The organism is Pseudoalteromonas luteoviolacea, assembly GCF_001696455.1.
GTDB lineage: Bacteria > Pseudomonadota > Gammaproteobacteria > Enterobacterales > Alteromonadaceae > Pseudoalteromonas > Pseudoalteromonas luteoviolacea_C.
In genome coordinates, this window is the sequence record NZ_MAUJ01000001.1 from 1 (window position 1) to 57,671 (window position 57,671).

Consider the following 57,671-nt stretch of genomic DNA (forward strand, 5'->3'; position numbering starts at 1 on the left):
CCTTGCGCAAAGCAAACGTATTCGCTGCGCTCATTATCGTTAATCCTTTGCACTACATTGCGCAAAGGAAACGCGCTCACTGCGTTCGCTGTCGCTAACCCTTTGCACTTAATTCATCCCTGAAGCTGGGTCCCATTGCGCATCCATGCGCTCACTTCCTCATGCTGCGAAACTTCGTTTCGGTCATTCGTCACCCTTGCGAAAAAAGAAGCGTGCTCACTGCGTTTGTGGTGCTAAATCGTGCTTTAGTGCGACTTTAGCGCAAGGTGAAGCAAGTAACTTTCACTGGCATTGATATGGACTCTAAGTATCATTTAAAGTCGTTCATAATTGGAACTTGTTGGGTCATGACTCCCTCACCGCTTGTTAAAATGTCTTATTTCACCTTGCGCAAAGCAAACGTATTCGCTGCGCTCATTATCGTTAATCCTTTACACTACACTTGCGCAAAGGAAACGCACTCACTGCGTTCGCTGTCGCTAACCTTTTACACCATACTTGCGAAACTTTGTTTCGGTCATTCTTCACCCTTGGCTGCATTAATTCAGGTTTATGATTCACGATCATGAAATAAAGTCACGATTTCATATATTGAAAAAATTAAATTTTCAGCTTACTTATGCCTATTTGCACTATTGCTGAATTTTTCAAAGTAGTAAATTCAATCGGGCTTACTTTTTGAATAAAAATAAATATCTGAAAAATATACTTAAAGTTTCAAATATTACGGATTAGAAAAAATCTATCTCAAAATAATGACTCAACTTGAATTATGTTTGTTTAAGGATTGAAATTAATGAATAAAACTTTCTATTGTAAATTTTTGCTTACAAAATAACGTGAATTAGGTTAAATATAAGTTAAATTTGTTGTGTATTAATCCTACAATTGCGCTACATTTTGATTGGAAATTAACCAAATGACATAATAAAGGAACAAGTATGCGTAAATTAAACACACTCGCTTTTGCGGTATTGGCAGGCATGTCAGGTAGCTGTTTAGCTCAAGCTCAAATGATGTCGGTTGACCAAAGTAAAGCGATTGAAGATCAATACATCGTAGTATTCAAAACACCTGCAGTAATAAATGCGGCAAGTAGTGCAGCGATATCTAGTTATGCGACTAGTCAAGCACAAGCACTTACGACGCAGCACAATGTGCAAGTTACTAAAAGCTTCAACGGTGTTTTAAATGGTGTAGTAGTAAATGCTTCTAAACAAAAAGTACAAGAATTGCTTAGCAATCCTAGCATCGACTACATTGAGCAAGACCAGATCGTCACCATTACGCCTATGGTAGATGCAAGTGCAGACCAAGGAAATGCAATTTGGGGCTTGGATAGGGTAGATCAAAGAGACTTACCTTTAAATAGCAACTATCACTATGATTATGACGGCTCAGGCGTAACTGCATACGTTATCGATACAGGCGTACGTATCTCGCACGCTGAGTTTGGTGGTCGTGCAAGCCACGGTTATGACTTTGTTGACAACGATGCAGATTCAAGTGACTGTAACGGTCATGGTACTCACGTAGCGGGTACTATCGGTGGCGGTGCATATGGTGTTGCTAAGAATGTAAACGTAGTTGGTGTTCGCGTGCTGGGCTGTACAGGTTCTGGTTCATATTCTGGTGTTATCTCAGGGATTAACTGGGTTAAAGATAATGCGTCAGGCCCATCTGTTGCAAATATGAGTTTAGGTGGTGGTGTTTCTCAGGCAGTGGATGATGCGGTAAACACAGCTGTTGCATCGGGTGTTACCTTCGTTGTCGCTGCGGGTAACGACAACAGTAACGCGTGTAACTATTCACCAGCAAGAGCAGCGGATGCAGTAACCGTGGGCTCAACGACCAGCTCAGATGCGCGTTCAAGTTTCTCAAACTACGGTAACTGTCTTGATATTTATGCGCCAGGCTCAAGCATTAAGTCAGCTTGGTACAACTCAGACTCTGCAACCAATACCATTAGTGGTACTTCAATGGCTGCACCTCATGTTGCCGGGGTTGTTGCATTGTATCTAGACGAAAACCCAAGTTTGACACCGAGTCAAATTGACGCGCTATTGAGCTCACGTAGTTCGAAAGATAAAGTAAGCGACGCTAAATCAGGCTCTCCTAACGAGTTAGTATTCTCATTAGCGGATAGCACGCCTCCTCCTCCACCACCAACAGTGCCTGAATTAGATGACGGTGTTGCAGTGGGTGCAAGTGGTGCGTCTGGCAGCGAAACACACTACCTATTTAAAGTACCGGCTGGTAAAGACACACTCACTGTTACTTTGTCGGGTGGTACGGGTGACGCTGATCTATACGTACAGCTAGGTCAGAAGGCAACTCAAAGCAGCTATACTTGTCGCCCATATAAAAATGGTAACGATGAAGTATGTACTATCAACAACCCTGCAGCGGGTGATTGGTACATTATGCTACATGGCTACTCTGCATACTCTGGCGCTAGCTTAGTGGCAGCAACGTCAACTGGTAATGGTGGCTGTGGAGCGAATTGCCTTGAAAATGGTGTACCTGTAACTGGTTTATCTGGCGCATCAGGCAGTGAAGTCGCATACACAATTGATGTACCAGCAAACTCAACGCTCAGTGTTGAGATCTCAGGTGGTACAGGTGATGCAGACTTATATGTAAGAAAAGGCCAAGCACCAACAACTTCTACATATGATTGTAGACCATACCGCAACGGTAACAGTGAAACTTGCTCGCTCACTAATAACGGTGGTGCAGCGACTTACCACATCATGTTACGTGGTTACAATAATTACTCTGGCGTAACGCTAAAAGGTAGCTACTAAGAGATAGCTAAAAGGGAGCTTAGGCTCCCTTTTTGTGTTAGTAGACTTTACAAATTAACCCTTTGAGGTAAAACCCTTCCGGATAAAAGCCTGCAATAGGATGATCTGGAGCTTGGTTTAACCGCTCCATAATGACCAAGTCACGTTTCGCATCCAGTGCGGCATCCGCGACGACTTTTTGAAACAAATTTTGGTCCATCAACCCAGAGCATGAGAAGGTCAATAGCGTCCCTCCTGACTTGAGCAGCTGCATCGCCAGCATGTTTATATCTTTATAGCCTCGACATGCACCAGTTAATTGCGCTTTGCTCTCTGCAAACTTAGGGGGATCCATGACTATGGTGTCAAATTGCTTGCCTTGCTCTCTATATTCTCTAAGTAGTTTAAAAACATCTTTTTTTACAAAGTCTACTTTACTCAAATCAAGGTTGTTGTGTTCAACATTTCTTTTTGCAGTATCTAAGGCAGGTTGAGATACATCTACATTTGTTACCTCTTCACAGCCACCTCTTAGGGCATACAGGCTGAATGTACCTGTGTAGCAAAAGCAGTTTAAAACACTTTTTCCTTTAGAAAAGCGCTCCAGAGCCGCTCTACTATCACGCTGATCGAGATAAAACCCAGTTTTGTGGCCGTTGATGATATCGACCTCTAATTTCAAGCCATTTTCTTCAATTAAAACAGCTTCTTTTGGTGCGTCGCCATGTAGCGGGCCTGTTATTTTTTCCAGTCCCTCTTTTTTTCGTACATCAACGTCTGAGCGTTCGTATACAGCACAATCTGGAAATAGTTCTCTTAAAGCGGCAACTATTTCGCCTTTATGCCTTTCTGCTCCGGCACTTAAAAGTTGACACACAAGATAATCGTCAAACTTATCAATTGTGATGCCTGGTAAGCCATCTGACTCCGCTGCACTTAATCTGAAGCCAGTTAGGCCACCTTCCTCGATCACGTATTCTCTGACCTGTAATGCACGGCTGAGTCTGCGTTTAAAGAAACTCTGATCTATTTGCTCTGATTCATCAAATGTCCAAATTCTGGCTCTAATTTGAGAACTTGGGCTATATGCTGCGGTAGCTAAATATTGCCCATCATGACTGTAGACTTTTACAATATCTCCAAGTCCTGGTTTACCTTTGATCTTTTTTATTGCTTTGGAGAATATCCAAGGGTGTTTTCTTTTAAGAGATTTTTCTCGGCCGGGTTGTAAATACAGCGCGCAAGACATATAAATTCCTTACTAAGTAGAATCCTGTCATTTTAGTGAAGGGGGTTCCAACATACAATGTGAAGGATAAGGTTTAATTAAAAATGATTGTAAATATGAATGACTTTGAGCAAGTATTTAAGGAATTTATGCTTGGAACTCCTTTTGCTGATACGGCACATGACCTTTCTCACGTACAAAGAGTTGTCAAGACAGCTAAACAATTGGCTGTTGAAGAAGGTGCAGATTTAGATATTGTAGTACCAGCTGCGTGGCTCCATGATTGTGTGGCGGTTGCGAAAAACCACCCAGACAGAGCAAAGGCTTCAAAGCTTGCCGCCGATAAAGCTGAACGTTTCTTGATTGAAATAGGGTATCCACAGGAAAAGCTGGAGGGAATACATCATGCAATTGTTGCCCACAGCTTTAGTGCAAATGTGCCACCGACAACGTTAGAGGCCCAAATAGTACAAGATGCAGACAGAATGGATGCATTGGGAGCAATCGGCGTAAGTCGTTGTATGAAAGTTGGCGGCGCAATTGCTAGGCATCTATACCACACAGGAGATCCGTTTTGTGCCGATAGAGAGCCGGATGATAAAAATTATACGCTTGATCACTTCTTCATTAAGCTGATGCATATCGAATCTCAAATGCATACAAAAGCCGCCAAAAAAGAAGCACAACGCCGCACGGCGTTTATGCAGCAATTCCTTGATGAATTAGCGCGTGAAATTGAAGAGTAAAGGGCGGCACGTTTTTTAGCGTGTCATTCGCTTTACAAACACAACGACGAACAGTGCCAAGGAAAAGCTGCCAATAAAGGCTTCTATCGTGGCTATGAGGCGAGTTATCCCCACAGGGGTTATATCGCCATAACCCAACGTTGTAAATGTTACAACGCTGAAGTAGAAACAATTGAACATAGCATGAAGGTTATCTTCAAATGTGGCAGATGTGTCGATACGAATAGTTTCATCATTGTAATTGATGCCAAGGACAAAGTAGCAAAGTGCACACAGTAAAATCATTCCTAAACTAAATCGAATGACATTTTCTGGTTTTTCACCATAACCACACAGCATATCGATAAAGCTTGATACCATGCGTTTTTTAGAATATTTGGGGTACTGCGCATGGCGCATGCGTAATTCACTGTATGTGTATTTACCGGCCATTTCAAACAGACCTTGCTGTTCGGCGCCTTTTCTCAGCAATCTATATATTTCTTCGCTTTGTAAATATAAATCTTGCGCTTCTTCGTAATTTTTTTGTTTTGTTGCTTCAATGGCTTGGTTTTCTTGCAGGAGTTTGTCGCCTAACACTAAGTTGTCAATTCTTGTGGCATTCAGTTTGACACCTAAAATGTTTGTGTTTTCAAGTTTACAGCAGTGCAAGTTTGCATCACGTAAATCAGCTTTCATTAAAGACGCATTTTTTATTGTACTGTTGAATAGGTGTGCGCCATGCAGATTTGCGCGATAGAAGTTACTATAAGATAAGTCATAACCATTGTGATCATTAAATTTAACCAGATTTAGACCTTCCAAGTTCGCTCTTTTTAATTCTAACCCTTGTAACAAGCCTCCTTTTTTAGCATATCGCTCGAGTTTTTGTGATAATTCCAAACCACTTTTATCAAACTTTGCATCATGCCAAAAACAATACCCAGAACCCATATCGATTTCTTGGCAACTGTGACCATCAGGTGAGATATACTGGCACTTTGGTTTGTTGTTCATGGCAACTTATTTTTTCTCATGGTAATTATAAAGGTAGCAGCAAATCTCAGATTTAAACGAAAAAAACAGCAAATTTTCTATGGAATTCAATTATCAACTTAAACTAAGTAAACGCAGAAAGACTGTGGCTATCAAAGTGCGATCATCAGGAGTAAGTGTCTATGCGCCGCATAATATTTGTAAATCTTGGTTGTCTGGTTGGGTTAGTTCAAAGCAAGAATGGGTTTTAGAGAAGCAAAAGTCATTAAATGAGCAGCAACCCGACACTTTGTGGTCTGTGAACAAAATACTGGTGTTTGGACATGAGTATGGTTTGGTCAATGGTGCTTCTAAAAGTGAAATCGATCATGATAGCCGAAAGGTGTATTTGGTCTCTGATTGGCAAGAAGATAAACAAGCCGCCATTTTTGAAGTAAAACAATTATTCAAAAAGGGACTAAGTGAGTACTTACAATCTGCATTACCACAATACAAGGATTTAATGAAATCTGAATACAAGTCACTAAAAATTAGATTTTATAAAAGAAGGTGGGGGAGTTTGTCGTCCGCTGGTGTTATTGCTTTTAATTGCGCGCTATTGGGAGCTCCTAAATGGGTTATCAACTATGTAATTGTACATGAACTTGCACATTATCATGTGATGGCACACAACACTGCATTTTGGACTATTGTTTCGCGATTTGATCAAAACCACGTAGAAGCCAAGAAATATCTAAAAGAATATGGAAGAACAATCACCGATTGGTAATTAAAGTTGAAATAATTTCGAAGTAAGATAAGAAAGAGTGGTGGAGGGAGCTGGATTCGAACCAGCGAAGGCTGAGCCGTCAGATTTACAGTCTGATCCCTTTGGCCGCTCGGGAACCCCTCCTCAACAACGGCGCTGATAATATCAAAGTTTTTGTCGATGTAAAGAAATGTCCTAAAGTTTTTTTAAAAAATGCCGATAAATTTTCAGACTTTGAATTTTTTGGCGAAAATCCATGCAGATAGAACAATTGTTACTCAAGGAGGCACAGTTAGGCATTGCCCTAAATTTAAGTGTGCACGAATCGCGACGAGGAGACTTCGCGTTGCTACTGAGTGCGTTGTCTCAAGATGCGTTAGATTTTAGTCAATTTGACTTTCCTCGCTCCGCAGTTGACGAGCAAGATAAGTCAGAAGACGCGCTAAAAAAGGAGTTGCAAATTGGGCCTAAGAAGCCACTTGCACCTGCAGAATATGACTTTCTAATTGGTCAATACAATCGTTATTTCGTAAAAGATGGTGGTTTAGAAGACATTAAGTTGAATGAATGTTTAGATCCTGAACCGCTTCATATCCGAGATAACAAATTGCATGTACCGCTTTCAGTGGTTGAAAACTTAGAGCCAGCTGTTAGGGCTAAGCTAATTAAACAGCAAAACCCAGAAATAAAACTCCAAGAGCGGGGAATGGACGCCGCAGGATTTTATGATCAGTTGGCTAGCGGCGAAATGCAATCTCAATTACGAGTAGCGGTATAGCAAGGTAATTCTACTTGAAACACAAAGGGTGTGCCTGTGCTTCAGTATAATAATAAACATCAATGACTGAAGGGTATCTTCATAAATAGCAGATATTAGCCATGGCACTTTTTAAACTTTTTCCCACTTAAGCACGGACAAGGATCGTTTCGGCTTACTTTTTTCCCTTCACAAGGAAATAAGTTACCGTCGAGATAAACCCATTTCCCATCCTCTTTAATAAATCGAGAACGTTCGTGAAGTACTTCTAGTTGTTGGCCATCTAGATAAGAGGCTTTAAATTCAACGTACTGGAAGTTTTGGTCTTGACCTGTGTTGATGACGTCTAAATGAACAAACTCGACTTGATTAGCAAATAGGAGTATATCTTCAACGGTATGTTCAAGGCGTTTTTCCGCAGCATAGGTGTTGACTATATACTCGCCATTTTTCGCACAATATGCGCTATACCTCGAGCGCATCAACTGCTCGGCATTTTCTGGCTTGCTCTTTCCAGTAATAATAAGATTACAGCATTGTTCGAAAGGCAGAGCTTGACCACAAAAACACATATAAAACCTAATAATTAATGTGCGACCTCTGACATTGGTAGTTTACAAACTTCTTTAAAACAAAACAGGGTTGTTTCCGAGTTGTTTAGACTTCGCTGTTGCATTTGTCGGGTTGACAATATCCCCGGCCATGTTATTACAGCTGCAAAGTTACCATTATGCAGGGCGCAATCTAAAGTATGCTCTAAGTTTATCAGATCTTTGAGCTTTAAAACCAGCAGCTTGTTTATGTCAATGTCACAGTCATCTAGCATAGACTTACTGATAGTGTGGTTGGGTGCTATCAATAATGTCCAACCAGCTTTAGAATTGCAAAAACCCAATATTTTCATAAGTTCTAAGCTGGTGGTAGCTTCATCATATGTATTTACAATATTAAAGTTAGCCTGAGTTGGTAGGCTTGATGCACGTGCTTTTAATATGGTCGAAGTATGTAACATAATTTTAATACTGATTGTTTATACAGTATATATACAGTATTTCATACAGCGCTTTTGATCAAGGTTACATGTGATGTTTTTTTAATCTTTTTTTTGATGCTTATTCCTAATTTAGGTTAACCTTATGTTTTAAAATGATTTAGCTGATGGATTTGCTCATATAATGTTGCCGCATAGCACTGCGCATCTAAATAGCGCTTTGTAGTTAAATGAGGTCTAACTTCTTTTAAAGTACTTTCTGCTGCCATATTCCCTTGGCTTTGAGCGAGACTAAGCCAAGCGACACCATGAAATACACTTTTAGGTACGCCTTGCCCTTTTATGAAAAGAAGTCCTAGATAGAATTGCGCTTTATTATCCCCAGACATAGCTGCTAGTCTCATCCATTTAGCAGCCAAAGGATATTGTTTTTCCTTTATGTAGTAGAGGCCCTTTTTATATGCTTGTTCGGGTTCTTGCCCCTTTGGCCATTGGTGCTTTGGATCTGGCTCTTGAGTTACAAATTCGAGCACATTTAACAGCTGTTGCTCTAAGTCACCACTGTAAGCCTTTGTAGATTGACTGTTTTTCATACTCACTTCACTTATTACAACCTAGCCTACAGTGTAGCTGATTTTTGCTTTATTTGTCCGATAAAGAGAACGATTTATGGTAAAATTGCGGCCCCGTTTCTATTTAAAATACAAAGACATGCTAGAAAGACTTTTTTCGCTCAAGGCACTTCAAACCGATGCAAAGACTGAGGTAGTGGCCGGCCTGACTACGTTTATTACGATGGTTTACATTGTGTTTGTTAACCCAGCAATGCTTGCTCAAGCAGGCATTGACCATGGTGCAGCTTTTGTCGCTACTTGTTTAGCGGCCGCGATAGGGTGCTTCATTATGGGCTTCTGGGCCAACTATCCACTGGCGCTGGCACCCGGTATGGGTCTCAATGCATTTTTTACTTACGGTGTTGTGCTTGGAATGGGGCACAGTTGGCAGACTGCATTAGGGGCTGTATTTTTATCCGGTTGCTTATTTTTACTATTAAGTATTTTTAAAATAAGAGAATGGGTTATTCAAGCAATCCCTGTGGTATTGAAGCGAGCAATCGCGACTGGCATAGGTGCTTTTTTAGCTTTAATTGCTCTGAAGAACTCTGAAATTATCGTTTCTAGCCCGGCTACCTTCGTTCAACTGGGTGACATCACAAGTCCAGGCCCTTTGCTCGCTATTTTTAGTTTATTTGTTATTACAGCACTGATGTATAGAGAGTTTAAAAGCGGCGTACTTATTAGTATTTTGCTCGTTACTCTAATTGCTTGGGGTGCAGGTCTTGTTGAGTATTCTGGTATTGTTTCCGTACCACCTAGTATTGCACCCACATTTGGACAGTTAGACATAGCTGGCGCGCTGGAAGTAACTATGCTCAGCGTTGTGTTCGCATTTTTATTTGTAGATCTATTTGATACAAGTGGCACTCTGGTAGCGGTGACTCAAAAAGCAGGAATTGCAGATGAAAAAGGGAATATGCCCCGCTTAGGACGAGCGCTATCAGCGGACAGCACGGCTACAGTAGCAGGTTCGTTTTTAGGCACATCCACAACGACTTCTTACATCGAATCTGTATCAGGCGTTTCCGTTGGCGGTAGGACGGGTCTCACAGCTGTGGTTGTGGGTGTTTGCTTTCTTCTAATGATGTTTTTTGCCCCACTGGCGCAAATGGTACCAGCTTACGCTACAGCCGGTGCGATTCTTTACGTTGCGGTTTTGATGCTACAAAACTTAAAATTAGTTAACTGGGATGATATGACCGATGCAATTCCTGTAAGCGTGGTGCTGTTAATGACGCCCCTTACCTTTTCGATTGCACACGGTATTGCTCTTGGGTTTATCGCATACACAGCGGTCAAGTTAGCTTGTAATAGGAAAGTTGAAATTTCTATCAGTGTTTGGGTATTAACTATTTTGTTTACGCTAAAGTTTGCTTTTAGCTGATCACCACTTCTTTTTTGGTGCGAAAAGGACGTCTAGGTCGTCCTTTTCTTTTTCTGCTTTTTTCTTAACCGCAGATGCGTTAGATGCTTTTAACTCTACGCTAATTTCGTTCAAATACCCTTCAAGTTGATTTTTCTTTTCAGTGACGTATTCATCACTGTAGGTTACAGCCATGATTGTGGCGTATGCCTTTTCAAAGTATTGGCGTGCAGATCCAACCATATTGGCTGTCTTAGCAGAAAGGCCCCGTTTAATTTGGCTTTCAACGTTGATTCTTAACTGAATCTTTTCAAGACGTCGGTCTTCTTTTACGAAAACTTGAGTATCGACTTTACCCTTGCTGTGCTCTGAACGCAGTAAGTGTCTTACCTTTTTAATGCCTTGGACTAGGGCGATTAACTGTTTGTCGTTGTCAGGAAGAGATACATTGTCGCTGTCATTCAGTTTACCTGGATCTGAATTCATACGCTCTTGAGATTCGTGTAAGCGGTTTTTTAGCTCTCTTGATGTTGGTGAGAGCTCTACCATTGTCGCAAGGGCGTCGTGAATACGCTTTTGGATGATTCGAAGCATATCCCCAGACATAGGAATGTTTGAGCTGTTAAGCAACACATCCTCAGACTCTTCGATGATCCGTTTTTGCTTTGACAGCTCTTTGCGTCTCTCTGCTTCTTGTTTCTCTTTATGTTGTTGAATAGCACTAACCCACACTGCAATTACAACTAAAGCAACAATCAATAATATTATTATGGAAACAAACATACCCGAATCTCTACGTAAACTACCCAAGGCGATATTTTTTATCTTACATCAAATAATTGTATATTGGATAGTTTTAATAACAAGGTGTATGTAAATGATTTTGAATACACCATTTTTCAGTATAGACGTATCTAATACAGATTTCTTATATGATTGCGCAAATGTTACAATTACTATCAGCTACTCGATAAATATGCTAGCCTAGGAATGGATCCGACTCGGCGCTCTGCGTTAACCCGTAAACCAAGTCGCTTATTAGATAACAACTAAAAAAATAAACAATGTTATGAAATTACAACAGTTGAAATACATCGTTGAAGTACTGAATCATAATTTGAATGTGTCTGCTACCGCTGAGAGTCTTTATACATCTCAACCAGGCATTTCAAAGCAAGTGCGTATGCTAGAAGACGAATTGGGTGTGCAAATTTTTGGTCGAAGTGGTAAACACTTAACGCACGTTACCAGTGCGGGCAACGAGATCATCAACATCGCGCGTGAAATATTGTCAAAAGTTGAAGGCATTAAAGCGGTTGCCAATGAGCATACACTGCCAGATCAAGGCAAACTCAATATAGCAACGACTCATACTCAAGCTCGATACGCGCTACCGCCTGTCATACAGGGGTTTATGCAGAAATACCCCGCTGTCTCTTTGCATATGCATCAAGGTACACCTCAGCAAATTTCTGACGCAGCCGCACGCGGTGATGCTGATTTTGCGATTGCGACTGAGGCACTTCACTTGTACGGTGATTTGATTATGTTGCCTTGTTACCACTGGAATCGCAGTATTGTGGTGACCAAAGATCACCCGCTTGCCCAATTGGGTAAAAATATCACGGTTCAAGATGTCGCTAAGTACTCTTTGATTACGTATGTATTTGGTTTTACTGGCAGATCAGAGTTGGATAAAGCATTTAACGCACATGGCTTGGAACCGCATATTGTGTTTACCGCGACAGATGCTGACGTGATTAAAACGTATGTGCGTCTTGGCTTAGGAGTCGGTGTTTTAGCTACAATGGCCGTAGATGAAGTTGCGGATAAAGACTTAGTCTGTATCGATGCAAGCCATTTGTTTGAAGCGAGTACAACCAAGATTGGATTCAGAAAGGGCAGTTTCTTAAGAGGCTATATGTATGATTTCATAGAGCGCTTTGCACCACATTTGACTAAAGATGTGGTAGAAAAAGCCAGCTTGATGCGAAACCAAGACGATGTCGATGCATTATTCTCTAATGTAACATTGCCAATAAAATAAAGCCGCAAAGTGCGGCTTTATTTTTCTCAATGCAGATGCAAAGATCTAACACTCGATAATGTTTACCGCGAGGCCGCCACGAGCGGTTTCTTTGTATTTGGTCTTCATGTCATTACCGGTATCAAGCATCGTCTTGATAACTTTATCTAGAGATACTTTTTGATCCCCCGTTCCACGAAGCGCCAATCGAGAGGCGTTAATTGCTTTTACAGCACCCATTGCGTTTCTTTCAATACAAGGCACTTGTACTAATCCGCCAACAGGGTCGCATGTTAGGCCTAGATTATGCTCCATGCCAATTTCAGCAGCATTTTCTACATGCACAACATTTCCGCCCATGATTTCTGTCAGTGCGCCTGCCGCCATCGAACACGCGACACCTACTTCACCTTGGCAGCCTACTTCCGCACCAGAAATAGACGCGTTCTTCTTGTAAAGAATGCCAATTGCAGCAGCTGTCAATAGGTATCGGGTAGCAATTTCGATGTCTACTTCTTTGATAAACGTATGATAATACATCAAAACTGAAGGAAGGATCCCTGCCGCACCATTCGTGGGTGCTGTGACTACACGGCCGCCAGCGGCATTTTCTTCGTTGACTGCAAGTGCAAATAAATCGACCCAATCCATAGCACGTAAGGGATCATTACTATTTTCAACATTAAGCTTCAAATAAAGGCTTGGTGCACGTCTTTTTACTTTTAACCCACCTGGTAAAATACCTTCAGTGCGCATACCGCGTTCAATACATGCTTTCATCACCTCCCAAATTTTGAAAAGCTCTTGCTTAATATCACTTTCGGAGCGAAGGGTTTTTTCATTGGCCATCATCAATGCAGAGACACTCAAGCCAGTCTCTTTACAAATAGACAATAGCTCTTCTGCTGTATCAAACAAATATGGTGCAGGGTTTTGCTCACGTACATCCAAAGCGGCTTGTTTTTCAGCTTCAAAATCTTCATCTGTGACAATAAAACCACCGCCAATAGAATAGTAAATTTGGCTATGTAGCAGCTCATCACCTTTATAGGCTTGTATTTCCATCGCGTTAGAGTGTTTAGGTAGTGTCTTACGGCGGTGAAATACAACAGCACCCTGTTTAGGGAAATCTGCTTTATGCTGTTGATCAAGATAAATAACTTGCTCTTGTTCAATTTTTTCTAGAATTTGTGGAACAAGATCAGCATCAATTGTTTCTGGGTCGTAACCTGCTAGTCCCAGAATAACCGCTTTTCCTGAGCCATGACCTATACCAGTTTGACCCAGTGAACCAAAAAGCTCTACTTTAACCGCAGTAACGTCGTCAATTAATTTACTTTCTTGTAGATCTTTGACGAACAGACGCGAAGCGCGCATCGGTCCGACGGTATGGGACGATGAAGGTCCAATACCGATACTGAACATATCAAATGCACTAATCATAAATTTTACTCATCATTGCCTCTGAACGGGCGCACATAATAACGTTAATTATTGCAGAAGTAACCCGTTATCGGATGGAAAATATCGTTTTGCGAGAGGATTAAATTAGAGAGTTGGTAAATTTCGTTATAATGCTGGCGGTTGCGCCCCATAAAAGTCCATGAGGTGTCATGAAACCTTTGATGCTTATGACTTTCCCACGAAAGTGAGTAGTGTAACTTTGCCAGTGTTCAGGGATCATTAAATCGCGTATTGGGAGTGTAAAAACATGGTCTACTTCACTGCTTGTACGTGCCCATGTTGCACTGTTTTCAATTTTTGCAAGAATCGGGGTAATATGAAATCCGCTCAAGGAGCTATGCGTTGCAAGCTGTCCCAGCGGTGTGACAAATTCTCTCGCTAAGCTGATTTCTTCAAAGGTTTCTCGTAGAGCAGCATCTTGCACAGAGGAATCATGTGCTTCGATTTTGCCACCAGGAAAGCAAATTTGACTCGGATGTGCTCTGAGATTGGCGTTGCGCTTACACAACAGCATGTGAGTTTGACCATCAAACTCTATTAGCGGCACAAGCACAGCACTTTTCACCCCCGTCAATTGAGAAGGTGGGTGTGCGCTTTTAGAAAGCGTATATTTGCTGATTATGTGCTCGAGTTTCATTTCAGTACAGGTAGTATCTTATTTACCTTATGATAAGTTTCTTGATACTCGGCGTCTACCTGAGAATCGGCAACAATGCCTCCTCCGGCCCAGCAGTAAATTGTTTTTTCAGCACAGACTAGGGTGCGGATAGTGATTGAGGTATCCATATCACCACATGCACTTAGGTAGCCCATAGAGCCGCAATAAGCACTGCGTCGGTGAGGCTCAAGTTCTTCTATTATTTCCATTGCCCTAATTTTGGGGGCACCCGTAATAGAGCCACCAGGAAAGGCGGCCTCTAGCTGGTCGACGGCATTTTTACCATCAGCCAGTTCACTGGTCACCGTGCTTACAAGATGATGAACTGCTGGGAAGCTTTCTATCTCAAATAGCTTTGGCACGTTAACAGTACCAGCCTTGGCAACTTTACCAAGATCATTTCTCAAAAGGTCAACAATCATGACATTTTCAGCTCTGTCTTTACTTGAGTTTTGCAAAGTTTTAGCTTGTGCCAAATCTGCTATGGGGTCTGAAAGTCGAGGTAAGGTGCCTTTGATTGGTTTCGTTTCCACATGGCTTGCTTTGACAGAGATGAACCGCTCTGGAGAAACAGAAACAATCGCGGTGTCTTCGCCAAGATTATAAAATGCGGCGAATGGGGATTTATTGTGTGCCCTTAACTTTTTGTAGGCTTGCCAAGGGGAGCCATCAAAGCGAGCACTAAAACGCTGGGCTAAGTTTATTTGGTAACAGTCGCCACTCAAAAGGTACTGGTGAATTTTATCAAACTTTGTTTGATATTGCTGCATAGTCATGTTTGACTGCCAGTCATCCAACAGCTTAAAAGGCTTGGGGTTAGAGGGGGCGCACTGAAGGGTCGCCAAATACTCATCTAGTCTATTAATGCCCGACTGAGATACGTAATACCATTTTTCCTTTTTATTATCGAAGATAAGGGCATCTAAATACAGGCCAACAGTCATATCTGGCAGTGAGATATCCCTTGTCGCTGATTCAGGCAACTTTTCAATGTATCGTCCTAAATCGTATCCGAAGTAACCTAACCAACCACCAACAAATGGCAAGTCTGCGACACGCTCTGGGCAGAGCTCTGACAGCTTTTGTTTGAGGATTGCGAAGACACTATGTTCCTGCCTCAAGCCATCAAGGTAGGCTTGTCCTGATTTTGCCTCAAGAATATGAGCTGGCTTAAAGCTAATTATGTCGTAATGACTATTTTCGTGTATTGCATCACTAGAATCTAACAATATTGCGTATTTGTGTAGCGCAAATTGTTCGAAAACTTCCACTGTAGAGAGAGAAATGTCAACCGCAATGCATTTATTCTGTGCATTTATCATTTACTTGCCCCTGAAAACTAGCCCGAAACGGGCGAGGAGGTTATCATAATTAGATATGAATCTATAGAGTAGAGAAGTGATAACTAATAACCACAATCTGAGCAAGGTTGTTGATAGCAAACGTGGGGCATGTAGTCGGTTTGATGATCAACATTAATTTCTCTGTGGCTAGTACGCTTTTCTACTTACCAAGTACAGGCCATTTAGTAACCCTAAATGGCAAATAAAGGAACCGTCATGAGCATTATCCGTCAGCAAGATTTTATTGATAGCATTGAAGATGCACTGCAATACATTTCTTTTTATCACCCGCTAGATTTTGTACAAGCTTTAGAAAAAGCGTATAACAATGAACAGAGCAAAGCTGCAAAAGACGCAATAGCGCAGATTTTGATTAACTCACGCATGTCAGCTGAAGGCAAGCGTCCACTGTGTCAAGATACGGGTATCGTTACATGCTTCGTAAAAGTTGGTATGGATGTTAAGTGGGACAAAACAGACTTAACCGTCCAGCAAATGGTGGATGAAGGTACACGTCGCGCTTACACTAACCCTGATAATCCATTACGCGCTTCAATAGTCGCTGACCCAGCTGGCAGCCGTAAAAATACTAAAGACAACACGCCGTCTGTTGTACACGTGGACTTAGTACCAGGTGCAGAAGTTGAAGTTATGATCGCAGCTAAGGGTGGTGGCTCAGAAAACAAAACTAAAATGGCGATGCTGAACCCGTCTGATGACGTTGCGGCATGGGTTGAAAAAACGCTACCAACTATGGGGGCAGGTTGGTGTCCGCCGGGTATGATTGGTATCGGTATTGGTGGCACAGCAGAGAAAGCTGCAGTATTGGCAAAAGAATCACTGATGGACCCTGTGGATATTCATGATCTACAAGAGCGTGGTGCTGAGACGGCTGAAGAAAAGCTACGTTTAGACATTTTCGAAAGGGCGAACAAACTGGGTATTGGTGCGCAGGGCCTTGGCGGGCTTACAACTGTTGTTGACGTTAAAATTAAAACCGCACCTACGCACGCAGCTTCAAAACCAGTCGTTATGATCCCTAACTGTGCGGCAACGCGTCATGTTCACTTCACGTTAGATGGTTCAGGCCCAGCAGACCTCAAAGCGCCAAAGCTTGAAGATTGGCCTGAAGTAACTTGGGAAGTTGGTGAAGATACACGCCGTGTTAACCTTGATAGATTGACCAAAGAAGATATCCAAGATTGGAAGATGGGCGAAACAGTGTTGCTGTCTGGTAAGATATTAACTGGCCGTGACGCTGCACATAAACGTCTTCAAGAAATGATCAATTCTGGTCAAGGGTTACCCGAGGGCGTTGATTTTACGAATAAGTTTATATACTACGTTGGACCAGTTGACGCTGTTGGGGACGAAGTTGTAGGCCCAGCTGGACCGACGACATCGACTCGCATGGATAAATTTACTGATCTGATGTTAGAAAAGACGGGCTTAGTTGGCATGATCGGAAAGGCTGAGCGTGGTCCTGCAACCGTTGAATCAATCAAACAGAACAAAGCAGTCTACCTAATGGCTGTCGGTGGGGCTGCCTACTTAGTTGCAAAGGCGATTAAGAAATCTCGTGTTGTCGCATTTGAAGACTTGGGGATGGAAGCAATCTACGAGTTTGAAGTAGAGGATATGCCAGTAACTGTTGCGGTAGACAGTGAAGGTGCCAATGCACATACTCAAGGTCCTGCAATCTGGAAAGCAAAAATTGAAGAACTTGATAGTAAGTTAAAATAAACTTGCTACGCAAAGAAGGTGGTCTTTACCACCTTCTTAAATAAAGCGATGTTCTTCGACTGCTCCCCGACCTCTCAATTGCCATTTTACCATCGCAGAGTGCTCACTCTCAGCAAGCCAAAAATTACCGAATACCGTAACTTGTCACCTTTCCACTGTTTACTATTTAATACACGAACGGGGAATTCGCGTAAAAGTTGTTAACAGTTTAATTTGAATCTAATACGTGTAAATTTATACTTACAGGGAGCTATTGCTTTACGTTTACGTAAACAGAAGCTTTAAATTTTAAGGGTAATTCTAATTAAATATGTTTTTTTAATGGGGTTTTGTGGATACCTTATCTTTATATTTAATTTATTTTGGATTGTATATGCGTGTTGGTGATGCAATGAGCTTAGATCATCTCATTTGCTGGATTGACTAAGGGGTTAATGATAGAGTCAGGCCAATTTCAGCGCTATCTGACACGTTCAGACAATAATCGGAGAATAATCAAAGTGGCTGTATTTAACCAAGTTGAATTTGATAACCATGAACAAGTTGTATTTTGCTCAGATGAAAAGTCGGGCTTAAAGGCTATTATTGCTGTTCACAGTACTAAGCTGGGCCCAGCAGTAGGTGGGTGTCGTTTATGGGATTATGCAGAAGATCAAGACGCGGTATATGATGTGTTACGTCTTTCTAAAGGCATGACTTACAAAAATGCAGTAGCACGTTTACCATTTGGTGGCGGTAAATCAGTGATCATTGGTGATGCGAAAAGCATTAAATCTGAAGAGCTTTTTAGAGCGTTTGGTCGACATCTTGAGCGATTAGGCGGTAGCTACTATTCAGCAGAAGACGTGAATATCACAACAGGTGATGTCATGATGATGCACAAAGAGACAGACTATGTTTTAGGTCTTGAGGGCAAAAGCGGTAACCCATCTCCATTTACGGCACTAGGGACATTCCTTGGTATTAAAGCTGCTTACCAGCACAAGTTTGGACATCAAGATTTGGCCGGTGTAAAAGTAGCAGTGCAAGGTCTTGGTGCTGTGGCGTATGGCCTTTGTAAATATTTACATGAAGCTGGTGCGAAGTTATTTGTTACTGATATTAACCAAGCATCGATTGATAGAGTGGTTACCGACTTTGGTGCCGTTGCGGTTGATATTGATGAAATCTATGACCTTGATGTAGATGTGTATGCACCGTGTGCGCTTGGTGCGACTGTTAATGATGAAACGATTCCACGCATCAAGGCGACTATCATTGCTGGTTGTGCAAATAACCAACTTGCAGAACCTCGCCATGGCGATGTATTGCGCGAAAAAGGTGTACTTTACGCACCTGATTATGTGATCAATGCTGGTGGTATCATTAATGTTTATTATGAGACTAAACCTGAAGGTTATAACGAAGCGCAGGCAACAAAGCATGTTGAAGGTATTTTTGACACGCTGGCAGAGATTTTCAAGCGTTCTGATGAAGAGAAGAAATCAACGCATATTATTGCAGATGAATTAGCGCAAGAAATCATTGAGAACGGATTATAATCCTTCCTTGAAAAAGCTATACTGAAGGGCGAGTTCGCCCTTTTTTTATAGTTGTTAAAATGAAAAAAATCGTTTTAAGTTCTTGGGCTCGTAAAGAGCACTTTGAGTTTTATCAAGACTTTGCAGATCCAAACTTCAATATCACTACCAATCTCAATACTGATTCTCTATATATTAAAGCTTCACAAGCTGATCTGTCCTTCACTTACTGCTATCTTTATTGTTTATCTAGGGCGATCCAGCAATGTGAGTTTATGCGTTACCGTATCGTAGATAATGGCCCTGTAGAAGCTGAGAAGGTGACGATTAGTAGTACTTTTCTGAGAGAAGATAAAACTTTTAGATTTATCACGCTAAGCGAAAGCAATAACGTGCATGAATTCATTCGACAATCAGAAAAAAATAAAGAAGTAGGACTATCTCAGCCTTTATTAGGTGAAATGTTTTTGTCGAATTGCGACTCGGTTGAGCAAGTGTATGTATCAATTTTACCTTGGTTTCAATTTAGTAGTTTTAAACATGCAAGGCATAGTGAAGACAATTTAGGGATACCAAAAATAATTTTTGGTAAATTAAATGAAGATAAAAATAGTTTGCCTGTATCGATAGAGGTACATCATGGTTTGGTTGATGGCTACCATTTATCGCTGTTTTTGGATGAATTTCAGCGTCAAATCATTGCGTTATGTGATTATTTAGAACGGGAAAAAAACTTTTAGGGACAATAATATTGTGTTATATGCAATTTTTTTCAATAGAATTTTGGCTCTAACAGTTTGAAAATTATAGCCTAATTAAAGAATTTAAGACTCGGTTAACTTAATCTTTGGCTATTTTTTAACTGTAATAAATTGTTAATTAAGTTGCTTTGTGTATGAAAAGTAAGTGATTTAAGTTTTTTTAGGTTGTTTTGTTGTTAATGTGATGTTTTATTTCATTTTATTCTAAAAGCGATTACAAAATTAGTTTTAAACATGAAGTTGACATGGGCAGATGCATTTAGCATTATTGCACGGTTGATACTTCTAAAAAGGTATCCGGGGTACTCTTCTCAAGTAGAGTGCAAAAATTATAAAAGTAACATTACTTAATTGGTTGGGAACTATGTCTGTTAAAATCAGAAAGAGTCTTGTAGCTTCAGCGTTATTTGGCGCAGCGGCATTTGCAAGCAGCAATGTGATGGCAGATCCTTTGAATGACATACAAAAAGTAGGTCAGCAAACTCAAAAGGCTGCTCAAAAGTCTCAAGAAAAAGTTGATAATATTTACGGTCAGTCAATCGAAATGATTGCAGAATACCGCACTACTGTCGATGAAACAGAACTTTTAAAAGTTTACAACGACCACGTTGCACGTTTGGTAGCGGACCAAAATGCAAACATTGAGTCTCTAGAGCGTCAAATCGCGACAGTTGATAAAACTAAGCAAGACGTTGTGCCTTTGATGTATCGCATGATTGATACACTCGAGCAATTCATCAAAGCGGACGTCCCGTTCGATACTGACAAGCGTTTAGAGCGCGTAGAAAGACTACGTGAAACTCTTTCAAACGCAAAAGTAACTACTTCAGAGAAGTACCGCCAGGTACTAGAAGCTTACACTGTTGAAACTGCATACGGTACAGCAATGACAGCTTCTCAAGGTTCTCTTGAAATTAACGGTAAAAACATCAACGTTGACTTCGCTCGTCTAGGTCGTATCGCATATGTTGCTCAATCATTCGATCAAAAGAATGCATGGGTTTGGGACAACAATGCTAAGCAGTGGCAATCTCTAGGTGAAGAATACCTTAAGCCTATCAAAGACATGATCCGTATTGCACGTGGTCAGGCTGCCCCAGAACTAGTTAAACTTCCTATTTTCGGCGCGGAGTAATAAAACATGAAGAAACTATTTAAAGGTTTTGCAGTTGCTGCAGCATTAACAGTTTCTGCTGGTGCCGCGTTGAATGCACATGCAAACACGGAAGCACTAGACAAGATCCTTGAGCAAGTTAAACAGAATCGTATTTCTGAAGGTAAAATTAACAAAGCTCGTGAGCAAGAGTTCTTGTCTGAGCGTGCTGACAAGCAAGCACTACTAAACAAAGCAAAGCGTGACCTAGCTGCTGAAAAAGCACGTGGTGAGCGTCTTAACAAAGAATTCAAGCAAAACGAAATCACACTTGCTGATAAAGAGACTGAGCTAGTAAATGCACAGGGTACTCTTGGTGAGATGTTTGGTGTTGTACGTCGTTCATCAGCTGATGCAATCGGTTCAATCGAAGCGTCAATCGTAAGTGCTGAAAAGCCAGGACGTGCTGAAGTTCTTCGTTCACTAGCAGCAGCTAAAGAGCTACCAACTACTCGTGAACTTGAAGAGCTTTGGATTGCATTCCAAACTGAAATGACTGAATCAGCTAAGACTTCTACTTTCGAAGCTGAAGTAGCTGAGCTAAGCGGTGACATCAATGTTAAGCAAGTTACTCGTATTGGTAACTTCAACCTTGTAACTAAAGACGGTTACGTTGTATACGATGCAGAGAACAAATCAATTGTTCCGCTAGGTAAGCAACCTGCTTCAAACGTTGTTGCAACAGTTTCTGACCTGCTTAACACGTCTGCAAGCAGCTACGTTCCTTTCGTAGTAGATCCAACTCGTGGCGCTATCCTTCGTCTAAACACGCAAAAAGCAAGTGTTGAAGAGCGTTGGCACCAAGGTGACACGGTTGGTTACATCATCACTGCATTGTTAGCGCTAGGTGCACTAATCGCATTAGTACGTTTCCTAGATCTAATGGTAGTTGGTGCTAAGATCAAGTCACAAATCAAGAACGCTAATAACCCAAGTGATAACAACCCACTTGGCCGTATCTTGAAAGTGTACCACGATAACAAGAACCAAGACGTTGAGAACCTTGAGCTTAAACTTGACGAAGCAATTCTACGTGAAACGCCTCGCATTGAAGCAGGTATCAACATCATCAAGATCCTTGCAGCTATCGCTCCGTTACTAGGTCTACTAGGTACGGTTGTAGGTATGATCTTGACGTTCGAATCAATCACTCTATTCGGTACTGGTGATCCGAAGATCATGGCAGGTAACATCTCTCTAGCACTTGTTACAACAGCTCTTGGTCTAATTGCTGCGCTACCACTAATCCTACTTCACGCTATTGTTGCTGGTCGTAGTAAATCAATCCTACATATTCTTGACGAGCAAAGCGCGGGTATCGTTGCTGCGCACGCGGAGAAGGAGAAAGCATAATGCTAGTCCTGGTGGAGACGTGGGAATCTATCAGGGATTTTGTTGCTACAGGCGGCGACGTACTATTCGTTGTCGCAATGGCACTCTTTCTTATGTGGGTATTAATGATTGAGCGCTATTGGTTCCTATTAGTTGAATTCCCTAGAATGCATAAGGGGATTGTAGCTAAATGGGATGCCCGCCAAGATACTACATCTTGGTACGCACACAGAATCCGTGAAGCATGGGTTTCTGAAGCGTCTGAAAAATTAGATGAGCGTATGTTGATTATCAAAACATTGGTTGCAATGTGTCCATTAATCGGTCTACTAGGTACAGTGACAGGTATGATTTCAGTATTCGAAACCATGGCTACTCAAGGTACTGGTAACCCGCGTTTGATGGCATCAGGCATTTCAATGGCGACGATACCAACAATGGCTGGAATGGTTGCGGCACTATCTGGTGTATTCTTTAGCACTCGCCTTGAAGCGAGAGCAAAAATGGCTAAAGAAAAACTAATCGATAGCTTGCCACATCACTAGAGAGAGATATAAATATGGCACGTAAACAGCGTTTTCGTGAAGAAGAAGAAGCAGCAGTAGATATGACACCGATGCTTGACATCGTATTCATCATGTTGATCTTCTTCATCGTAACTACCTCTTTTGTTAAAGAGGCAGGCATTGAAGTTAAAAAGCCAAAAGCTGCACAGGCTCAAACTAAGAAAAATGCGAACATCTTTATCGCTATCCGTGAAAACGGTGAGATTTGGATGGATAAGCGTCAAGTAGATGTTGAGCGTGTAAGCGCGAACCTTGAAAACCTATTGGCTGAACAACAAACTGAGACAGTAATTATCCAAGCGGATAAAGGTGCTAAGCACGGTGTTGTTGTGAAGGTAATGGACCAAATCAAGGCAACTGATGACGGTCTGAAGATTTCAATAGCTGGAGCTAAGTAATGATTCGTTTTCTGTTTTCACTTCTTGCAGGTGGGGCAGTAACTTTCGGCTTGTTCTTCTTTATGTCTTACCTAATCTCCGGTGGAGCTGATAGGGCAGACGACCAAAAGGAAGAGATCATAGTCGAGATTATGTCGAATCCACCTGAATCAGACGTGCAGGAGAGGAAGCGTGTACCGCCTCCACCTCCTCCACCGCCAAAGCAGCCGCCTAAGCCGCAGCCGCCACAGCCAGAGACATCAAATCCTGCTGCAGGGGCGATTGGCTTCAATATGCCTAGCATCAATATTGGTGGTACGGCAGGTGGCCTAAGTGGCCCGGGTGATTTCGGTCGTGATGGTGAAGCAACACCGATCGTTCGTATTGAACCTAAATACCCACCGCAAGCAGCGCGTGATGGTAAAGAAGGCTGGGTACAGCTTGAATTTACAATCAATGAGCTAGGTGGTGTAGAAGATATTAAAGTAATCGCAGCTGAACCGAAGCGTATTTTCAACCGTGAAGCGCAAAGAGCACTTCGTAAGTGGAAATACAGACCAAAAATTGTTGACGGCAAGCCTGAAAAACAATTTGGTATTCAAGTTCAACTTGATTTCAAACTTAACCAAGACTAAGGAGTAAGATATGAAGCAAATGTCAAAAGCAACAGCTCTTGCTCTGATGATGTCCTTAGCTGGCGGTGCACTAAGCACCGCTGCAGTTGCGGCTCCAGATCCTGCAAAGATTGAAGAGCGTAAAAAAGCTAAGACTAAAGTCATGGGTGAGCGCGTTGGTAAAAAGGTTATCAAAGCATTTGACCTTTACAACGAAGATAAAGTAGACGAAGCAATTGCTATACTACTTGAAATCGACGCTTCAGATGAGTTTGATAAAGCAACGGTTAATCGCTACTTAGGTAACCTGTATGCTCAAAAAGAAGAGTATAAAACGGCTATCAAGTACATTCGTCAAGCGATTGCACCTGATGTACTAAACTTCAAAGATCAAGCCGATCTAATGAAGTTGCTAGGTGACCTATTAGTAGGTACTGAGCAGTACGAAGGCGCAAAGAAGGCTTATTACGACTGGATGGACTTTACGGGTGAAGAAGACTCAAAAGTTTACGGTCGAATCGCACAAGCTAACTACGAACTTAAGAAGTTTGCTGATGTGATTAAGCCAGCTGACCAAGCTATTGCTTTAAATAAAGAAGAGCCTAACAAGTCATTCTACATGCTTAAAATTGGTTCATACTTTGAACTTAAGCAATTCAAGAATGCAGTTAGTGTTGCTGAGGAACTTGTGAAGATCTTCCCTGAAGACAAGCAAGTTTGGACTCAACTTGGTTCTTTCTACATGCAAACAGAGCAGTACCGTAAAGGTCAAACTGTGATGGAGATTGCATATAAGAAAGGCTACTTTGAGAAAGAGAACCACTACAAGATTCTTGGTAGTTACTACTCTTTGAATGAAATTCCTTACAAAGCGGCTGTGACGTTTGAAAAGGCAATCAAAGATAAAAACATTGAGCGCAATAAGCAAAATGTGACTGCGACGGCAAGTTACTTCCACCAAGCGAAGAACATTGACAAAGCAGCTCAGTACTACGAAGAAGCAGCTAAATTTGATGATGACGCAGAACTATATAGAAAGTCTGGTAGCTTGTTGCTACAAGACCTACAATATGCGGCTGCAGTTGTTCGTTTAAATAAAGCGCTTGAGCTTGGTTCTAAGAAAAAGGGTACAATCTACTCTGACTTGGCAGAAGCTTATCTTTATCAAGAAAAGTACAAGCAGGCATACCGTGCGATTATTAAGGCTCAAGAAGATCCTAAAACACGCAAATTTGCTCGCAGCTGGGCTTCTTTCATCAAAGAGAAAGCACAGCGTAAAGGCATCAGCCTTTAATTGAAAAAGCCCCATCAGGGGCTTTTTTATTTCCATTGACCCGCCCTAGACAAAATAGGCTACCACGTTCATTAACGCGTTTTAATTCACCGAATCAAATATTGATTTAAAACACGACTTCTTATTTTAGATTGCGTAAACTGTTTAATTCCATTGAACTGCCAATCTATTGCGTTCATTTCACACGGCTACCATATGTCAACAGTTGCCGATATACACTGTAACCCATTGGGAATTTTATGCTTAAGATAAGTACGCTGCTCTTTACTTTTTCTGGCTTTCTCCTAATAAGTGCTTGCTCAGAGCCCCATCAATCGCTCACTTATGAAGAGTTTTTTAAATCTTCCAAAGCATTAAATTGGTTTGCTATTTCTGGTAATACACATGCTGATGATGGGGGTGTTGCAAAATTTAAAGCGATGCCATTTGATGAGGGCTATTTAAAATCTCGTCATAGGCTGCTTCACTCCGTAGATATGGCTGTCCTTTCTGAAGAACATAGAAACTCAATTAACTATCTGAAAATTCAGGAGCGATATCCAGAGCGATTTTTTGCATGGTCACCTCATTTAGACGTACTTGCACGTGCAGACCGAGTTGTTTCCCAAGACAGTTTAAACAGCTGGTTAATGCTGGTCTTAGCGCGTTTGAGAGAAGGCTATGAAAGTAAGGTTATCTTGTCCCGGCTTGAGCGTGCGCAACTATTAAAGTACTTAACGCAATCAGATTATGACAGTAAGGAGAAACAAGCTCTTGTACAGTATTTGTCAGAGTATAAGGTTCGTTCGGGGATTGGCCTGTATCAGTTGCCAAACGGCAAAGAGTGGTACCAAAGTAAGCTTAATTTTTATTCCGGTCAGACGCATGATCCACATGAGCTCGCAGCGTTTTTAAGCGCCAAAACAGACGCTGTAGATGAACCTGTTGAGAGCAATATAAATAATATTGGGCTGCGCTTACCCGCTATATTGCAGATAACGTCCAGCTACTGTGAAGCCAAATCTGGTTTAAACTGGCGAGATAGCTACGTGGATGTGGAGCACACTCTGGCCAATTGTTATCAATATATTCCTTTGTCAGATTTAAAGGTGTTGACGGTTTTAGCTGAAGTGGATTTAGGTATTCATTTGTATGCGTGGTCTCAAAGACAAGCAATGCACAGACTTCAATCCCGGTTAGCCCTGAATGACGCTCTAGCCCATGCATTGTTAAATAATATCGCTTTTCATCCAGCTACTAATATGGCGATACTGCCATATATTAAAGCCTCATCTAAGCTTTAGATTGGCAGCTCTTACACCTCTGTGTCGTGGGGTCTTGGTTTAGCAGCTCCACTTCTATTTCTTTTTCGCAATCACAGCAAAACCCAAATTGCCCTATATCAATTTGGCACATTGCTGCTTCAATTTGAATGAGTCTCATATAATTGGGGAATTGATTTGGGCAAATTTTTTCATCAATACTATCAATCCAATCCGCGGGTGATATCTGTTGGAGCATTTCCGCGAGCTCAGATGTAATTGGGTTACTGGTTGTTTTTAACTCTTCAATGAAGCTTGCTCGTGTTAGAGCAAGTTCATTTGCGAGTTTTACTTGGCATTGGCTTAGTAGATTATCATTCATGGGCAGGTTCTCCTCTGAATGACCATTATCTATTGCGGCGAGTTAGATGTTATGATTTGAATCAAGTGACGGGGACTTTGCGTATTTCTCTAAGACATCCACGACATCAGACTTTGCTTTTAAACGTTTTATTTCATCGAATAAACCATGCGCCTCCGGGTATTGAAGTTTTAAATATCCGAGCCACTGCTTTGTACGAGATGAAAAATACTTTTCGCTGACATTCTCGTCTTGGTGCATGGATGAATGCACAATATGATAGACCACTTCTTGCCATGTTAATGCGGTATAATTTGTGCCTTGCATATGTGCTTTTATTTTTGCTGCAAGGTCAGGCGTCGCCAAAGCTCCTCTGCCTAGCATCAAGTCTTGGCATTGACTTTGTTGCTGGCAACGAACCGCATCTTCGACCTGCCAAATTTCGCCATTAGCAACAACTGGGATGGATAACCGTGAAAGTAGCGGCGGGATTTTTTCCCAGTAGGCTGGGGGCTTGTAACCGTCGCGCTTGGTTCTGGCGTGAATAGCCAAACTGGAAGCCCCGGCACTTTGCACTGCGTCAACAATTTCAGTGCTATTTGCATCGTCGTCAAAACCGAGCCTAATTTTTGCACTCACCACGTGCTCTTCGGGAACTGCGTCTCGTACAGATTTGATGATTTGATAGATTTGCTCTGGCTCTTTAAGTAAAACCGCGCCACCTTTGCTCTTATTGACCGTTTTTGCCGGGCAGCCGAAATTAAGGTCGACCCCATGTGAACCTAGTTTAACAGCCTTTCTCGCATTGGCAGCAAGTACATGAGGGACTTGACCGAGTAGTTGGATACGAACAGGGGTACCTGAACGTGTATAACCACCATTTAATAGTTCTGGACAATAACGCATGAACACTCGTCTAGGTAGCGTTAAATCAACGACTCGTATGAATTCTGTAACGCAGAGGTCGAACCCGCCCAGATCAGATAGCAATTCTCGCATTTTAAAATCGACTACGCCCTCCATCGGGGCCAATATAAGTTTCATGAGCACTGCACCAATTGAAAATTCGCGCTATTCTATATGAGAAGGAGACAATTATTAATATAAATCTTGCCTGTACTTCTAAAGAAATAGCCGATATTGAAACACTCGATACTCAAAAATTAAAAAACTTTGAAATTAGTTTTAAGGAAATAGGGTCTATTAAACGAACCCGAATTAAAGATTGAGAGATAACACTATGAACACAGTAAAGAAAAACTCATTAGCTTTGACATTAAGCGCTGCGGTAGCGAGCACAGCGGCACTGGCGTCTGCAGAAGCCTCTGCTAACCCATTCTCTTATGAAGTGATGACTGCCGGATATCAACTTGATGCCAGCGAAGGTAAGTGTGGTGAAGGTAAATGTGGCGGCGCAAAGAGCAAAGAAGGTAAATGCGGCGAAGGCAAATGTGGTGGTGCAAAAAGCAAGTCTGAAGGTAAATGCGGCGAAGGTAAATGTGGCGGCGCGAAGAGCAAAGAAGGCAAATGCGGCGAAGGTAAATGTGGTGGCGCAAAAAGCAAGTCTGAAGGTAAGTGCGGCGAAGGCAAATGTGGTGGCGCAAAAAGCAAGTCTGAAGGCAAATGCGGCGAAGGCAAGTGTGGCGGTAGCCACTAATTAGCCACCGGTTGAGTTTTACCATAATTAGTTAGGTGTTTTGGCTGTGGGAGTGTTGATGAACAAAGCGATGGGTAACGTTGGTTTAGGTTTACGAAGAGAAATGCTAGGTGAGGTTCTTTCTTCACCATCTAGCCAAGTTGACTTTTATGAAGTAGCGCCAGAAAACTGGATGAATTTGGGTGGCAAGTTTGGTAATCAGTTTTCTCGGCTAACAGAGCAACATAACTTTGTATGTCATGGCTTATCACTATCGCTTGGTGCGACAACACCTCTAGATGCTGAATTTCTCAAGGCGCTTAAACAATTTTTTGAGCGCCATCAAATTCAGTGTTACAGCGAGCACCTGAGCTATTGTTCGGGCGACGGTCATATGTATGACCTGATGCCAATTCCTTTCACAGAGGAGGCTGTAAAACACACCGCGAGTCGAATTCGTGAGGTACAAGCACACTTGGAAAGAAAAATTGCCGTTGAAAATGTGTCTTATTATGCGGCGCCGGGTCAGGAAATGTCTGAATTGGAATTTACATTAGCAGTTATACAGGAAGCTGATTGTGATTTGCTGCTGGATGTAAATAATATCTATGTAAATTCAATTAACCATGGTTACGACGCAGAAGCCTTTTTGGCTGCGATGCCTACTGAGCGCATAGCTTATGGCCATATTGCGGGTCACTATGAGGAAGACAAGGATTTGCTTATAGACACTCATGGCGCGGACGTATGTGATCCTGTGTGGAAATTACTCACAAAAGCCTATGAGTATCACGGTATCTTTCCAACTTTGTTAGAGCGAGACTTTAATATTCCCCCAATGGAAATTTTACTCGACGAAGTTGGCCAAATTCATTCAGCACAAAGCGCATATCGTCAGCAGCAAAGGGGGATTGCCTAATGTCTTTTGCACAAGTGCAAGCTAACTTTGTTGCACATATCAAAGATCCTGACAATGTACCTAGCCCAACAGGTATTGAAGACAGGAGAATGAAAATTTATCGGGAATTGTTTTTTAATAATATTGAGAACTTTGTCGCATCTGCATTTCCCGTGCTTAAAAGTTTATATTTACCAGAAGATTGGCAGAAACTGGTTCGCCAGTTTTTTATCGAGCATGATTGTAAGAGCCCATACTTTCTTGAGATAAGCCAAGAATTTCTTAGTTACCTTGAGCTAAGCTATACAAAAAAAACGCATGATCCAAGCTTCATGTATGAGCTTGCACATTATGAATGGGTTGAATTGGATGTTTCTATTTGTGAACGCAGTGAAAGTGAAAGCACGAGACAGTCTCCATTAGCGCTCGATACAGCGTTGTTTTTGTCGTCGACTGCCAGATGTGTTCACTATGACTATCCAGTTCATCAGATAAAGCCTGATTTCCAGCCTACCAACCCCGATGGCGGGCCTTATTGTTTCATTGTGTATCGAGACTTTGATGAAGAAACACAGTTTATCTCGGTAAATCCATTGACGACAATGCTACTTGACGCGATTACGCAAACGCCTGGTATTTGCATCACTGAGTTAAGCCATAGTATCTCAGAACAAATTCCACAGTTTACCGCTGAGCAGTTAGCAATAGGCGCACAACAAACACTTCAGCAATTTGTTGAACTTGGCATAATTGTAGAGAAAACCCCCAACAGCACTTTATCTACAATTTAACTTCCACTAAAATTGACCGCACATGTCGTGCTATAGCCTTCTATTCTTTTAACGGGTACAAGGTTCAATTTCAGGGGACTACTATGTCAGATAGTGATTACAAAGATCCATTTAATGCAAAGTACTTTTTTGCATTTTTAGCTTGTTTTGTCGTGATTGGTTGCTTAAATGCTATTTTAGGATGGCTTACTTTAGGTGCGTAATACACGCTTATTGGCTTTTCAATATGGACTTCCAGTGTAGATGGGTCACAAACTAAACAAGCTTGGCCCATTAATTGATTTAAGTTTGGTTTTTTCCTCGAAAATCACTCAATCTCGTTTCAACTCGATCCATTCTTGTTATAATCATCTTCTTTCGACTTAAAATCTAATAACGAACCATTATGACACAAGAAAATACTTCTTTGATCAAAGAGAGCATTGCAACAGTCCCTAATTACCCTAAAGAAGGGATCATGTTTAGAGACGTTACGACGTTGCTTGCCAACCCTGCCGCTTTTAAAGCAACACTAAAAGCATTTATCGATGCGTATAAAGATCAAGGCTTCGATAAAATTATCGGTACGGAATCTCGAGGTTTTATTTTCGGTGCCCCGTTAGCGTTAGAACTTGGCATTCCATTTATCCCTGTTCGTAAACCAGGCAAGTTACCACGTGAAGTTGTCAGCCAGTCTTATCAACTTGAATACGGCGAAGATACGCTTGAGCTTCATAAAGATGCAATAGAACAAGGCGACAAAGTTTTATTAGTGGATGATTTACTCGCAACTGGCGGAACGATTGAAGCGACAGCGAAGCTAGTTGAACGCTTGGGCGGTAAAGCTACGGATGCTGCTTTTGTTATTTCATTGCCAGAGCTAGGTGGTGAACAAAGAGTTGCAGCGCTTGGCTTGAATATCCTTAAATTAGTAGAGTTTGACGGCGAGTAGTACCAATGAGCTATCAGGTCTTAGCAAGAAAGTGGCGACCGCAATCATTTCACGAGATGATGGGTCAAGAGCATGTAAAGCAAGCTTTAATCAATGCGCTTAATGAACAGCGTTTACACCATGCATATTTGTTTACTGGTACTCGCGGCGTCGGCAAGACCACTATTGCTAGGATCTTTGCAAAAAGTTTAAACTGTGAGCAAGGTATATCTTCCACGCCCTGTGGTCAATGTGGTACATGTGAAGAGATAGAGTCAGGCAAGTTCATTGACTTAATCGAAATAGATGCTGCATCACGAACCAAAGTGGAAGACACTCGAGAGATACTGGACAATGTGCAATATGCGCCAACCCGAGGTAGATATAAGGTATACCTAATCGATGAGGTGCACATGCTCTCTAAACACAGTTTCAATGCCTTGCTCAAAACGCTCGAAGAACCGCCTGAACATGTTAAATTTCTGCTGGCAACGACGGATCCTCAAAAATTACCAATCACAATTCTATCGCGTTGCTTACAGTTTAATTTAAATGCCATGGCAAAAGGTCAAATCGTTGAGCAGCTTGCCAAAATCTTACCCAGCGAAAACTTTCAGTTCGAGCAAGAGGCATTAGAGATTATTGCTAAGGCAGCAGATGGCAGTATGCGGGATGCACTGAGCTTAACTGACCAAGCTATCGCGCAGACCAACGGACAATTGAATGTTACTGCTGTGCAGCAGATGCTGGGATTAATGGACAGTGCGCATGCGATGTTGTTAATGAGTGCAATTCTTTGCCAGGACGGCTCTGCACTGATGTCAGAAATCGATAATATAGCGCTTAAAAATGGTAACTTTACCAGTGTTATTGATGATTTAATCTCGTTGATGCACATTATCCAGCTTACTCAATTAGTGCCGCAAGCAGCACATATGGGACAATTTGATAAGCAGCAAATAAAAATGCTCGCAGAGCAAGTTTCTCCGCAAACCGCGCAGTTTTACTATCAACTACTACTGACAGGTAAGAAGGATTTGAGTTGGGCACCAGATGCTAGACTTGGCTTTGAAATGGTTATGTTGCGCTTGCTCGCATTTGAAGGGACTGATTTGGTGCAACTCGCAACGACTGCGGTGAGTTCAAAAAGTGCACAAAATGCTAATCAATCTCGAGCGGGTGCATTACGAGATATATTAAATAGTAACCAAAATAAGGCGCAGGTTCAGACACATTCATCTCAGCAGCAGACGCCTTCAACTACGCCTATTGAGCAGCAAACCTCAAGCGAGCAACCACAATTAAGAACGGCTCAACATCACCAACTGCCAAATAGTGGCGACGTCTTATCGGATCGTCCCTCTATTGCCCCTCATTCTGAGCCGCCGCAGGTGACGCAACCACAACCACAGTCGCAACCAAATCTGCCACCACCAACGTCTGTGATTGACTCTCAAGACCAATTTCCTCCTATGGAGCAGCAGTTCAACGATGTAATGGCTCAAGCTACTGCACAAGGTTTTGATGAGCAAAATCAGTATCTACAAAACGATACTGCACCAGTTAATCAAGATATGGCAACTGAGCAACCTGTACAACAACCGTCGAATACGAAGCGGGATGCCCAAACGTTATATTCACAAAAACAAGGCGAGGCACAATCTGCAATTGCTAAAATATTACAGAATAGGCAGATTTCGGGTGCTGGAAAGCTTTTAGGGGGCAACGAAACGCCAAAAAAGCCTGAACAGGGGAGTGTGATACAACCAGCAAGTAAAGTTGCACAATCAAATGCGCTGCCCACCTCAAGCTCAGCCTCACAGCCAGTAGGGAGTTTTACTGAGACAAGTTCTAAACAGGTCAATGACCTTGGGTCCAATACAAACAGTGATTTAGAGTCGCGTCAGCCAATTCATAGACCTAAGCCCAAAAAGCCAGAGATCTCCGAGCGCTTTAAAAAGGATGAGAGCAAGCTTGCCCCAGAGCTGATTGAGCAGCTTACGCCTCAACAATCTCAATCTGATGAAGATGAACATAAAATTGAGATCCCAATTCCGGAGAACTTTGTAAGCCCGATAAGTGATATCAAATTTGCGCATCAAAAAGATGATTGGGCAAAACTGATTGAGGCGATGGAATTAAGTGGACGTGTCAGGCAGTTTGCATTACATGCAATGTACCAAAAGCAAGCTAGTACTTGCATATTGTCAACTGAATTAAGTCAACAACACCTTGATTCTCCTATGCTCAGAGAAAAGCTACAGGAATCTTTTTCCAAGGTGCTAAATGAGCCTATTGAATTGCAGTTAGAATTTATAGAACAAGTGAATTCTACTCCATTTTTAATTCAACAGGACATTGACCAACAACGTTATTTAGAGGCAGTAGACGCTGTTAATGCAGACCCTGTTATCCAAACGATGGTGGCAGAATTTGACGCGACGGTAAACGAAAAATCGGTAAAGGCATTGTAATTGGTTACAATAGCCCTTATCTTTTAGCCAATTAAATTATTGAAGTAAGAGAGCACACTATGTTTAAAGGTGGAATGGGCAATATCATGAAACAAGCTCAGCAAATGCAAGAGCGCATGGAAAAAGCCCAAGAAGAGATTAAAAGCCTAGAAGTTACAGGCGAAGCAGGTGCTGGCTTGGTTAAAGTCACAATGCTAGGCAGTCATAATGTTCGTCGTGTAGAAATTGATGAAAGTCTAATGGAAGACGATAAAGATATGATTGAAGACTTGCTTGCGGCAGCTGTCAATGACGCTGTACGTCGCGTAGGTGAAGAAACTCAAAAGCGTATGTCGGAAGTAACCGGCGGTATGCAAATGCCTCCAGGTTTTAAAATGCCGTTCTAGGACGAGCACAGTAAAAAGCCCGCTAATAGTAGCGGGCTTTTTCGTTTCTAATATCGAAGAATCATAGTTTTACATGAAAACGAATACCATTGTAACAAGTAACTTTCGACTTATTTTATATGCTGCGGCGGTCATGGTTTTGATGGTGCTACTGGACTTGGTTGGCGTACCAGTGAAGTCCTTTGGCATAATTCCACACAGCGAAATGCATCTAATTGGTATTTTAACCTCCCCATTTATACATAGTGGGTGGTCGCATTTGAGTGGAAACTTGATGGGTTTAGCAATTAGCGGCTATCTCATGAGCAAGCAGGCAGGCTTTAAAAGAGTGACACTGGGTATTACTTTAACTACAGGTCTTTGTGTATGGTTATTTGCAGGGAGCGGAAATCATATTGGCGCGTCTGGCGTGATCATGGGTTTCTACGGCTATTTGATCGGTGTCGCCTTGTTTAAGCGTAATCTAATTGGGATTGTCACCTTAGCCGTACTTGTTGTCTTAACTTATTACGCGAATATTAGCTTTTTTGCGACACTTTTAGACTTTTCTGAGCAAACAAGTAGTTCAGGGCATCTATTTGGTTTTGGCAGTGGATTAGGTTTATCTTATGTATTAAGGCATAAAAACTAGTTGCATAGATTGGAAAGGGTTGCAAGCTAGAACAAAATTGAGCCAATTGGACTTTGTGGTGACTTGATTTCTTTCAATCAAAGTTTTAATCACTTATTATCGCTTTTTAGCACGTTATTTATTTGGTGCGAAAGTACCAACGTTGAGGGTATATGCAGTTATCACCTAAATTAGCCGCTTTAGTTGAAGCACTAAGATGTTTACCAGGTATTGGTCCTAAGTCAGCTCAGCGTATTGCTTTTCACTTACTTGAGCGAGACCGAGATGGCGGGGCACAGCTGGGCAATTGTTTAACAGAAGCAATGAATAGCATAGGCCACTGTGAATCTTGTCGAACATTTTCAGAAACACCTATTTGTGATATTTGTACCAGTGTGAAACGCCAAGATACGGGCTTGCTGTGTATTGTAGAGTCCCCTACAGACGTTCTTGCGATAGAACAAACAGGACAATACAACGGACTGTATTTTGTCTTAATGGGTCATTTATCTCCACTAGATGGGATTGGACCACAAGAGATCGGTCTCGATATATTGCATTCCAAATTACAAAAAGGGGGCATTAAGGAAGTTATTCTTGCGACGAATCCCACTGTTGAAGGTGAAGCAACGGCGCACTATATTGCTGAGCTTTGCAATAACCTTGATGTTAGCGCATCCAGAATAGCCCACGGTATGCCAGTGGGTGGAGAATTAGACTTGGTAGATGGCATGACACTAATGCATGCATTTTCTGGCAGAAAAACGCTCTAAATTGATTATTGAATTAATTCTTTTTGTTCAAGAGTTTACCAAAAACACCTGAATAGGGCTTGTACTCTGTATTGTTTACAAAATGTAAAATTAGAGGTTGCAATTCTAGTTAGGGGAACATATTATTTTACTGCCGGAATATTTACTGATGATTACTTTTTAAACTCAGTAAGATGGTGGGTTTGTTGTGAGTGTTTTGGGCTCAAGTTTAGACTGTTTGCCGTTTTCGGTAAATTAACAATTACTTGTAATATATACGTTACTAGATACAAACAAGGTATATTCTGTGACAATGCTTATCGCTGCTATATTACTTTATATTTTGGCTATTACTATTTGCCTAACGGTGATAGTAAAGGGCCATAGCTTAAATAATATAGAAAAAAAGTTAAAAAAACTAATTGCAAAGGACTCTGCGGATAGCGAAGACGCGATCAGCCAAAAAGATTACTATCAGGCGTATGAAATAGTAGATGATTTAGGAGCTGTGCTGGAATGCAATAATGACATGGTTAAGTACGATGGTGTCAAAAGTGTATTTCGACGCGTTGAAAAGTTTAGAAACCAAAAGCAGCCTGTTGCAGAATGTGACGAGGGTGAGCTTGAAGTTGACTCAAATATCAGCAAAAAAAGAAACGGATTGTGGGTCGTAAAATAATTTTGATGACTTAACTACCCACGCCCTGAGTCGATTGAAACGTAAACATTTTGTACGATATTTAATAAAAAGCTTTAAGGGTTAAGCAACTTAAAACCGAAGGATAGTAGCCAACAAATGTCAAAATCATAACGATAGATGGTTTGGGCTGTGTGTTTGGTGGGAAGCAATAGAGAGCTCAGCTAGTATGTTCCGCAATAGCTTATAACACCTAAAAGATTGATTAGTAACACACATATATGAATGAATTTATAGACTTAATCGGCTGGGTGCTTCGTGTACTCATGTTCCTTGTTGTCGTATATCTACTTTACTACTTTAAGCAGTACCGCTTCAGCTTATTATTTGGACGCTCTGGTAGTCTTAAAACTAGGGCTGACCATGAACTACACTCTTGTTTTCTAGCAGCACTTGTTACACTTGTTTTTTACGTGCTTTTTCAGCAATTGTTAGATTATATCGTAACCTTACCGATAGAAGAGGTCGCGCTCAGGCAGATTTATTACTTTATTTCAGCTTGTACTTCCGCTTCCATCATTATCACGCTTACTCTGTTACATGCTGTGAGAGGATGTACATTTGCTCCTGTTGCACGGTTTTGCTGCTATTTTCAGCTACTTGCGATGATATTAAAGACTGTTCAATTAATAGTGCATGGCTATATGGGTGTTGTTGCATTTAACCCGATTTTTTCTATATTGATCCTTACAATCACGATTGTGCAATTCATCTTGGTAGCAAAGTATCCATTTAAGATATTTATGACCAATAAGTTTGCTAGGGAAAGCTGACATGCCATTATTAATCGTCCTGTTACTAATTTATTGCTTGGTAATTTGTTTTATTTTGGCTGTTGTAATAAATGGCCATGAATTAACCCGCTTTGAAAAGAAGGTACGCGCTTTCCTTGTCGCAACTAAAGAGGAAACAGAGGTGCCAGATGAGCTTTATAATAAAGCCTATGAGATAGTCATGGACTTGGGCGAAGCGTTAGAAAGTGAAAACGATCTAGCCAAACATGATGGTGTACAAATGGCGTTTAAGCGTGTAGAAGATTTCAGGGATGACTCCAAAGAGTTTAACTATCAGACTCACGAGCAGACAGAGGCAAAATCCAGTCTCAAGGTTGTTAAATAAACTCTACGTATTCTTTCTCCCAAGCAACATACTTTATATTTAGAGAAATCTATAGAGAGAACCTACCTTCATATTACACCTTTTATTTTGGAAATCCTTTATCGAACAGATGTCTAGTGCATATCTTATGGCAGTGGATGATAGGGTTTTTTAACTTGATGCAAAGAGTAAGAGATATGTAATTAAAGCGCATCTTTGCAGTGATGTTGAACTCAAGAGGTTCAGCAACCAGAATAATGAGCACTTAGCTGTTTCCAGTAAAACGGACGAAGGGGCGTTCATGATAGCTAAGCAGACTTCGTTACTCATGGGTAACCTGCTTTTGCTTCAAGTACTTGGCTCGGTAGTTATGCGAGTATCAAAATATGATTAATTTTAACAAGTTAAGACTGATACAACTGTTTGATGCTTAGCCAACTTTTTTAGTCGAATTGAGTGCGCGTTTATTTAAAAATGGTTGTAAGTCTCTTAGTAAGATTTTCCCACAGTTGTCAAAGTTCACTTCTTTACCTGCTTTAAACCATCCTAGGTGGCATATGAAGAGCAAACTTTCTTTTGCAGCCTTAAGAAACTGAGATTCAAAGTCTTTATCATACGATTGGGTTACTTTATTCGATTGAGTAGACTGGGAAGAAGTGGTCGCATTGGGGCTTTCTTGACCTGTAATCAACCAGCATGCATGTTTCTCTGTTAATGGGTGTGAAAAAAACTTTTCAATTACTGATAGAGTAGGCTCCCTCTCCCCCTTTTCATACTTGCGATATGAAGCTGTAGGTATATCTAATAATTCAGAAAAACTAATTTGTGACTCTTCCAAGGAAACCCTTAGTTGTTTCAATCTTGTTGCAAAAGTTGTTGACATATAACCCAATCCGATCAATTATTTACTCAGTTGACCCAGATAGACTACATTAAATGAATTCAGTTGTCTAATTGGGTCGGGGTTAATGTAATCATTTTTTCTGACTTTTTGCTGGGTTAACTAACACTGTTAGTGAATATAAATGGCTTAATGTTAGTAAATGCTGAAAATAGATATGGATATGTTATGAGTGTGATCTCTAGAAATGAACGTTCGCGTAAGGCGCAAACACAAGATGCTAAACGTTATATTCAAATGACTATACGTAGATTGCGTCAGGATATGAACTTAACGCAAGCCCAATTAGGTAAAAGCCTGGTTACACCAGTAGACCAAGCCACTATTTCAAATTGGGAATCTGGAAAAACGGAATTGTCAGCATCGCAGCTATTAGACGTAATGATGTTATTTGGAAAGCCTAATTTCCTGATGCTTTTGGAGCAAAGTGATGCTTCAGGCATGGCCTTCGTAGAGCGAAAATCAGCATAGTAACCCTGACTCTACTAGGCTTTGAATGTACTGCACTAAACTCGGTTTAAGTGCAGTACAGAGTGTAATGCACCATTAATCACCATTTCTTTTCTTCGTTTATATCTGCACTTTGCAAAAAAATTTATCTTGCCTCTTGAAAAACCTTTTCACATCACAATATACCTAACCATAACGTTACGAACAGATTAACAGTACAGTAATTACAGTACTTAATTGATTAGGGTATATCGAATGTCTGATATTAAAAATAAAGAAAATCACCAGTTTGGCACAGATGTAGGTAAACTTCTTAACCTCATGATCCACTCTTTGTACTCAAACAAGGAGATTTTCTTACGCGAACTTGTCTCAAATGCTTCAGATGCAGCAGATAAATTGCGCTATTTAGCTTTACAAAATGGTGACTTATACGAAGGCGATGCAGATTTGAAAGTGCGTGTAAGCGCTGATAAGGATGCTAAAACCGTCACTATTTCTGATAATGGTATCGGTATGTCTCGTGAAGAAGTAATTAATTCACTGGGTACTATTGCGAAGTCAGGCACAGCTGAGTTTTTCCAAAACCTGACTGGCGACCAAGCTAAAGATTCACAGTTAATCGGCCAATTTGGTGTTGGTTTTTACTCTGCATTTATCGTTGCTGATGAAGTGACAGTACGCACACGCAAGGCTGGAGAATCAGTGGCTGTAGAGTGGCAATCAAAAGGAGAGGGTGAGTACTCTCTGGCTGATGTTGAAAAAGCTGAACGAGGAACGGAGATCATCCTTCATTTACGAGAAGACGAAAGTGAGTTTCTCGACGAATTCCGTTTACGCTCAATTATCACAAAATACTCAGACCATATCTCTATCCCAGTGGAAATGTTTAAAGCACCAGTTCCTGAATCTGAAGGTCCAGATGGAGAGAAAATTGAAGCGCAGCCAGGCGAGTGGGAAGCGATTAACCGTGCTACGGCACTGTGGACTCGCGACAAGTCAGAAATTTCAGATGATGAATATAAAGAGTTTTATAAGCATGTAGGACACGATTGGGAAGAGCCTTTGACATGGGGCCACAATAAAGTTGAAGGTAAGACTGAGTATACAAGCTTGCTTTATATTCCTAAAAAAGCACCTTTTGACTTGTGGAATCGTGACCGCCAAACAGGCTTGAAACTGTATGTTCAACGCGTTTTCATTATGGATGACGCAGAGCAGTTCATGCCAAGCTATTTACGATTTGTGAAAGGTTTACTGGACTCAAATGACCTACCGTTGAATGTGTCTCGTGAAATCCTTCAAGACAATAAAATAACGCAAGCTATCCGCAAAGGGTGTACATCTCGCGTATTAAAAATGCTTGATCGCATGGGCAAGAACAAACCAGAAGAATATCAAACATTCTGGAATGAGTTTGGCCAAGTAATCAAAGAAGGCCCAGCTGAAGACGCTGCAAACAAAGAAGCTGTTGCTAAATTATTGCGATTCAGTTCAACAAACACGGATGAGAGTGCACAAAACGTGTCATTAGAGCAGTATGTTGAGCGTATGCAAGAAGGTCAGGAAAAGATTTACTATGTGGTTGCTGATAGCTTTGAAACAGCGAAGAGTTCACCGCACTTAGAAATTTTCCGTAAGAAAGGCATCGAAGTTTTACTTATGTCAGACCGTGTTGATGAATGGATGATGGGCCACCTAACTGAATTTGATGGCAAACAGTTCCAGTCTGTAACGCGTGGTGATCTAGATTTAGGTGACTTAGAAGACGAAGAGTCTAAAAAGGCACAAGAAGAGAGCGAAAAAGACGTAGCAGGCCTTGTGGAGCGTATTTCAGCGTCACTAGGCGAGAAAGTTAAAGAAGTACGCTTTACTCACCGTCTAACAGACTCTCCAGCTTGTGTGGTTGTTGATGACCACGATATGAGTTCGCAAATGCAAAAGTTAATGGAGTCAATCGGACAGTCAGCGCCTGAAAGTAAGCCAATTTTTGAGTTAAACCCTGAGCACCAATTGGTGAAACACCTAAATGATGAGCAGGATGAGGATAAGTTTGCACAGTGGTCAGAAGTGCTGCTTGATCAAGCGTTGCTAGCAGAGCGAGGCAGCTTAAAAGATCCTGTTGGCTTTGTTACGCGTTTGAACAAGCTAATGCTTGATTTAAGCAAATAATATTTTTATTAGTTAAAAAAGCCAGCAATAGCTGGCTTTTTTGCTTTATAGCGCTTTGAGTGATGCTATTGCAGCTGCATAGTCAGGTTCTGTTGCCAAATTATCGACCAGTTGCTTGTATTGAACCTTATGAGACTTATCTAGGACAAATACAGCGCGGCTAAGTAATCCCATGTCTTTTATAAGTAAACCATATTGTTCACCAAAGTTTCGCCACACAGAATCGGAGAGTGTCTGGACTTTATCAACCCCTTCTTGCTTACAGAATCGTTTTTGAGCAAAAGGTAAATCAGTGCTAATTGTCAGCATGACAACTTCAGGGTATTCGCTTGCGACTTTTTCATTGAAGTACTTGGTCTGCAAACTACATATGCCTGTATCTAAACTTGGCACAACACTGATTAAAACAGCTTTGCCATCAAAATCTGACAATGAAACGGGAGTAAAATCTGCATTGACAACTTTAAAGTTGGGGGCCTGATCTCCTATCTTAATACCGCTTCCCAATAAGGTTACCGGCTTCCCACCAGCCTTCACTTTGCCTTGATCTAACTGGTTTTCAGACAACTCTGCACTGGCAGAAAAACAGCTTGTGGCTAATAACACTGTCGCCAAAAAAGAGACTCTACGCATAACGTATTCCTTTTTAAATTTTTCGCAATTCTCGACAGTGTATTATACTGATTTTATATAACCAAGCTTCGGCAGTAATTTGGATTGTAAATTGTTCATGCATTGATTAACATATTTATTCTCAACGCTGCTGTGTAATAACTATAATTAGAATTCTTGGGTAAAAAACAACCCAATTAATAGAGAGCTTTTATGTCGACACCCATCCTAATTTGCGATGATTCTAAACTTGCACGTAGGCAATTAGCCCGCTCTTTGCCTGACGACTGGGATATAAAAGTTGAGTTTGCAGAGCACGGATTGGATTGTATAGAAAAAATCAAAGAAATTTCTCCAGAAATTCTATTTCTAGACCTCAACATGCCACACATGGACGGATATGAAGTACTGCAGGCTATCCAAGAGCAAGGTTTAAATGTATTAACCGTGGTTGTGTCTGGAGATATTCAGCCCAACGCCCACCAAAGAGTGATGGAACTCGGCGCGATAGACTTTATTCGCAAGCCGTGTGATGCTCAAAAGCTTGAAGAGATTATCACTCATCACGGAATTAAAGATAAAGCCATTCGCGCTAATTTAGTTCATAAGCTCGGAGAGCAATTGGAACCTGAGATTCGAGATATTTATCAGGAAATTGCCAATGTTGCTATGGGGCAAGCTGGTGATTTATTGGCTAGATTATTGAATGTATTCGTCGAACTACCCATACCTAATGTCAATGTACTAGAGGTGAATGAGTTGCATATGGCATTGCAAGCAATCGATGCAAATGCCACAACCTCCGGGGTCTGTCAGGGGTTTATTGGCGGAGGGGTGTCTGGAGAGGCACTACTACTGCTAAATGATTCAAGCTTTAAAGAAATAGCCTCTCTGATGAAATACCAAGGAGAGCTCAATCAGAAGGTAGAGCTAGAGCTATTAATGGATGTCAGTAATATCTTAATTGGCGCTATTTTAACAGGATTGTCGCGACAATTAGACATGCCTTTCAGTCAGGGACACCCGGTAGTACTGGGTCAGCACTGTGAAGTTTCCGAGCTGGTAAAAGCTAACAAATCTAGGTGGCAAAGAACACTAGCGATTGAAATAAGCTATGGAATAGAACACCATAATATTAACTGCGACTTGATGCTGTTGTTTACAGAGGACTCTTTGAAAACGCTGAAATATAAAGTTGCTTACCTATTAGACGACTAGAATTATGCCTGCTTCTGATTTTGATATGAATGAAATCCATTGGCTAATGGATATGTTTAACACGGTAGATGTTGGACTGGTTGTACTAGACAGAGATTATCGTGTATGCATATGGAATGGCTTTATGGAAAACCACTCTGGTTTGCTACCCAGTGCGGTGAAGGACAAAGACGTATTCGACCTGTTTCCAAGTATTGATGAATCTTGGTTCAGAGGCAAAGCAGAGCCAGTATTCGTGCTGAAAAATCGCTCATTTACCATCTGGGAGCAACAGCCGTATATTTTTCGCTTCAAGAATTATCGCCCCATTACGGGGAAAGCTGAATACATGTACCAGAATGCGACATTTATTCCCCTTACTACGGTAACTGGTGAGGTTGGACATATTTGCGTCATTCTCTATGATGTGACTGACGAGGCAATGAATAAACTCGAGCTTGAAAAAGCCAACAAGACACTCGAAGAAATGAGTCGCACAGATGCGCTCACTAAGCTATCAAATCGGGGTTATTGGGAAGAATCTCTTAGGCATGAGTTTAAACGGCTGAAAAGAAACCACGGCTGTAGCAGTTTATTGATGTTCGACATCGACTTTTTTAAACGGATAAATGATGAGTATGGACATAGCGGGGGTGACGAAGCTATCAGACATATCTCGGATTTATTAAAAAAGACGCTGCGAGAAACGGATATTGCTGGCAGGTATGGCGGTGAAGAGTTTGCAGTCACTTTGGTGGATACTGATGCTGAAGGGGCCATGATTTTTGCTGAAAGGCTGCGCAGCATGATAGAGAATTCAGTTATCTATTATGATAAAAAAGAAATTAAACTAACCGTGAGTCTCGGTATAGCGAGTTATGACGAAGCATTCAGTAAGCACGAGCAGTGGATTGAAGCCACAGACGCCGCACTGTATCACTCTAAAGAAAATGGAAGAAATAAAGTCACCGTTTATGAGCCTTCAATGTCTCAATAATTAAAATATGAGGCTTCTCTGCTGGGAGCACGTAGATAGTTTTGATAAAAACTTTGTTAGTCGCTCATATGTAAAAGCTTGAAAGACATTGTTTCAAGCTTTTACATCATAATTATTCTGACTCTTTTGACTCTAATGGGCATTGCCCAAGCACTGTGACGGTGCCATCATGCTCTAGCTGCTCTAGTCTTACCTCGAAGCCCCAAAGGCGATACAGGTGCTTTAAAACTTCAATCTTAGAATCAGCTAAAGGAATTTTATCTTGAGGGACATACCTTAATGTAAGTGAACGGTCACCTCTAACATCCACATTGTACACCTGAATGTTTGGCTCATTGTTACTTAAATTATAATGAGCTGAAAGGCTACTTCTAACTTTCAAGTAACCAGTTTCATCATGAATTGCGCTTACTTCCAAATGCGGGGATGACTCTTTATCAAGAATCGTGAAGAGCTTGAAGTCGCGAATTATTTTGGGCGATAAAAACTGACTGACGAAACTCTCGTCTTTAAAGTTTTCCATCGCAAAATGCAAAGTATCCAGCCAGTTTTTTCCTGCAAATTCAGGAAACCAGTATCTATCTTCTTCAGTTGGGTTTTCGCAAATACGGCGAATATCTACCATCATGTTAAACCCTAGCGCGTAGGGGTTGATACCAGAATAAAACTTACTATTATAGGGTGGTTGGTAAACCACATTGGTATGGCTTTGCAAAAACTCTAGCATAAACGCATCACTGAGTTTCCCTTCATCATACAAATGATTGAGTATCGTATAATGCCAAAATGTTGCCCACCCTTCATTCATGACCTGGGTTTGTCTTTGAGGATAAAAATACTGAGATATTTTGCGTACGATACGTATAATTTCTCGTTGCCAAGACTCGAGTAGTGGTGCATTCTTTTCAATAAAGTAGAGAATGTTCTCTTGAGGCTCAGAAGGAAACTTTGGTAAATTTTCAGTATCTTCTTGCTTATTTGTGGGAATCGTCTTCCAAAGTTCATTAACTTGAGATTGCAGGTAATCTTCTCTTTCTTTCTGCCTTTTTTGCTCTTCAAATAAAGAGATTTGTTGTGGTCGTTTGTATCTATCCACACCATAGTTCATCAGTGCATGGCATGAGTCTAATAAGTTTTCAACTTCTTCAATTCCGTACTTTTCTTCACATTGCGCTACGTAATTCTTGGCGAAGACAAGGTAATCAATAATCGAAGAGGCATCTGTCCAGGTTTTAAATAGGTAATTACCCTTGAAAAAAGAGTTGTGTCCATAGCAGGCATGCGCCATGACCAATGCTTGCATCGGCAGGGTATTCTCTTCCATCAAATACGCTATGCAAGGGTCGGAGTTAATTACAATCTCATAAGCTAACCCCATCTGACCACGCTTGTAGTTTTGCTCAGTTTGAATGAATTTTTTGCCGTATGACCAGTGTGCATAGCCAATAGGCATGCCCACACTAGAATACGCGTCCATCATTTGTTCTGCAGTGATCACTTCTATCTGATTTGGGTAAGTATCCAGCCGATAGTGCTCTGCAACCCGAGCAATCTCGGCTTGGTATATTTCAAGTCGTTCGAACGTCCAATCAGGACCGTCATTTAAAGGGTTATAGGTCATTTGCGCTTCCCCTCTGATTATGCTGCACCTTGTTGTTTTTGGCGGTTTTTCTTGAACAGCTCTCGGAAGATAGGGTAGATATCTTCAACGGAACGAATGTGCTGCATAGCAAAATTGTTGTAGGCCGCAGATAGGCCTTGGTACTCACGCCACAAACTTTGATGTGCCCGTGTAGTTATTTCTATATATGCATAATACCTAACCATTTTAAGTAGCTTGTTAGCTAAAATATCCGTGCAATGCGGAGAGTCATCAGCCCAGTTATCACCATCTGATGCCTGAGCAGCATATATATTCCAGTCACCTTGAGAGTATCTCTCAGCTACTATCTCGTCCATTAATTTTAAGGCGCTTGATACAATCGTTCCGCCAGTTTCTTGAGAATAGAAGAACTCTTGTTCATCAACTTCTTTAGCTTGAGTGTGATGGCGTATATACACCACTTCTATGTCTTTATACGTTCTCGTCAAAAACTGATATAGCAATATATAAAAACGTTTTGCCATATCTTTGGTAGCTTGGTCCATCGAGCCAGAAACATCCATCAAACAAAACATAACTGCCTTGCTAGTAGGGTGGGGCCTTTTTTCGTAATTTCTAAATCTCAAATCATAATTATCAATAAAAGGCACCGCAGCAATGCGTTTTCTAAGAGCTTCTATCTCGTCTTCGAGCTGCTGTATTTTTTGCTGCGGAGGTACAGGCTCTGCCAGCAATTCCTCTAGCTCTAATTCTAATTCTTTTAATCGCGCTCGTTTACCTGCCGTCATTGCAATTCTGCGCGCAATAGACCCTTTTAGAGAGCGGACGATATCTAAATTGCTCGGCATCCCGTCGTTACAAAAACCAGCCCGATGCGTCTTCATTTGCACTAACTTATCAAGTTGGCTTTTTTGTAAGTTGGGCAATTCCAAATCTTCGAAAAGCAGGTCTAGATACTCGTCTTTAGAGATTGAAAATACGAAGTCATCTTGTCCTTCCCCTTGATCGCTGGCATTGCCCTCTCCAGCCCCTCCACCTTGACCAGAAGGAGGGCGCTGAATTTTATCGCCCGTTGTAAATTGATCATTACCAGGGTGAATGTGCTCTCTATTGCCACCTTTCCCCTGATGGAATACGGGTTCACTAATATCTCTTTGTGGAATCGAAATACTTTCTCCACTACTAATATCAGTAACACTTCTTTTGTTGATGGCGTCAGAGACCGCCTCTTTTATTTGTTTTTTGTAACGCCGAATAAACCTTTGTCTATTCGGCGTGCTTTTGTTTTTCCCATTCAATCTTCGATCGATGAAATGTGCCATAGACCACCCTCCAATCGCTAAGATTACTGTGACTTTCTAACTCTTAAATACCATTCAGAAAGTAACCGAACCTGCTTCTGGGTATATCCTTTTTCCATCATTCGATTGACGAAGTCCTCATGCTTTTTCTGATCTTCTGCGGAAGTTTTGGCATTAAAAGAGATGACGGGGAGTAAATCTTCAGTATTAGAGAACATTTTTTTCTCAATCACTGTTCTAAGTTTTTCGTAGCTCGTCCATACTGGGTTATCTCCATTGTGGTGGGCCCGAGCACGTAAAACGAAATTTACTATTTCATTTCTAAAGTCTTTGGGGTTAGAAATACCCGCTGGCTTTTCTATTTTCTCTAACTCAGCGTTGAGCGCCGATCTATCGAAAAGCTGTCCAGTATCCGGATCTCTATACTCTTGGTCCTGAATCCAAAAATCAGCATAAGTAACATAACGGTCAAAAATATTCTGACCATATTCCGAATATGACTCTAGATAAGCTGTTTGCAGCTCTTTACCAATAAACTCTACGTATTGAGGTATCAAATAACCTTTTAAATGACTAAGATACCGCTCTTGTATTTCGGCATTAAATTGCTCTCGCTCTATCTGCTGCTCGAGTACATAGAAAAGGTGTACTGGATTAGCCGCAACTTCGGTATGGTCGAAGTTGAACACGCGAGACAGTATCTTAAAGGCAAAACGGGTAGATAAGCCGTTCATCCCTTCATCAACACCTGCATAGTCTCTATATTCCTGATAGGATTTCGCTTTCGGATCAGTATCCTTTAGACTTTCACCGTCGTACACGCGCATTTTTGAATAAATACTTGAGTTTTCAGGTTCTTTAATTCTCGACAGAGACGAGAATTTTGCTAAGGTCTCTAACGTGCCTGGTGCACATTGGGCATTTTTTAGCTCACTATTTTCAAGCAGCTTTTTGTAGATTTTGACCTCTTCCGAAACTCGTAGGCAATAGGGCACTTTGACAATGAAAACACGGTCTAAGAATGCTTCATTATTTTTATTGTTTTTGAAGGTTTGCCATTCGGATTCATTTGAGTGAGCGAGTATAATGCCATTGAATGGCAATGCAGAAATACCCTCAGTGCCGTTGTAATTACCCTCTTGAGTTGCTGTTAGCAATGGGTGCAACACTTTGATAGGGGCTTTGAACATCTCCACAAATTCCATCAACCCTTGGTTGGCCAAGCATAGCGCACCGGAGTAGGCGTAAGCATCAGGGTCATTTTGTGCAAAGTGCTCTAGTTTGCGTATATCAACTTTACCTACCAATGCTGAGATATCTTGGTTGTTTTCGTCTCCAGGTTCGGTCTTAGCAATAGCAACCTGGTCAAGAATGGATGGATACCGTTTGACCACTTTAAATTTGCTAATATCGCCGTTGTATTCATGTAGTCGCTTCGTTGCCCAAGGCGACATGACGGTTTTAAGGTAACGTTTTGAAATACCATACTCTTTCTCGAGTAGCTCACCGTCCTCTTGTGCATTGAAAAGGCTCAATGGGTGGTCATTAACGGGTGAACCTTTGATTGCGTAAATGGGGACTTGCTGCATTAAGTACTTTAATTTTTCTGCGATAGATGACTTACCACCACCTACTGGTCCTAGTAAATACAGTACTTGCTTACACTCTTCAAGCCCTTGTGCAGCATGTTTTAAGTAAGAAACAATCTGTTCAATTGCGTCTTCCATACCGTAAAACTCGTGGAATGCTGGATAGCGCGCGATAACCCGATTCGAGAATAGCCGACTGAGTCTTGCGTCGGTAGAAGTATCTATCATTTCTGGCTCACCAATGGCCATGAGCAACCTTTCAGGCGCACTGGCATAAGCTGCCTTATCCTCTTTACAAATATCGAGAAACTCAGCGATTGTGAATTCTTCTTCTTGTGCTGCTTCGTATCGGGATTGGTAATGCTCAAATATAGTCATATCAAACTCCAATAACCTGTTAAAAATAAGCTGGGGTTAAAATGCAAGGCTTAACTAAAGCTTAGTCGTGTTATTGGATATTTGCTTAAAAAATATGAGAATTTAATGTGATAGCTAAATTCGAGAAGTGTAAAAAAAGGCGCCTATGCGCCTTTTTTATTGCTTAAATTGGTACAGTTATACCCTTGTAATTAAGCTAGATTTTCGTTTGCGAAATCCCAGTTAACTAGAGACCAGAAACCTTTCAAGTACTCAGGACGTACATTGCGGTAATCGATATAGTAAGCGTGCTCCCACAGGTCAACTGTTAAAATTGGTGTAACACCTTCTTCAGTGAATGGCGTAGCAGCGTTAGACGTGTTAACGATGTCTAAAGAACCATCAGCTAGTTGTACTAACCAAGTCCAGCTTGAACCGAAGTTGTTAACCGCTTTATCATTGAATGCGTCTTGGAATGCAGCGAAAGAACCCCATTTTGCGTTAATAAGTTCTGCTACTTTACCTTTAGCTTCGCCACCACCATTTGGTGCCAAGCTGTGCCAGTAAAAAGTGTGGTTCCAAATTTGAGCTGCATTGTTGAAAATGCCGCCTTCAGAGCTAAGAACAACTTCATCAAGCGTTTTATTAGCGAAGTCAGTACCTTCTACTAGACCGTTTAGCTTAACAACGTATGTGTTGTGGTGTTTGCCGTGGTGAAATTCTAAAGTTTCTTTAGAAATATGCGGCTCAAGCGCATCAATAGCATAAGGAAGTGACGGTAGTTCAAAAGCCATTTTAATCTCCATTTTTATGTTGAATTCCCAAAACAGTAAAAAGTTGCCTTGCTACGGGCACATTTCAGTACGTTTTGGTTCTATATAGTGATACTATAATTCCTGAGTATTTTACTCAAGTTTTAGCAAACAGCAATGGCAGTTGTTAAGACTTGTAGTCTGAATGATTCATATGCACTATTTTTAACCAGTCAAGTGTGTATGAAACGATCTTATCGTCATTTGAGGTATATATGGAAACCATTGAAAAGATTAAACAGCAAATTGCAGAAAACCCGATTCTTCTATATATGAAGGGCTCTCCAAAGTTACCTAACTGTGGTTTTTCTTCTCAAGCTTCACAAGCCCTGATGGCGTGCGGTGAGCAATTTGCTTATGTTGATATCTTATTAAACCCAGATATTCGTGCTGAGCTTCCTCATTACGCTAACTGGCCAACATTTCCGCAGCTTTGGGTTGAAGGTGAGCTAATTGGTGGTTGTGATATCATCATCGAAATGTTCCAAAAAGGTGAACTACAACCTTTGATCACTGAAACTGCAGCAAAGTATAAAGAAGCTGCAGAGTAATAATTTCTGCGCTTAGCTTATATGTTGTCGAAAACCCGAGCCATTGCTCGGGTTTTTTGTTGCTCTCCTCCGCCAAATATTAATATTACTTTTTCTGCCTTTCTACGTGCTTAGAGCCACACCTTAACAAAGCCTTGTTGTTAGCGACTATTTGCATGATTTACGGAAATGATAAATATCACCATTGTGAATAGTTATTCATCCTGTTGCATGTTTACGTTTACGTAAACTGGTGAAATTCGTGTTTTTGTTTTGGGTTATTTAACATTTGATACCGGTGTCATTTTGTGTTTGTTGTCAAAATGGCCTGCAATATTGCATGTTATTAAATATTGGTTACAAAAACGGGGCGTTGAGAAATATTCATGTGGGTGAATATTTATTCTTATTTTTGTTGACTCATTTTTGATTCAGCGCTAGTTTTGAATATCTGCCAGCAAATCGTCGAAGTCATTCTAACTGGCAGTAGTAGCAAGGGGAGGGGTCTATGTTATACGACTCGGCATTAGAAAAAGATAACTGTGGCTTTGGTCTAATTGCGCATGCGCAAGGACAAGCCAGTCATAAATTAATACGCACCGCGATCACCGGTCTAGATCGCATGCAGCACCGAGGCGGTATCGCCGCAGACGGCAAAACAGGTGACGGTTGTGGCTTATTGTTACAAAAGCCCGATAGTTTTTTCCGCGCAATCGCGGCTGAAAACGATTGGCATTTAGGTAAGAATTACGCTGTTGGTATGGTGTTTTTAAACTCAGATCCAACGCTTGCGGGTATTGCAAAGAATATCGTTAATGAAGAATTAGAAAAAGAAACGTTATCGATTGTAGGGTGGCGAGTTGTTCCGACTCAGCCGTCGATGTTAGGGCCTATTGCTAAGTCTCAGCTACCACAGTTTGAGCAAATTTTTGTGAGTGCACCGGAAGGGTGGCGACCTAAAGATTTGGAACGCAGGCTATATATTGCGAGACGCCGTATCGAAAAGCGCATTACCAGTGATGAGCAGTTTTATATAGCAAGCTTGTCAGGACTTGTGACTGTATACAAAGGCCTGATGATGCCAGCGGACTTGCCTAATTTTTATCAAGATCTTGCTGATTTAAGAATGACCAGTGCTATTTGTGTATTCCATCAACGATTCTCTACTAATACACAGCCCAAATGGCCACTGGCGCAACCGTTTCGTTATCTTGCTCATAATGGTGAAATTAACACGATTATGGGTAATCGACAGTGGGCAAGTGCTCGCGCATATAAATTTTCCTCGCCGTTGCTACCTGACTTGCAAGTTGCGGCGCCATTTGTAAATGAGTCGGGCTCCGACTCTTCAAGCTTGGACAACATTCTTGAACTCTTTCTTGCTGGTGGGATGGATATCTTTAGGGCAATGCGCATGCTTGTTCCACCCGCATGGCAAAAAAACCGAGCCATGGATGACGACCTACGTGCATTTTATGATTTCAATTCAATGCACATGGAACCATGGGATGGACCGGCGGGAATTGTGATGTCTGATGGTCGTTTTGCTGCCTGTAATTTGGATAGAAATGGCTTGAGACCTGCTCGATACGTTGTGACTCAAGACGGTTTTATTACTATCGCCTCTGAAGTGGGAATATGGGACTATGAAGCGGATGAAGTGATAGAAAAAGGCCGAGTCGGGCCCGGAGAGTTACTCGTTGTTGATACACTGCATGGTAAAATTTGGCAGTCGTCAGAAATCGACCAAGATTTGAAGGCGAGACACCCTTACCGAGCATGGCTTGAACAAAATGTCCAGCGCTTGACCCCATTTGAAGAGCTTGATGAAAAAGATGCTGGCCAACGAGATTTCAGTGACGAAACGCTTCTGACTCATCAAAAGCAATTTGGTTACAGTAACGAAGAAGTTGAGCAAGTAATCAGCGTGATGGGGGCTAATGGCCAAGAAGCAACTGGTTCAATGGGAGACGATACGCCGTTCGCTGTGCTCTCACAGGGGGCACGTTCGCTCTATGATTACTTTCGACAAAAATTCGCACAGGTAACCAATCCACCGATAGATCCGCTTAGAGAAAATCACGTGATGTCGCTGGCAACATGCATCGGCAGAGAGCAAAACGTTTTCAACGAAACAACCGGGCATGCTAAGCGTTTACAGTTTAACTCACCAATCTTGACGTATTCAGATGTTCAGCAATTAAAGTCAGCTGATGATGCGCATTATAAAGTTGGTGAGGTGAGCTTGAATTACAACCCTGATGATGAGGGGTTGCAACAAGCGATAGAAAGAGTGTGTGATGAGGCACAAAACAAAGCGGCTTTAGGCTGTGTCATGGTGCTATTAACAGATAGGGACATTGAAAAAGGTAAGTTACCTATTCCGGCAGCCATGGCCGTTGGAGCCGTTCAACAGCGTCTGGTAAAGAGTAATTTACGCTGTGATTCAAATATTATTGTTGAGACAGGTAGCGCACGAGATCCACATCAGTTTGCAGTACTATTGGGTTTTGGTGCAACGGCGATTTATCCTTATTTGGCTTATGAAACGTTAGTCTCTCTCGTTGATAAGGGAGTAATTAAAAAGTCTTATCGTGATGTGACGCTTGCCTATCGTAATGCCATTAACAAAGGCCTATATAAAATCATGTCTAAGATGGGTATTAGCACGATAGCATCATATCGTTGTTCTATGCTCTTTGAAGCTGTGGGTCTTGCGGACGACGTCGTCGATTTGTGTTTTAAAGGCGTTGTTAGCCGGATAAAAGGTGCAGACTTTGACAACTTTGAAGCTGAGTCCAAGCTACTTAATCAGCTAGCATACAGTAAGCGCAAGTTATTAAGTCACGGTGGTTTATTAAAGTTTGTTCATGGCGGTGAGTACCACGCATATAACCCTGATGTGGTTCAGTCCCTGCAGGTAGCCGTAAAATCTGGTGAGTATGAAGACTATTTAAAATACGCAGAGATCGTAAACAACCGCCCTGTTACAAACTTACGGGATTTGATGCGATTAAATTTGCCAGAGTCTGGAATTTCAATTGATGATGTAGAGCCTGCGTCTGAACTATATAAACGTTTTGACTCTGCCGCGATGAGTATTGGCGCTCTGTCGCCTGAAGCGCATGAGGCTTTAGCAATCGCTATGAACAGGCTGGGTGGCTTTTCTAATTCAGGAGAGGGCGGAGAGGATAAAGCACGCTTTGGTAATGAACGTAATTCTCGCATTAAACAGGTGGCGTCAGGTCGATTCGGTGTAACTCCGCATTATCTGCAAAGTGCAGATGTCATTCAGATTAAGGTGGCACAAGGCGCGAAGCCAGGAGAGGGCGGTCAATTACCGGGTGAAAAAGTCACGCCGTATATTGCAAAGTTACGCTATTCAGTTCCTGGTGTAACACTAATTTCACCACCTCCACATCATGATATTTATTCTATAGAGGATCTTGCTCAGCTTATATTTGACCTTAAGCAAGTAAACCCAAGTGCCATGATCTCTGTGAAATTAGTTTCTGAGCCTGGTGTGGGCACCATTGCAACCGGCGTAGCCAAGGCTTATGCCGATTTAATTACCATAGCGGGTTATGACGGCGGCACAGGTGCTAGCCCATTGACTTCGGTGAAATATGCTGGATGTCCATGGGAATTAGGGTTAGCGGAAACGCAGCAAGCTTTGGTTGAGAATGGCTTGAGGCATCGCATTCGCTTGCAAACAGACGGTGGCTTAAAAACGGGATTAGATATCATCAAAGCGGCAATTTTGGGTGCTGAAAGTTTTGGCTTTGGTACAGGCCCGATGGTCGCGCTGGGATGTAAATACCTTAGAATTTGTCATTTGAATAATTGTGCAACCGGTGTTGCTACTCAAGATGATACTTTAAGGCAAAGACACTTCCATGGTCTGCCTGAGATGGCAATGAACTACTTCAAATTCATTGCGCAAGAAGCACGTGAAATCATGGCTTCGCTAGGTGTCACCAAACTAACAGACTTGATTGGTCGAACTGAATTATTGGACGTGTTAGAGGGTAATAGCGATAAACAGCGCAAGCTAGATTTAAGCCCGATTTTAGCGAAACCGAATAATCCGAGCAATCAAACGCTGTATTGCAGTGCAGAGAACACATCTCATTATCGAGGCGAACTCAACGAGTCGTTGTTAGCAAAAGCACAGCAGGCGATTGACGCGAAGTCAGGTACTTCATTAGTGAGTCGAATTAAAAACACTGATCGTTCTGTTGGTGCCATGCTCTCTGGTTACATTGCAGGTAAGTATGGGAATCAAGGTATGGCGGCGGATCCAGTGTCGATTGAGTTACATGGTACCGCTGGGCAATCTTTTGGGGTTTGGAATGCAGGGGGGCTGGAATTAACCCTAGTCGGCGATGCGAATGATTACGTTGGTAAAGGCATGGCTGGTGGTAAATTGGTGATCAGACCCCCTCTTGGTTCGAGCTTCAAGTCTCACCAGGCTGCGATTGCTGGAAATACTTGCCTTTATGGTGCAACAGGCGGAAAACTGTTCGCAGCTGGTAGAGTAGGCGAGCGTTTTGCTGTGCGTAACTCAGGTGTCCAAGCGGTAGTAGAGGGCCTAGGAGACAACGGTTGTGAATATATGACAGGCGGTGTTGTCTGTGTACTTGGACAAATTGGTGTTAACTTTGGCGCAGGTATGACGGGCGGTTTTGCTTATGTATTAGATGAAGAAAATGATATTGGTAAACGCTTTAATCCCGAATTAGTCGAGGTTATGACGCTGGAGCAACTGCCTTCTCACCAAGAACATTTGAGAGGGTTAATTGCTGAACACCTAGAGCTCACAGGTTCTGATAGAGCTGAACAGGTTTTGGCAAACTTTGACTTGTACATCCCTATGTTTAAGTTAGTCAAGCCAAAATCAAGCGATGTTAAGAGTTTACTAGGCCATCGAGCCAGAAGTAGTGCTGAACTAAGAGTACAGGCACAGTAAAGGAGGAATCATGAGCGAAAATGTTTATCAATTTATCGATGTTCAACGTGTAGATCCAAGAAAAAAACCAATTTCTACGCGTAAAAGCTCCTTTGTTGAGATCTATGAGCCATTCTCTGGACAGCAGGTAGACTCTCAAGCTGACAGGTGCTTAGACTGCGGAAACCCATATTGTGAATGGAAATGCCCAGTCCATAATTATATTCCACAGTGGCTAAAATTAATTCGCACTGGACGGATCATTGAAGCGGCAGAATTATCACACAGAACAAATAGCTTACCAGAGGTTTGTGGACGTGTATGTCCACAGGATCGCCTTTGTGAAGGCGCATGTACGTTAAACGATGAATTTGGTGCAGTAACCATTGGTAACATAGAAAAATACATTACTGACACCGCTTTTGCGCAGGGCTGGAAGCCAGATCTATCATATGTCACTTGGACAGATAAAAAAGTCGCGATTATCGGTGCGGGCCCCGCCGGGTTGGGTTGTGCCGATATATTAGTACGCAATGGTGTTAAAGCGGTCGTATTTGACCGCAACCCAGAAATCGGTGGGCTATTAACGTTTGGCATTCCATCTTTTAAACTCGAGAAGTCAGTGATGGAGAAACGTCGAGAGATCTTCACCGAAATGGGGGTTGAGTTTAAATTAAACACTGAAGTCGGCAAGGACATCAGTATGGATGATTTACTCGCTGAGTATGATGCTGTGTTTGTCGGCGTTGGCACTTATCAGTACATGCGCGGCGGCTTAGAAAATGAAGATGCGAAGCAAGTATATGATGCGCTCCCATTTTTGATCGGAAATACTAACCGAGTCATGGGTTATGATGAGTCGCAGCAGCCTTATATTAGTATGACAGACAAGCGCGTGGTTGTGTTAGGCGGTGGTGATACCGCAATGGACTGCGTTAGGACTTCTGTCAGACAAAAAGCCAGTTCGGTTGTGTGTGCTTACCGCCGTGATGAAGAAAACATGCCAGGCTCGAAACGCGAAGTTAAAAATGCCAAAGAAGAAGGCGTGATTTTCAAGTTTAACATTCAGCCTAAAGGAATTGTACTGAACGCACAGGGTAACGTATGTGGCGTTAAGATGGTGAAAACAGAATTAGGTGAGCCAGATAGTAATGGTCGTCGCAGAGCGCAAGAAGTCGCAGGCTCTGAGCACATCATCGAAGCTGACGCGGTAATATTGGCATTTGGCTTTAAACCGCACAATCTTGAATGGCTTGCTAGCTATGATGTAGAAATTAATCATTGGGGTGGCATTGTTGCACCTGAGCAAAGCACATTCACCCACCAAACAAGTAATCCAAAGATATTTGCAGGTGGCGATGCAGTAAGAGGCTCAGATTTGGTTGTCACTGCAATATTTGAAGGCAGAAATGCGGCAGAAGGAATCCTAGATTATATAGATGTTTAGGTGTTTAGAGTAAATCATCACATGATGTGAATCTATATTACGTTTCAAACCCCAATACAGGCATTGTATTGGGGTTTTTTCTTATGTAAGCGTAATTACCTTACTTCCTCGTTAGAGTACTGACAGACCATTCTTTTTTATAGATTAATACGTCCAGTTATTGCTACAACACCTTGTTAGATTTATGTCCTAGAATAATTATCGATACGTTTCTATGAGAGTTGAACACGGGACAAACATGGCATTAAAGAATACTGAATCTGACTATGGCAGTATTGCGAAATGGATTCACTGGATAACAGCAATTTTATTTTTGGCGGCTTACGTGTCTGTCTATTATCGACAATGGTTTACAGAAGCTAAGACGCCTGAAAATTGGAGTGCACTGCAGCTTCATTTATCGTTTGGTGTATCAATTATGGTCGTTGTGGGGTTACGGGTAGTATGGCGAATAATGGATCAGACACCAAAACCGGAACCAGGTTCGAAACTTGAACATATGGCAGCACATGTCGGCCATTATATGCTTTATATCGTGATGATTATTGCCCCAGTGACAGGCTACATTGGCACAGGTGTTAATACTGAGTTCTTTTTTATGTTTGATATTCCTAAGTTTGAGAGTACCGAGATATTTAAATATGTTGTCTCAGATGGCCTAGGGCTCACTTTTGCAGAGTTTGAAAAGCCGATAGATTTTATTCACAAAGAAATACTCGGTGCTTGGTTGATTTGGGTTTTAATTGTAGGGCATGCAGGTGCGGCACTTTTTCATCACTTTGTGAAAAAAGACAGGACATTATTAAAAATGACCTCTAACAAGTAGTTATTCTGCCTTGTTGTTACAGTACTGCTAGAACTGGTGCTGCGCAACAAGGCAATTTAAAGCTTGGCTGTGCTTAAGCGCAGCGCTGCACTGTAAGAAGTTCTTTTGCGCTGGCCCTCGTCGTTTCACTAACGCTATCACCACCGAGCAGCCTTGCTATTTCATCTACACGGTCACGCTCATCTAAGGGCACCATCGATGTATAAGTTTGAGCGTTGTCCACTTCTTTTTTAACGAAAAACTGCTGGTGGCCGCTACAGGCTACTTGGGGTAGGTGAGTAACACAGATAACTTGTGTTGAACTGCCGAGTAAGCGAAGTTGTTTGCCTACTTGTGAGGCGGTTGGCCCTGAAATACCAACATCCACTTCATCAAATATGAGCGTTGGGGTAGTGACTTTATTTGCGATGATAACTTGTATTGCTAAGCTAATTCGAGAAAGCTCACCGCCAGAGGCTACTTTTGCGAGTGCTTGCATAGGCTGACCCGGGTTAGTAGAAACCAGGAAATCTATACTATCCATGCCTAACTCATTAGGGCGTCTGTCATTTTCTTTTACCAATTCTATTGCAAATCGCCCATTCTCCATTGATAGCTCGTGCATGCTTTCGGTGATTAAGGTGTTCAGCTTGTCTGCCGATAGTGCTCTACTTTCGCTCAGTTGGCTTGCTGAAATATGATATGCGTGCAGTGCCTCTGCAATTTCATGTTCTAAATGGTCAATGCGGGCGTTGTCAGAACAAATACCGTCAAGTTCTTGTTTCAATGCACAGTGATGTGCAGCTAACTGATTGGGTTGTATTTGGTGTTTCCTTGATAGGGCCATTGCTTGGGTGATACGTTCTTCTATCTCCTGCAACCTAATCGGATCTTGCTCGATATTCTCACCGTAGCTGCGGATTTCTCGGCACGCCTCTTCAAGTTGTACCGCCGCCTCATTGAGCATTAAACTAATACTCTCTAAGGATTGATCCAAGCTACTGAGCTCACTGAAAGTCTGTACGCTATGTTGT

At 41.7% G+C, this 57,671-nt stretch carries 53 protein-coding genes and 1 tRNA gene (1 of these 54 running past the window's edge); 35 read left to right on the forward strand and 19 right to left on the reverse strand.

Features of this window, described 5'->3' with window-relative positions:
• The first annotated feature begins 941 nt into the window (after positions 1-941).
• Positions 942-2,807, forward strand: coding sequence for a S8 family serine peptidase (locus A7985_RS00005; protein ID WP_065788413.1), 1,866 nt, complete (start codon positions 942-944; stop codon positions 2,805-2,807).
• A gap of 37 nt (positions 2,808-2,844) precedes the next feature.
• On the opposite strand, the gene A7985_RS00010 is transcribed toward A7985_RS00005, so the two are convergent.
• Entirely contained in the window at positions 2,845-4,035 is a 1,191-nt protein-coding gene (locus A7985_RS00010; RefSeq protein WP_065788414.1) for a class I SAM-dependent methyltransferase, read from the reverse strand.
• 95 nt (positions 4,036-4,130) lie between these two features.
• Between A7985_RS00010 and A7985_RS00015 the strand changes: the two genes are divergently transcribed.
• Entirely contained in the window at positions 4,131-4,760 is a 630-nt protein-coding gene (locus A7985_RS00015; protein ID WP_247684939.1) for an HD domain-containing protein, read from the forward strand.
• Positions 4,761-4,775: 15 nt separating this feature from the next.
• On the opposite strand, the gene A7985_RS00020 is transcribed toward A7985_RS00015, so the two are convergent.
• Entirely contained in the window at positions 4,776-5,756 is a 981-nt protein-coding gene (locus A7985_RS00020; RefSeq protein WP_065788416.1) for an ion channel, read from the reverse strand.
• A 79-nt stretch (positions 5,757-5,835) separates the two neighbouring features.
• Between A7985_RS00020 and A7985_RS00025 the strand changes: the two genes are divergently transcribed.
• Positions 5,836-6,504, forward strand: a complete 669-nt coding sequence (locus tag A7985_RS00025) for a M48 family metallopeptidase (RefSeq protein ID WP_065788417.1) — start codon at positions 5,836-5,838, stop codon at positions 6,502-6,504.
• A gap of 38 nt (positions 6,505-6,542) precedes the next feature.
• On the opposite strand, the gene A7985_RS00030 is transcribed toward A7985_RS00025, so the two are convergent.
• Positions 6,543-6,627: transfer RNA gene (locus tag A7985_RS00030), tRNA-Tyr, on the reverse strand.
• 112 nt (positions 6,628-6,739) lie between these two features.
• Here A7985_RS00030 and A7985_RS00035 point away from each other — a divergent pair.
• Complete coding sequence (locus A7985_RS00035) at positions 6,740-7,261, forward strand: VC2046/SO_2500 family protein (protein WP_065788418.1); 522 nt, start codon at positions 6,740-6,742, stop codon at positions 7,259-7,261.
• A 95-nt stretch (positions 7,262-7,356) separates the two neighbouring features.
• Here A7985_RS00035 and A7985_RS00040 read toward each other — a convergent pair whose 3' ends face one another.
• From A7985_RS00040 to A7985_RS00050, 3 genes are all read right to left on the reverse strand, one after another.
• A complete protein-coding gene (locus A7985_RS00040) occupies positions 7,357-7,812 on the reverse strand; it encodes a YchJ family protein (RefSeq protein WP_065788419.1) in 456 nt (151 codons plus the stop codon).
• Positions 7,813-7,826: 14 nt separating this feature from the next.
• A complete protein-coding gene (locus A7985_RS00045; protein WP_065788420.1) occupies positions 7,827-8,252 on the reverse strand; it encodes a SulA-like leucine-rich domain-containing protein in 426 nt (141 codons plus the stop codon).
• 122 nt (positions 8,253-8,374) lie between these two features.
• Positions 8,375-8,824 (reverse strand): sel1 repeat family protein, encoded by a 450-nt coding sequence (locus A7985_RS00050; protein ID WP_065788421.1) that lies wholly within the window; start codon positions 8,822-8,824, stop codon positions 8,375-8,377.
• 118 nt (positions 8,825-8,942) lie between these two features.
• On the opposite strand from A7985_RS00050, the gene A7985_RS00055 reads away from it, so the two are divergent.
• Positions 8,943-10,232 carry an NCS2 family permease gene (locus A7985_RS00055; RefSeq protein ID WP_065789974.1) on the forward strand — a complete coding sequence of 430 codons (1,290 nt, stop codon included), beginning with the start codon at positions 8,943-8,945 and terminating at the stop codon, positions 10,230-10,232.
• On the opposite strand, the gene A7985_RS00060 is transcribed toward A7985_RS00055, so the two are convergent.
• The gene (locus A7985_RS00060) at positions 10,233-10,994 is read right to left on the reverse strand and encodes a hypothetical protein (protein WP_063372924.1); all 762 of its coding nucleotides are present in this window, start codon (positions 10,992-10,994) and stop codon (positions 10,233-10,235) included. It lies immediately after the preceding gene.
• A gap of 286 nt (positions 10,995-11,280) precedes the next feature.
• On the opposite strand from A7985_RS00060, the gene cysB reads away from it, so the two are divergent.
• Complete coding sequence (gene cysB, locus A7985_RS00065) at positions 11,281-12,258, forward strand: HTH-type transcriptional regulator CysB (protein WP_065788422.1); 978 nt, start codon at positions 11,281-11,283, stop codon at positions 12,256-12,258.
• A 45-nt stretch (positions 12,259-12,303) separates the two neighbouring features.
• On the opposite strand, the gene A7985_RS00070 is transcribed toward cysB, so the two are convergent.
• The 3 genes from A7985_RS00070 to pabB form a co-directional block, all read right to left on the reverse strand.
• Positions 12,304-13,680 carry an L-serine ammonia-lyase gene (locus tag A7985_RS00070; protein WP_065788423.1) on the reverse strand — a complete coding sequence of 459 codons (1,377 nt, stop codon included), beginning with the start codon at positions 13,678-13,680 and terminating at the stop codon, positions 12,304-12,306.
• A 100-nt stretch (positions 13,681-13,780) separates the two neighbouring features.
• The gene (locus A7985_RS00075; protein WP_065788424.1) at positions 13,781-14,338 is read right to left on the reverse strand and encodes an NUDIX hydrolase; all 558 of its coding nucleotides are present in this window, start codon (positions 14,336-14,338) and stop codon (positions 13,781-13,783) included.
• On the reverse strand, positions 14,335-15,681 hold the full coding sequence (gene pabB / locus A7985_RS00080; protein WP_065788425.1) for an aminodeoxychorismate synthase component I: 1,347 nt from the start codon (positions 15,679-15,681) through the stop codon (positions 14,335-14,337). The genes A7985_RS00075 and pabB overlap by 4 nt, the downstream gene beginning before the upstream one ends.
• 237 nt (positions 15,682-15,918) lie before the next feature.
• Here pabB and A7985_RS00085 point away from each other — a divergent pair, with 237 nt between their 5' ends.
• The 10 genes from A7985_RS00085 (at position 15,919) to A7985_RS00130 (ending at position 26,345) form a co-directional block, all read left to right on the forward strand.
• Positions 15,919-17,445: a fumarate hydratase gene (locus tag A7985_RS00085; protein ID WP_065788426.1), complete on the forward strand. Its 1,527-nt coding sequence runs from the start codon at positions 15,919-15,921 to the stop codon at positions 17,443-17,445.
• Positions 17,446-17,945: 500 nt separating this feature from the next.
• On the forward strand, positions 17,946-18,986 hold the full coding sequence (locus tag A7985_RS00090) for a Leu/Phe/Val dehydrogenase (protein WP_065789975.1): 1,041 nt from the start codon (positions 17,946-17,948) through the stop codon (positions 18,984-18,986).
• A gap of 59 nt (positions 18,987-19,045) precedes the next feature.
• Positions 19,046-19,705 (forward strand): CatA-like O-acetyltransferase, encoded by a 660-nt coding sequence (locus tag A7985_RS00095; RefSeq protein WP_065788427.1) that lies wholly within the window; start codon positions 19,046-19,048, stop codon positions 19,703-19,705.
• A 385-nt stretch (positions 19,706-20,090) separates the two neighbouring features.
• Positions 20,091-20,861 carry a DUF3450 domain-containing protein gene (locus A7985_RS00100; protein WP_065788428.1) on the forward strand — a complete coding sequence of 257 codons (771 nt, stop codon included), beginning with the start codon at positions 20,091-20,093 and terminating at the stop codon, positions 20,859-20,861.
• A gap of 6 nt (positions 20,862-20,867) precedes the next feature.
• The gene (locus A7985_RS00105) at positions 20,868-22,232 is read left to right on the forward strand and encodes a MotA/TolQ/ExbB proton channel family protein (protein ID WP_065788429.1); all 1,365 of its coding nucleotides are present in this window, start codon (positions 20,868-20,870) and stop codon (positions 22,230-22,232) included.
• On the forward strand, positions 22,232-22,756 hold the full coding sequence (locus A7985_RS00110; RefSeq protein ID WP_023402251.1) for a MotA/TolQ/ExbB proton channel family protein: 525 nt from the start codon (positions 22,232-22,234) through the stop codon (positions 22,754-22,756). The genes A7985_RS00105 and A7985_RS00110 overlap by 1 nt, the downstream gene beginning before the upstream one ends.
• Positions 22,757-22,770: 14 nt before the next feature.
• Positions 22,771-23,175, forward strand: a complete 405-nt coding sequence (locus A7985_RS00115) for an ExbD/TolR family protein (protein ID WP_023402250.1) — start codon at positions 22,771-22,773, stop codon at positions 23,173-23,175.
• A complete protein-coding gene (locus tag A7985_RS00120; RefSeq protein ID WP_065788430.1) occupies positions 23,175-23,789 on the forward strand; it encodes an energy transducer TonB in 615 nt (204 codons plus the stop codon). The genes A7985_RS00115 and A7985_RS00120 overlap by 1 nt, the downstream gene beginning before the upstream one ends.
• A gap of 10 nt (positions 23,790-23,799) precedes the next feature.
• The gene (locus tag A7985_RS00125) at positions 23,800-25,062 is read left to right on the forward strand and encodes a hypothetical protein (protein ID WP_065788431.1); all 1,263 of its coding nucleotides are present in this window, start codon (positions 23,800-23,802) and stop codon (positions 25,060-25,062) included.
• Between the two features lie 239 nt (positions 25,063-25,301).
• Positions 25,302-26,345, forward strand: a complete 1,044-nt coding sequence (locus A7985_RS00130; protein ID WP_081310369.1) for a hypothetical protein — start codon at positions 25,302-25,304, stop codon at positions 26,343-26,345.
• On the opposite strand, the gene A7985_RS00135 is transcribed toward A7985_RS00130, so the two are convergent.
• Together A7985_RS00135 and A7985_RS00140 are read right to left on the reverse strand one after the other, a co-directional pair.
• Positions 26,335-26,685: a TraR/DksA family transcriptional regulator gene (locus A7985_RS00135; protein ID WP_065788432.1), complete on the reverse strand. Its 351-nt coding sequence runs from the start codon at positions 26,683-26,685 to the stop codon at positions 26,335-26,337. The two genes, A7985_RS00130 and A7985_RS00135, sit on opposite strands and share 11 nt — an antisense overlap.
• Positions 26,686-26,727: 42 nt before the next feature.
• Positions 26,728-27,708 carry a tRNA-dihydrouridine synthase gene (locus tag A7985_RS00140; RefSeq protein WP_065788433.1) on the reverse strand — a complete coding sequence of 327 codons (981 nt, stop codon included), beginning with the start codon at positions 27,706-27,708 and terminating at the stop codon, positions 26,728-26,730.
• A 196-nt stretch (positions 27,709-27,904) separates the two neighbouring features.
• Here A7985_RS00140 and A7985_RS00145 point away from each other — a divergent pair, with 196 nt between their 5' ends.
• The 11 genes from A7985_RS00145 (at position 27,905) to A7985_RS00195 (ending at position 36,937) form a co-directional block, all read left to right on the forward strand.
• Positions 27,905-28,321: an HvfA family oxazolone/thioamide-modified RiPP metallophore gene (locus A7985_RS00145; protein ID WP_065788434.1), complete on the forward strand. Its 417-nt coding sequence runs from the start codon at positions 27,905-27,907 to the stop codon at positions 28,319-28,321.
• 58 nt (positions 28,322-28,379) lie between these two features.
• Positions 28,380-29,219: an HvfB family MNIO-type RiPP peptide maturase gene (locus A7985_RS00150; RefSeq protein WP_065788435.1), complete on the forward strand. Its 840-nt coding sequence runs from the start codon at positions 28,380-28,382 to the stop codon at positions 29,217-29,219.
• Positions 29,219-29,989 (forward strand): HvfC family RiPP maturation protein, encoded by a 771-nt coding sequence (locus A7985_RS00155; RefSeq protein WP_065788436.1) that lies wholly within the window; start codon positions 29,219-29,221, stop codon positions 29,987-29,989. Before A7985_RS00150 ends, A7985_RS00155 begins: the two co-directional genes overlap by 1 nt.
• 385 nt (positions 29,990-30,374) lie before the next feature.
• A complete protein-coding gene (apt, locus tag A7985_RS00160) occupies positions 30,375-30,920 on the forward strand; it encodes an adenine phosphoribosyltransferase (RefSeq protein ID WP_065788437.1) in 546 nt (181 codons plus the stop codon).
• A gap of 5 nt (positions 30,921-30,925) precedes the next feature.
• Positions 30,926-33,373: a DNA polymerase III subunit gamma/tau gene (gene dnaX, locus A7985_RS00165; RefSeq protein ID WP_065788438.1), complete on the forward strand. Its 2,448-nt coding sequence runs from the start codon at positions 30,926-30,928 to the stop codon at positions 33,371-33,373.
• A gap of 59 nt (positions 33,374-33,432) precedes the next feature.
• Positions 33,433-33,759 (forward strand): YbaB/EbfC family nucleoid-associated protein, encoded by a 327-nt coding sequence (locus A7985_RS00170; protein ID WP_010368987.1) that lies wholly within the window; start codon positions 33,433-33,435, stop codon positions 33,757-33,759.
• A gap of 73 nt (positions 33,760-33,832) precedes the next feature.
• Positions 33,833-34,390 (forward strand): rhomboid family intramembrane serine protease, encoded by a 558-nt coding sequence (locus tag A7985_RS00175; RefSeq protein ID WP_065788439.1) that lies wholly within the window; start codon positions 33,833-33,835, stop codon positions 34,388-34,390.
• A 152-nt stretch (positions 34,391-34,542) separates the two neighbouring features.
• A complete protein-coding gene (recR, locus tag A7985_RS00180) occupies positions 34,543-35,142 on the forward strand; it encodes a recombination mediator RecR (RefSeq protein ID WP_065788440.1) in 600 nt (199 codons plus the stop codon).
• A 286-nt stretch (positions 35,143-35,428) separates the two neighbouring features.
• Positions 35,429-35,800 carry a hypothetical protein gene (locus tag A7985_RS00185; protein ID WP_065788441.1) on the forward strand — a complete coding sequence of 124 codons (372 nt, stop codon included), beginning with the start codon at positions 35,429-35,431 and terminating at the stop codon, positions 35,798-35,800.
• A gap of 239 nt (positions 35,801-36,039) precedes the next feature.
• Positions 36,040-36,591: a hypothetical protein gene (locus A7985_RS00190; protein ID WP_065788442.1), complete on the forward strand. Its 552-nt coding sequence runs from the start codon at positions 36,040-36,042 to the stop codon at positions 36,589-36,591.
• A 1-nt stretch (position 36,592) separates the two neighbouring features.
• A complete protein-coding gene (locus A7985_RS00195) occupies positions 36,593-36,937 on the forward strand; it encodes a hypothetical protein (protein ID WP_065788443.1) in 345 nt (114 codons plus the stop codon).
• A gap of 409 nt (positions 36,938-37,346) precedes the next feature.
• On the opposite strand, the gene A7985_RS00200 is transcribed toward A7985_RS00195, so the two are convergent.
• Positions 37,347-37,799 carry a helix-turn-helix domain-containing protein gene (locus A7985_RS00200; RefSeq protein ID WP_065788444.1) on the reverse strand — a complete coding sequence of 151 codons (453 nt, stop codon included), beginning with the start codon at positions 37,797-37,799 and terminating at the stop codon, positions 37,347-37,349.
• A gap of 186 nt (positions 37,800-37,985) precedes the next feature.
• Between A7985_RS00200 and A7985_RS00205 the strand changes: the two genes are divergently transcribed.
• The gene (locus A7985_RS00205) at positions 37,986-38,288 is read left to right on the forward strand and encodes a helix-turn-helix transcriptional regulator (protein WP_247684898.1); all 303 of its coding nucleotides are present in this window, start codon (positions 37,986-37,988) and stop codon (positions 38,286-38,288) included.
• Between the two features lie 234 nt (positions 38,289-38,522).
• The gene (gene htpG, locus A7985_RS00210) at positions 38,523-40,439 is read left to right on the forward strand and encodes a molecular chaperone HtpG (RefSeq protein ID WP_065788445.1); all 1,917 of its coding nucleotides are present in this window, start codon (positions 38,523-38,525) and stop codon (positions 40,437-40,439) included.
• Positions 40,440-40,484: 45 nt separating this feature from the next.
• Here htpG and tpx read toward each other — a convergent pair whose 3' ends face one another.
• A complete protein-coding gene (gene tpx / locus A7985_RS00215; protein WP_065788446.1) occupies positions 40,485-41,072 on the reverse strand; it encodes a thiol peroxidase in 588 nt (195 codons plus the stop codon).
• Positions 41,073-41,264: 192 nt separating this feature from the next.
• Here tpx and A7985_RS00220 point away from each other — a divergent pair, with 192 nt between their 5' ends.
• Together A7985_RS00220 and A7985_RS00225 are read left to right on the forward strand one after the other, a co-directional pair.
• A complete protein-coding gene (locus tag A7985_RS00220; protein WP_065788447.1) occupies positions 41,265-42,269 on the forward strand; it encodes a response regulator in 1,005 nt (334 codons plus the stop codon).
• Between the two features lie 4 nt (positions 42,270-42,273).
• Entirely contained in the window at positions 42,274-43,245 is a 972-nt protein-coding gene (locus A7985_RS00225; RefSeq protein ID WP_065788448.1) for a sensor domain-containing diguanylate cyclase, read from the forward strand.
• A 112-nt stretch (positions 43,246-43,357) separates the two neighbouring features.
• Here the strand turns inward: A7985_RS00225 and A7985_RS00230 are convergent, their stop codons facing one another.
• The 4 genes from A7985_RS00230 to A7985_RS00245 form a co-directional block, all read right to left on the reverse strand.
• The gene (locus A7985_RS00230; RefSeq protein ID WP_065788449.1) at positions 43,358-44,866 is read right to left on the reverse strand and encodes a SpoVR family protein; all 1,509 of its coding nucleotides are present in this window, start codon (positions 44,864-44,866) and stop codon (positions 43,358-43,360) included.
• A 17-nt stretch (positions 44,867-44,883) separates the two neighbouring features.
• A complete protein-coding gene (locus A7985_RS00235) occupies positions 44,884-46,170 on the reverse strand; it encodes a YeaH/YhbH family protein (protein ID WP_065788450.1) in 1,287 nt (428 codons plus the stop codon).
• Between the two features lie 23 nt (positions 46,171-46,193).
• A complete protein-coding gene (locus tag A7985_RS00240) occupies positions 46,194-48,116 on the reverse strand; it encodes a PrkA family serine protein kinase (protein WP_065788451.1) in 1,923 nt (640 codons plus the stop codon).
• Between the two features lie 191 nt (positions 48,117-48,307).
• Complete coding sequence (locus A7985_RS00245) at positions 48,308-48,889, reverse strand: Fe-Mn family superoxide dismutase (protein ID WP_063372956.1); 582 nt, start codon at positions 48,887-48,889, stop codon at positions 48,308-48,310.
• Between the two features lie 233 nt (positions 48,890-49,122).
• Here A7985_RS00245 and A7985_RS00250 point away from each other — a divergent pair, with 233 nt between their 5' ends.
• The 4 genes from A7985_RS00250 to A7985_RS00265 all read left to right on the forward strand — a co-directional run bounded on the left by A7985_RS00250 (position 49,123) and on the right by A7985_RS00265 (position 56,658).
• Positions 49,123-49,458, forward strand: a complete 336-nt coding sequence (locus tag A7985_RS00250; protein ID WP_063359249.1) for a Grx4 family monothiol glutaredoxin — start codon at positions 49,123-49,125, stop codon at positions 49,456-49,458.
• 487 nt (positions 49,459-49,945) lie between these two features.
• Positions 49,946-54,406, forward strand: a complete 4,461-nt coding sequence (gene gltB, locus A7985_RS00255; protein ID WP_065788452.1) for a glutamate synthase large subunit — start codon at positions 49,946-49,948, stop codon at positions 54,404-54,406.
• 10 nt (positions 54,407-54,416) lie between these two features.
• Positions 54,417-55,832, forward strand: coding sequence for an FAD-dependent oxidoreductase (locus tag A7985_RS00260; protein WP_065788453.1), 1,416 nt, complete (start codon positions 54,417-54,419; stop codon positions 55,830-55,832).
• A gap of 238 nt (positions 55,833-56,070) precedes the next feature.
• On the forward strand, positions 56,071-56,658 hold the full coding sequence (locus tag A7985_RS00265; RefSeq protein ID WP_065788454.1) for a cytochrome b: 588 nt from the start codon (positions 56,071-56,073) through the stop codon (positions 56,656-56,658).
• 73 nt (positions 56,659-56,731) lie between these two features.
• Here A7985_RS00265 and recN read toward each other — a convergent pair whose 3' ends face one another.
• Positions 56,732-57,671 carry the 3' portion of a DNA repair protein RecN gene (gene recN, locus A7985_RS00270; RefSeq protein WP_065788455.1) on the reverse strand. The gene runs 740 nt beyond the window's last position, so only the last 940 of its 1,680 coding nucleotides appear in the window; the start codon falls outside the window, past its right edge — the gene reads right to left on this strand; its stop codon occupies positions 56,732-56,734.

Coding starts and splice junctions, on each gene's coding strand:
- A7985_RS00005 (WP_065788413.1), top strand. CDS start 942: ATGCGTAAATTAAACACACTCGCTTTTGCGGTATTGGCAGGCATGTCA.
- A7985_RS00010 (WP_065788414.1), bottom strand. CDS start 4,035: ATGTCTTGCGCGCTGTATTTACAACCCGGCCGAGAAAAATCTCTTAAA.
- A7985_RS00015 (WP_247684939.1), top strand. CDS start 4,131: ATGAATGACTTTGAGCAAGTATTTAAGGAATTTATGCTTGGAACTCCT.
- A7985_RS00020 (WP_065788416.1), bottom strand. CDS start 5,756: ATGAACAACAAACCAAAGTGCCAGTATATCTCACCTGATGGTCACAGT.
- A7985_RS00025 (WP_065788417.1), top strand. CDS start 5,836: ATGGAATTCAATTATCAACTTAAACTAAGTAAACGCAGAAAGACTGTG.
- A7985_RS00035 (WP_065788418.1), top strand. CDS start 6,740: ATGCAGATAGAACAATTGTTACTCAAGGAGGCACAGTTAGGCATTGCC.
- A7985_RS00040 (WP_065788419.1), bottom strand. CDS start 7,812: ATGTGTTTTTGTGGTCAAGCTCTGCCTTTCGAACAATGCTGTAATCTT.
- A7985_RS00045 (WP_065788420.1), bottom strand. CDS start 8,252: ATGTTACATACTTCGACCATATTAAAAGCACGTGCATCAAGCCTACCA.
- A7985_RS00050 (WP_065788421.1), bottom strand. CDS start 8,824: ATGAAAAACAGTCAATCTACAAAGGCTTACAGTGGTGACTTAGAGCAA.
- A7985_RS00055 (WP_065789974.1), top strand. CDS start 8,943: ATGCTAGAAAGACTTTTTTCGCTCAAGGCACTTCAAACCGATGCAAAG.
- A7985_RS00060 (WP_063372924.1), bottom strand. CDS start 10,994: ATGTTTGTTTCCATAATAATATTATTGATTGTTGCTTTAGTTGTAATT.
- cysB (WP_065788422.1), top strand. CDS start 11,281: ATGAAATTACAACAGTTGAAATACATCGTTGAAGTACTGAATCATAAT.
- A7985_RS00070 (WP_065788423.1), bottom strand. CDS start 13,680: ATGATTAGTGCATTTGATATGTTCAGTATCGGTATTGGACCTTCATCG.
- A7985_RS00075 (WP_065788424.1), bottom strand. CDS start 14,338: ATGAAACTCGAGCACATAATCAGCAAATATACGCTTTCTAAAAGCGCA.
- pabB (WP_065788425.1), bottom strand. CDS start 15,681: ATGATAAATGCACAGAATAAATGCATTGCGGTTGACATTTCTCTCTCT.
- A7985_RS00085 (WP_065788426.1), top strand. CDS start 15,919: ATGAGCATTATCCGTCAGCAAGATTTTATTGATAGCATTGAAGATGCA.
- A7985_RS00095 (WP_065788427.1), top strand. CDS start 19,046: ATGAAAAAAATCGTTTTAAGTTCTTGGGCTCGTAAAGAGCACTTTGAG.
- A7985_RS00100 (WP_065788428.1), top strand. CDS start 20,091: ATGTCTGTTAAAATCAGAAAGAGTCTTGTAGCTTCAGCGTTATTTGGC.
- A7985_RS00105 (WP_065788429.1), top strand. CDS start 20,868: ATGAAGAAACTATTTAAAGGTTTTGCAGTTGCTGCAGCATTAACAGTT.
- A7985_RS00110 (WP_023402251.1), top strand. CDS start 22,232: ATGCTAGTCCTGGTGGAGACGTGGGAATCTATCAGGGATTTTGTTGCT.
- A7985_RS00115 (WP_023402250.1), top strand. CDS start 22,771: ATGGCACGTAAACAGCGTTTTCGTGAAGAAGAAGAAGCAGCAGTAGAT.
- A7985_RS00120 (WP_065788430.1), top strand. CDS start 23,175: ATGATTCGTTTTCTGTTTTCACTTCTTGCAGGTGGGGCAGTAACTTTC.
- A7985_RS00125 (WP_065788431.1), top strand. CDS start 23,800: ATGAAGCAAATGTCAAAAGCAACAGCTCTTGCTCTGATGATGTCCTTA.
- A7985_RS00130 (WP_081310369.1), top strand. CDS start 25,302: ATGCTTAAGATAAGTACGCTGCTCTTTACTTTTTCTGGCTTTCTCCTA.
- A7985_RS00135 (WP_065788432.1), bottom strand. CDS start 26,685: ATGAATGATAATCTACTAAGCCAATGCCAAGTAAAACTCGCAAATGAA.
- A7985_RS00140 (WP_065788433.1), bottom strand. CDS start 27,708: ATGAAACTTATATTGGCCCCGATGGAGGGCGTAGTCGATTTTAAAATG.
- A7985_RS00145 (WP_065788434.1), top strand. CDS start 27,905: ATGAACACAGTAAAGAAAAACTCATTAGCTTTGACATTAAGCGCTGCG.
- A7985_RS00150 (WP_065788435.1), top strand. CDS start 28,380: ATGAACAAAGCGATGGGTAACGTTGGTTTAGGTTTACGAAGAGAAATG.
- A7985_RS00155 (WP_065788436.1), top strand. CDS start 29,219: ATGTCTTTTGCACAAGTGCAAGCTAACTTTGTTGCACATATCAAAGAT.
- apt (WP_065788437.1), top strand. CDS start 30,375: ATGACACAAGAAAATACTTCTTTGATCAAAGAGAGCATTGCAACAGTC.
- dnaX (WP_065788438.1), top strand. CDS start 30,926: ATGAGCTATCAGGTCTTAGCAAGAAAGTGGCGACCGCAATCATTTCAC.
- A7985_RS00170 (WP_010368987.1), top strand. CDS start 33,433: ATGTTTAAAGGTGGAATGGGCAATATCATGAAACAAGCTCAGCAAATG.
- A7985_RS00175 (WP_065788439.1), top strand. CDS start 33,833: ATGAAAACGAATACCATTGTAACAAGTAACTTTCGACTTATTTTATAT.
- recR (WP_065788440.1), top strand. CDS start 34,543: ATGCAGTTATCACCTAAATTAGCCGCTTTAGTTGAAGCACTAAGATGT.
- A7985_RS00190 (WP_065788442.1), top strand. CDS start 36,040: ATGAATGAATTTATAGACTTAATCGGCTGGGTGCTTCGTGTACTCATG.
- A7985_RS00195 (WP_065788443.1), top strand. CDS start 36,593: ATGCCATTATTAATCGTCCTGTTACTAATTTATTGCTTGGTAATTTGT.
- A7985_RS00200 (WP_065788444.1), bottom strand. CDS start 37,799: ATGTCAACAACTTTTGCAACAAGATTGAAACAACTAAGGGTTTCCTTG.
- A7985_RS00205 (WP_247684898.1), top strand. CDS start 37,986: ATGAGTGTGATCTCTAGAAATGAACGTTCGCGTAAGGCGCAAACACAA.
- htpG (WP_065788445.1), top strand. CDS start 38,523: ATGTCTGATATTAAAAATAAAGAAAATCACCAGTTTGGCACAGATGTA.
- tpx (WP_065788446.1), bottom strand. CDS start 41,072: ATGCGTAGAGTCTCTTTTTTGGCGACAGTGTTATTAGCCACAAGCTGT.
- A7985_RS00220 (WP_065788447.1), top strand. CDS start 41,265: ATGTCGACACCCATCCTAATTTGCGATGATTCTAAACTTGCACGTAGG.
- A7985_RS00225 (WP_065788448.1), top strand. CDS start 42,274: ATGCCTGCTTCTGATTTTGATATGAATGAAATCCATTGGCTAATGGAT.
- A7985_RS00230 (WP_065788449.1), bottom strand. CDS start 44,866: ATGACCTATAACCCTTTAAATGACGGTCCTGATTGGACGTTCGAACGA.
- A7985_RS00235 (WP_065788450.1), bottom strand. CDS start 46,170: ATGGCACATTTCATCGATCGAAGATTGAATGGGAAAAACAAAAGCACG.
- A7985_RS00240 (WP_065788451.1), bottom strand. CDS start 48,116: ATGACTATATTTGAGCATTACCAATCCCGATACGAAGCAGCACAAGAA.
- A7985_RS00245 (WP_063372956.1), bottom strand. CDS start 48,889: ATGGCTTTTGAACTACCGTCACTTCCTTATGCTATTGATGCGCTTGAG.
- A7985_RS00250 (WP_063359249.1), top strand. CDS start 49,123: ATGGAAACCATTGAAAAGATTAAACAGCAAATTGCAGAAAACCCGATT.
- gltB (WP_065788452.1), top strand. CDS start 49,946: ATGTTATACGACTCGGCATTAGAAAAAGATAACTGTGGCTTTGGTCTA.
- A7985_RS00260 (WP_065788453.1), top strand. CDS start 54,417: ATGAGCGAAAATGTTTATCAATTTATCGATGTTCAACGTGTAGATCCA.
- A7985_RS00265 (WP_065788454.1), top strand. CDS start 56,071: ATGGCATTAAAGAATACTGAATCTGACTATGGCAGTATTGCGAAATGG.